The sequence below is a fragment of the Kitasatospora sp. NPDC097605 genome (assembly GCF_040302725.1).
Taxonomy (GTDB): Bacteria; Actinomycetota; Actinomycetes; order Streptomycetales; family Streptomycetaceae; genus Kitasatospora.
In genome coordinates this window covers 1-54,100 of sequence record NZ_JBEOSF010000048.1, presented here as the reverse complement: position 1 = coordinate 54,100, position 54,100 = coordinate 1, and the positions used below count along the sequence as shown (strand labels likewise).

The 54,100-nt window shown below is 75.1% G+C and carries 53 protein-coding genes and 4 pseudogenes (1 of these 57 cut by a window edge); 34 read left to right on the top strand and 23 right to left on the bottom strand.

Translation table 11 applies throughout. The features are described 5' to 3' along the window. Positions 1-1,815 carry the 5' portion of a glycoside hydrolase family 15 protein gene (locus ABTX81_RS35040; protein WP_350554106.1) on the bottom strand. Its footprint begins 18 nt before the window's first position, so 1,815 of the gene's 1,833 nt are visible here — the first part of the coding sequence; its start codon is at positions 1,813-1,815; its stop codon lies beyond the left edge, outside the window. A 216-nt stretch (positions 1,816-2,031) separates the two neighbouring features. Here ABTX81_RS35040 and ABTX81_RS35035 point away from each other — a divergent pair, with 216 nt between their 5' ends. Continuing rightward, a complete protein-coding gene (locus ABTX81_RS35035) occupies positions 2,032-2,232 on the top strand; it encodes a DUF8691 family protein (protein WP_350554104.1) in 201 nt (66 codons plus the stop codon). A gap of 36 nt (positions 2,233-2,268) precedes the next feature. Here ABTX81_RS35035 and ABTX81_RS35030 read toward each other — a convergent pair whose 3' ends face one another. Then, positions 2,269-4,965, bottom strand: coding sequence for a winged helix-turn-helix domain-containing protein (locus tag ABTX81_RS35030; RefSeq protein ID WP_350554102.1), 2,697 nt, complete (start codon positions 4,963-4,965; stop codon positions 2,269-2,271). A 301-nt stretch (positions 4,966-5,266) separates the two neighbouring features. On the opposite strand from ABTX81_RS35030, the gene ABTX81_RS35025 reads away from it, so the two are divergent. The 3 genes from ABTX81_RS35025 (at position 5,267) to ABTX81_RS35015 (ending at position 7,045) form a co-directional block, all read left to right on the top strand. Further along, positions 5,267-5,797, top strand: coding sequence for a hypothetical protein (locus ABTX81_RS35025; RefSeq protein ID WP_350554100.1), 531 nt, complete (start codon positions 5,267-5,269; stop codon positions 5,795-5,797). A gap of 137 nt (positions 5,798-5,934) precedes the next feature. Then, a complete protein-coding gene (locus ABTX81_RS35020) occupies positions 5,935-6,411 on the top strand; it encodes a DUF7144 family membrane protein (RefSeq protein ID WP_350554098.1) in 477 nt (158 codons plus the stop codon). A gap of 223 nt (positions 6,412-6,634) precedes the next feature. Next, positions 6,635-7,045: a hypothetical protein gene (locus tag ABTX81_RS35015; protein WP_350554096.1), complete on the top strand. Its 411-nt coding sequence runs from the start codon at positions 6,635-6,637 to the stop codon at positions 7,043-7,045. A gap of 4 nt (positions 7,046-7,049) precedes the next feature. On the opposite strand, the gene ABTX81_RS35010 is transcribed toward ABTX81_RS35015, so the two are convergent. Then, positions 7,050-7,595, bottom strand: a complete 546-nt coding sequence (locus tag ABTX81_RS35010; protein WP_350554094.1) for a GNAT family N-acetyltransferase — start codon at positions 7,593-7,595, stop codon at positions 7,050-7,052. Positions 7,596-7,682: 87 nt separating this feature from the next. Further along, entirely contained in the window at positions 7,683-7,847 is a 165-nt protein-coding gene (gene rpmG / locus ABTX81_RS35005) for a 50S ribosomal protein L33 (RefSeq protein WP_350554092.1), read from the bottom strand. A 141-nt stretch (positions 7,848-7,988) separates the two neighbouring features. Here rpmG and ABTX81_RS35000 point away from each other — a divergent pair, with 141 nt between their 5' ends. Further along, positions 7,989-8,987: a PHP domain-containing protein gene (locus tag ABTX81_RS35000; protein ID WP_350554090.1), complete on the top strand. Its 999-nt coding sequence runs from the start codon at positions 7,989-7,991 to the stop codon at positions 8,985-8,987. Positions 8,988-9,008: 21 nt separating this feature from the next. Here the strand turns inward: ABTX81_RS35000 and ABTX81_RS34995 are convergent, their stop codons facing one another. The 4 genes from ABTX81_RS34995 to ABTX81_RS34980 form a co-directional block, all read right to left on the bottom strand. Next, on the bottom strand, positions 9,009-9,887 hold the full coding sequence (locus ABTX81_RS34995) for an ATP-grasp domain-containing protein (RefSeq protein ID WP_350554088.1): 879 nt from the start codon (positions 9,885-9,887) through the stop codon (positions 9,009-9,011). A 46-nt stretch (positions 9,888-9,933) separates the two neighbouring features. Then, on the bottom strand, positions 9,934-10,515 hold the full coding sequence (locus ABTX81_RS34990; RefSeq protein ID WP_350554086.1) for a hypothetical protein: 582 nt from the start codon (positions 10,513-10,515) through the stop codon (positions 9,934-9,936). A 102-nt stretch (positions 10,516-10,617) separates the two neighbouring features. Further along, the gene (locus ABTX81_RS34985; protein WP_350554084.1) at positions 10,618-14,070 is read right to left on the bottom strand and encodes a LamG-like jellyroll fold domain-containing protein; all 3,453 of its coding nucleotides are present in this window, start codon (positions 14,068-14,070) and stop codon (positions 10,618-10,620) included. A gap of 99 nt (positions 14,071-14,169) precedes the next feature. Beyond that, positions 14,170-14,808 carry an HD domain-containing protein gene (locus ABTX81_RS34980; RefSeq protein WP_350554082.1) on the bottom strand — a complete coding sequence of 213 codons (639 nt, stop codon included), beginning with the start codon at positions 14,806-14,808 and terminating at the stop codon, positions 14,170-14,172. A gap of 117 nt (positions 14,809-14,925) precedes the next feature. On the opposite strand from ABTX81_RS34980, the gene ABTX81_RS34975 reads away from it, so the two are divergent. The 8 genes and pseudogenes from ABTX81_RS34975 (at position 14,926) to ABTX81_RS34940 (ending at position 24,420) form a co-directional block, all read left to right on the top strand. Next, complete coding sequence (locus ABTX81_RS34975) at positions 14,926-15,879, top strand: GlxA family transcriptional regulator (RefSeq protein ID WP_350554080.1); 954 nt, start codon at positions 14,926-14,928, stop codon at positions 15,877-15,879. 67 nt (positions 15,880-15,946) lie between these two features. After that, on the top strand, positions 15,947-16,423 hold the full coding sequence (locus tag ABTX81_RS34970; protein ID WP_350554078.1) for a hypothetical protein: 477 nt from the start codon (positions 15,947-15,949) through the stop codon (positions 16,421-16,423). A 631-nt stretch (positions 16,424-17,054) separates the two neighbouring features. Next, positions 17,055-19,625 carry a class III lanthionine synthetase LanKC gene (lanKC, locus tag ABTX81_RS34965; RefSeq protein ID WP_350554076.1) on the top strand — a complete coding sequence of 857 codons (2,571 nt, stop codon included), beginning with the start codon at positions 17,055-17,057 and terminating at the stop codon, positions 19,623-19,625. Positions 19,626-19,704: 79 nt separating this feature from the next. Next, complete coding sequence (locus ABTX81_RS34960; RefSeq protein WP_350554074.1) at positions 19,705-19,842, top strand: SapB/AmfS family lanthipeptide; 138 nt, start codon at positions 19,705-19,707, stop codon at positions 19,840-19,842. Between the two features lie 172 nt (positions 19,843-20,014). Beyond that, entirely contained in the window at positions 20,015-21,874 is a 1,860-nt protein-coding gene (locus ABTX81_RS34955; protein ID WP_350554072.1) for an ABC transporter ATP-binding protein, read from the top strand. Between the two features lie 108 nt (positions 21,875-21,982). Then, a pseudogene (locus ABTX81_RS34950) lies at positions 21,983-22,345 on the top strand (suppressor of fused domain protein); the annotation flags it as partial. A 177-nt stretch (positions 22,346-22,522) separates the two neighbouring features. Then, positions 22,523-23,911, top strand: coding sequence for a pyridoxal phosphate-dependent decarboxylase family protein (locus ABTX81_RS34945; RefSeq protein WP_350554132.1), 1,389 nt, complete (start codon positions 22,523-22,525; stop codon positions 23,909-23,911). Positions 23,912-24,015: 104 nt separating this feature from the next. Then, complete coding sequence (locus ABTX81_RS34940) at positions 24,016-24,420, top strand: SHOCT domain-containing protein (RefSeq protein WP_350554070.1); 405 nt, start codon at positions 24,016-24,018, stop codon at positions 24,418-24,420. Positions 24,421-24,433: 13 nt separating this feature from the next. Here the strand turns inward: ABTX81_RS34940 and ABTX81_RS34935 are convergent, their stop codons facing one another. After that, on the bottom strand, positions 24,434-25,837 hold the full coding sequence (locus ABTX81_RS34935) for a hypothetical protein (protein ID WP_350554068.1): 1,404 nt from the start codon (positions 25,835-25,837) through the stop codon (positions 24,434-24,436). A 274-nt stretch (positions 25,838-26,111) separates the two neighbouring features. Here ABTX81_RS34935 and ABTX81_RS34930 point away from each other — a divergent pair, with 274 nt between their 5' ends. Then, positions 26,112-26,582, top strand: coding sequence for a DUF6325 family protein (locus tag ABTX81_RS34930; protein WP_350554066.1), 471 nt, complete (start codon positions 26,112-26,114; stop codon positions 26,580-26,582). A gap of 41 nt (positions 26,583-26,623) precedes the next feature. Then, entirely contained in the window at positions 26,624-26,920 is a 297-nt protein-coding gene (locus tag ABTX81_RS34925) for an SHOCT domain-containing protein (RefSeq protein ID WP_350554064.1), read from the top strand. A gap of 36 nt (positions 26,921-26,956) precedes the next feature. Here ABTX81_RS34925 and ABTX81_RS34920 read toward each other — a convergent pair whose 3' ends face one another. Both ABTX81_RS34920 and ABTX81_RS34915 read right to left on the bottom strand, forming a co-directional pair. Further along, positions 26,957-28,180, bottom strand: a complete 1,224-nt coding sequence (locus tag ABTX81_RS34920) for a benzoate/H(+) symporter BenE family transporter (protein ID WP_350554062.1) — start codon at positions 28,178-28,180, stop codon at positions 26,957-26,959. A gap of 53 nt (positions 28,181-28,233) precedes the next feature. Further along, a complete protein-coding gene (locus ABTX81_RS34915) occupies positions 28,234-29,052 on the bottom strand; it encodes a methyltransferase domain-containing protein (protein WP_350554060.1) in 819 nt (272 codons plus the stop codon). Between the two features lie 177 nt (positions 29,053-29,229). Between ABTX81_RS34915 and ABTX81_RS34910 the strand changes: the two genes are divergently transcribed. Both ABTX81_RS34910 and ABTX81_RS34905 read left to right on the top strand, forming a co-directional pair. Next, entirely contained in the window at positions 29,230-30,225 is a 996-nt protein-coding gene (locus ABTX81_RS34910; protein ID WP_350554058.1) for a polysaccharide deacetylase family protein, read from the top strand. Between the two features lie 128 nt (positions 30,226-30,353). Beyond that, positions 30,354-30,770 carry a hypothetical protein gene (locus ABTX81_RS34905; RefSeq protein WP_350554056.1) on the top strand — a complete coding sequence of 139 codons (417 nt, stop codon included), beginning with the start codon at positions 30,354-30,356 and terminating at the stop codon, positions 30,768-30,770. A 19-nt stretch (positions 30,771-30,789) separates the two neighbouring features. Here ABTX81_RS34905 and ABTX81_RS34900 read toward each other — a convergent pair whose 3' ends face one another. Next, positions 30,790-31,587 carry a nucleotidyltransferase domain-containing protein gene (locus ABTX81_RS34900; protein ID WP_350554054.1) on the bottom strand — a complete coding sequence of 266 codons (798 nt, stop codon included), beginning with the start codon at positions 31,585-31,587 and terminating at the stop codon, positions 30,790-30,792. Between the two features lie 181 nt (positions 31,588-31,768). Here ABTX81_RS34900 and ABTX81_RS34895 point away from each other — a divergent pair, with 181 nt between their 5' ends. The 3 genes from ABTX81_RS34895 (at position 31,769) to ABTX81_RS34885 (ending at position 34,503) form a co-directional block, all read left to right on the top strand. Further along, the gene (locus ABTX81_RS34895; protein WP_350554052.1) at positions 31,769-32,389 is read left to right on the top strand and encodes a hypothetical protein; all 621 of its coding nucleotides are present in this window, start codon (positions 31,769-31,771) and stop codon (positions 32,387-32,389) included. A gap of 122 nt (positions 32,390-32,511) precedes the next feature. Further along, the gene (locus tag ABTX81_RS34890; RefSeq protein ID WP_350554050.1) at positions 32,512-33,852 is read left to right on the top strand and encodes an ALF repeat-containing protein; all 1,341 of its coding nucleotides are present in this window, start codon (positions 32,512-32,514) and stop codon (positions 33,850-33,852) included. Between the two features lie 210 nt (positions 33,853-34,062). After that, on the top strand, positions 34,063-34,503 hold the full coding sequence (locus ABTX81_RS34885) for a VOC family protein (protein ID WP_350554048.1): 441 nt from the start codon (positions 34,063-34,065) through the stop codon (positions 34,501-34,503). Positions 34,504-34,842: 339 nt separating this feature from the next. Here the strand turns inward: ABTX81_RS34885 and ABTX81_RS34880 are convergent, their stop codons facing one another. Next, positions 34,843-35,256: a MarR family winged helix-turn-helix transcriptional regulator gene (locus ABTX81_RS34880; RefSeq protein ID WP_350554046.1), complete on the bottom strand. Its 414-nt coding sequence runs from the start codon at positions 35,254-35,256 to the stop codon at positions 34,843-34,845. 53 nt (positions 35,257-35,309) lie between these two features. Between ABTX81_RS34880 and ABTX81_RS34875 the strand changes: the two genes are divergently transcribed. Continuing rightward, the gene (locus ABTX81_RS34875; RefSeq protein WP_350554044.1) at positions 35,310-36,155 is read left to right on the top strand and encodes an SAM-dependent methyltransferase; all 846 of its coding nucleotides are present in this window, start codon (positions 35,310-35,312) and stop codon (positions 36,153-36,155) included. 16 nt (positions 36,156-36,171) lie between these two features. Here ABTX81_RS34875 and ABTX81_RS34870 read toward each other — a convergent pair whose 3' ends face one another. Both ABTX81_RS34870 and ABTX81_RS34865 read right to left on the bottom strand, forming a co-directional pair. Beyond that, entirely contained in the window at positions 36,172-37,221 is a 1,050-nt protein-coding gene (locus ABTX81_RS34870; protein WP_350554042.1) for a methyltransferase, read from the bottom strand. Positions 37,222-37,646: 425 nt separating this feature from the next. Then, positions 37,647-37,928 carry a hypothetical protein gene (locus tag ABTX81_RS34865; RefSeq protein WP_350554040.1) on the bottom strand — a complete coding sequence of 94 codons (282 nt, stop codon included), beginning with the start codon at positions 37,926-37,928 and terminating at the stop codon, positions 37,647-37,649. Positions 37,929-38,135: 207 nt separating this feature from the next. On the opposite strand from ABTX81_RS34865, the gene ABTX81_RS34860 reads away from it, so the two are divergent. After that, positions 38,136-38,483, top strand: a complete 348-nt coding sequence (locus ABTX81_RS34860; protein WP_350554038.1) for a hypothetical protein — start codon at positions 38,136-38,138, stop codon at positions 38,481-38,483. 65 nt (positions 38,484-38,548) lie between these two features. On the opposite strand, the gene ABTX81_RS34855 is transcribed toward ABTX81_RS34860, so the two are convergent. Both ABTX81_RS34855 and ABTX81_RS34850 read right to left on the bottom strand, forming a co-directional pair. After that, complete coding sequence (locus tag ABTX81_RS34855; RefSeq protein ID WP_350554036.1) at positions 38,549-39,214, bottom strand: GOLPH3/VPS74 family protein; 666 nt, start codon at positions 39,212-39,214, stop codon at positions 38,549-38,551. Positions 39,215-39,245: 31 nt separating this feature from the next. After that, complete coding sequence (locus ABTX81_RS34850) at positions 39,246-39,449, bottom strand: hypothetical protein (protein ID WP_350554034.1); 204 nt, start codon at positions 39,447-39,449, stop codon at positions 39,246-39,248. A 244-nt stretch (positions 39,450-39,693) separates the two neighbouring features. Here ABTX81_RS34850 and ABTX81_RS34845 point away from each other — a divergent pair, with 244 nt between their 5' ends. Together ABTX81_RS34845 and ABTX81_RS34840 are read left to right on the top strand one after the other, a co-directional pair. Beyond that, positions 39,694-40,395 (top strand): 2-phosphosulfolactate phosphatase, encoded by a 702-nt coding sequence (locus tag ABTX81_RS34845; RefSeq protein WP_350554032.1) that lies wholly within the window; start codon positions 39,694-39,696, stop codon positions 40,393-40,395. Between the two features lie 221 nt (positions 40,396-40,616). Then, positions 40,617-41,366: a DUF4232 domain-containing protein gene (locus ABTX81_RS34840; RefSeq protein WP_350554030.1), complete on the top strand. Its 750-nt coding sequence runs from the start codon at positions 40,617-40,619 to the stop codon at positions 41,364-41,366. Between the two features lie 33 nt (positions 41,367-41,399). Here ABTX81_RS34840 and ABTX81_RS34835 read toward each other — a convergent pair whose 3' ends face one another. Further along, on the bottom strand, positions 41,400-41,774 hold the full coding sequence (locus tag ABTX81_RS34835) for a hypothetical protein (RefSeq protein ID WP_350554028.1): 375 nt from the start codon (positions 41,772-41,774) through the stop codon (positions 41,400-41,402). 211 nt (positions 41,775-41,985) lie between these two features. On the opposite strand from ABTX81_RS34835, the gene ABTX81_RS34830 reads away from it, so the two are divergent. From ABTX81_RS34830 to ABTX81_RS34820, 3 genes are all read left to right on the top strand, one after another. Beyond that, positions 41,986-43,008 carry an MFS transporter gene (locus tag ABTX81_RS34830; protein ID WP_350554026.1) on the top strand — a complete coding sequence of 341 codons (1,023 nt, stop codon included), beginning with the start codon at positions 41,986-41,988 and terminating at the stop codon, positions 43,006-43,008. Further along, positions 42,960-43,202 carry a hypothetical protein gene (locus ABTX81_RS34825; protein ID WP_350554024.1) on the top strand — a complete coding sequence of 81 codons (243 nt, stop codon included), beginning with the start codon at positions 42,960-42,962 and terminating at the stop codon, positions 43,200-43,202. The genes ABTX81_RS34830 and ABTX81_RS34825 overlap by 49 nt, the downstream gene beginning before the upstream one ends. 486 nt (positions 43,203-43,688) lie before the next feature. Beyond that, positions 43,689-44,336 carry a LuxR C-terminal-related transcriptional regulator gene (locus ABTX81_RS34820; protein ID WP_350554022.1) on the top strand — a complete coding sequence of 216 codons (648 nt, stop codon included), beginning with the start codon at positions 43,689-43,691 and terminating at the stop codon, positions 44,334-44,336. Between the two features lie 87 nt (positions 44,337-44,423). On the opposite strand, the gene ABTX81_RS34815 is transcribed toward ABTX81_RS34820, so the two are convergent. Beyond that, positions 44,424-45,050, bottom strand: coding sequence for a hypothetical protein (locus ABTX81_RS34815; protein WP_350554020.1), 627 nt, complete (start codon positions 45,048-45,050; stop codon positions 44,424-44,426). A gap of 412 nt (positions 45,051-45,462) precedes the next feature. Between ABTX81_RS34815 and ABTX81_RS34810 the strand changes: the two genes are divergently transcribed. The 6 genes from ABTX81_RS34810 to ABTX81_RS34785 all read left to right on the top strand — a co-directional run bounded on the left by ABTX81_RS34810 (position 45,463) and on the right by ABTX81_RS34785 (position 51,162). Further along, positions 45,463-45,588, top strand: a complete 126-nt coding sequence (locus tag ABTX81_RS34810; RefSeq protein WP_350554018.1) for a lasso RiPP family leader peptide-containing protein — start codon at positions 45,463-45,465, stop codon at positions 45,586-45,588. Between the two features lie 370 nt (positions 45,589-45,958). Continuing rightward, entirely contained in the window at positions 45,959-47,557 is a 1,599-nt protein-coding gene (locus ABTX81_RS34805) for an asparagine synthase-related protein (protein ID WP_350554016.1), read from the top strand. Continuing rightward, a complete protein-coding gene (locus ABTX81_RS34800; RefSeq protein WP_350554014.1) occupies positions 47,554-47,811 on the top strand; it encodes a lasso peptide biosynthesis PqqD family chaperone in 258 nt (85 codons plus the stop codon). The genes ABTX81_RS34805 and ABTX81_RS34800 overlap by 4 nt, the downstream gene beginning before the upstream one ends. Continuing rightward, positions 47,808-48,242, top strand: a complete 435-nt coding sequence (locus tag ABTX81_RS34795; protein WP_350554012.1) for a lasso peptide biosynthesis B2 protein — start codon at positions 47,808-47,810, stop codon at positions 48,240-48,242. The genes ABTX81_RS34800 and ABTX81_RS34795 overlap by 4 nt, the downstream gene beginning before the upstream one ends. 26 nt (positions 48,243-48,268) lie before the next feature. After that, positions 48,269-49,309 (top strand): LLM class flavin-dependent oxidoreductase, encoded by a 1,041-nt coding sequence (locus tag ABTX81_RS34790; RefSeq protein WP_350554010.1) that lies wholly within the window; start codon positions 48,269-48,271, stop codon positions 49,307-49,309. Between the two features lie 77 nt (positions 49,310-49,386). Beyond that, positions 49,387-51,162 (top strand): ABC transporter ATP-binding protein, encoded by a 1,776-nt coding sequence (locus ABTX81_RS34785; protein ID WP_350554008.1) that lies wholly within the window; start codon positions 49,387-49,389, stop codon positions 51,160-51,162. A gap of 146 nt (positions 51,163-51,308) precedes the next feature. Here the strand turns inward: ABTX81_RS34785 and ABTX81_RS34780 are convergent. Together ABTX81_RS34780 and ABTX81_RS34775 are read right to left on the bottom strand one after the other, a co-directional pair. Further along, positions 51,309-51,432 (bottom strand): annotated as a pseudogene (locus tag ABTX81_RS34780) (IS481 family transposase); the annotation flags it as partial. A 79-nt stretch (positions 51,433-51,511) separates the two neighbouring features. After that, positions 51,512-52,435: a LysR family transcriptional regulator gene (locus ABTX81_RS34775; protein WP_350554006.1), complete on the bottom strand. Its 924-nt coding sequence runs from the start codon at positions 52,433-52,435 to the stop codon at positions 51,512-51,514. A gap of 113 nt (positions 52,436-52,548) precedes the next feature. Here ABTX81_RS34775 and ABTX81_RS34770 point away from each other — a divergent pair, with 113 nt between their 5' ends. After that, positions 52,549-53,148 carry an RICIN domain-containing protein gene (locus tag ABTX81_RS34770; protein WP_350554004.1) on the top strand — a complete coding sequence of 200 codons (600 nt, stop codon included), beginning with the start codon at positions 52,549-52,551 and terminating at the stop codon, positions 53,146-53,148. Between the two features lie 94 nt (positions 53,149-53,242). Here the strand turns inward: ABTX81_RS34770 and ABTX81_RS34765 are convergent. Next, a pseudogene (locus ABTX81_RS34765) lies at positions 53,243-53,368 on the bottom strand (carbohydrate-binding protein); the annotation flags it as partial. Positions 53,369-53,380: 12 nt separating this feature from the next. Beyond that, positions 53,381-54,100: pseudogene (locus ABTX81_RS34760) on the bottom strand (M4 family metallopeptidase); the annotation flags it as partial.

Sequence of the window (54,100 nt, the reverse complement as noted above, 5' to 3'; positions counted from 1 at the left end):
GTCCAGCTCCTCGTCCAGCGCGAGCGCCGCGTCGATCAGCGCGAGATGGGTGAACGCCTGCGGGAAGTTGCCCAGTTGCTCGCCGGAGGGCCCGATCTCCTCGGCGAACAGGCCCACGTGGTTGGCGTAGGTGAGCATCTTGTCGAAGGCGTAGCGGGCCTGGTCGACCCGCCCGGCCCGGGCGAGGGCCTCGACGTAGAGGAAGGAGCAGAGGTTGAAGGTGCCCTCGGTGCCGCGCAGCCCGTCGGGGGAGGCGGCCGGGTCGTAGCGGTAGACCAGGCTGTCGCAGACCAGCTCCCGGTCCATCGCGTCCAGGGTGGTCAGCCAGTCCGGGTCGGTGGGGGAGAGGAAGCCGACCTTGGGCATCAGCAGCAGCGAGGCGTCCAGGACCTCGGTGTCGTAGTGCTGGACGAAGGCCTGCCGCTTCGGGCTCCACCCGCGCTGCACGACCTGGCGCAGCACGGCGTCGCGCGCCGAGCTCCAGCGGTCCAGGTCGGCGGGGCGGGCGTGGGCGCGGGCCATCCGCACGGCGCGGTCGAAGGCCACCCAGCACATCACCCGGCTGTAGGTGAAGTCCTGGCGCCCGCCGCGGGTCTCCCACACGCCCTCGTCGGCGCGGTCCCAGCGCTCGGTCAGCCAGTCCACGAGGCGGCGGAAGGCGTCCCACCCGCGCAGCGCGCCCATGTCGCCGTCCCCGGCGGCGAAGGCGTAGGCGGCCTCGCCGTAGATGTCCAGCTGGAGCTGGTCGGCGGCGGCGTTGCCGGCCCGCACCGGGAACGAGCCCAGATAGCCCTCCCAGTGGCCGAGCGTCTCCTCGCTCAGCCGCGGGTCGCCGTCGACCCGGTACATGATCTGCAGCCGCTCGCCGTCGGCGCCGGACGCGGCCTCGACCCGCTCGCGCACCCAGCGGCGGAACGCCTGCGCCTCCTCGCGGAAGCCGAGCCCGATCAGGGTGTGCACGGAGAGCGAGGCGTCGCGGATCCAGGTGTAGCGGTAGTCCCAGTTGCGCTCGCCGCCGACCTGCTCCGGCAGGCCCATCGTGGCGGCGGCGATCAGCGCGCCGGTCGGCCGGTAGCTGAGCAGCTTCAGCGTGATCGCCGAGCGGTCCACGATCTGCCGCCAACGCCCGTGGTAGTTCGACGACTTCAGCCAGCCGTACCAGAACGCCCGGCAGGCGTCGAAGGCCGCGCGGGCCTCCTCCTCGGACGGCGCGGGAGGCGGCTCGCCGCCCGGCGGCAGCGTGGTCAGCTCCACGCTCGCCAGCTCCCCGGCGGCCAGCGTGAACCGCGCGGTCACGTCCTCGCCGTCCGCGCGCAGCCCGACCGGGGCGGTGGTCCGCACGCACAGCTCCTGGCCGGGCGAGCGCAGCAGGGCGGTGTGCTCGTCGGGGAGGCTGAGCCGGTGGGCGGCGCGGCCGTAGTCGAAGCGGGGCCGGCACTCCAGGACGAACGGGACCCGGCCGCGCACCACCCGCGCGCCCCGGATGATCCGGTGCCGGCCGGAGGGGCTCGCCGAGGTGTCCGGGAGCATGAAGTCGATCACCTCCGCGACCCCCTGCGGGGCCAGGAAGCGGGTGACCACGATCGCGGTCCCGGCGAGGTAGAGCTGTTTCACCTGGGCGTCCGGCACGGCCTCCCGGTCGACGGCCAGCCGGCAGCGGCCGCCCTTGAGGTCGTCCAGCAGCGAGGCGAAGAGGCTGGGGGAGTCGAACCGGGGGGTGCACCACCAGTCGATGTCGCCGTCGGTGGAAACCAGGGCGGCGGTCTGCAGGTCGCCGATGATCCCGTGCTCGGCGATCGGGGGGTAGGGGCTCATGGGTGGGTGCTCCCTCGGCGGACGGCGGGAACTGCCTGCGCCGCCACCGTACGAGGGGCGGCCCGGGCGGTGGATCACCCCGGGCGGGTGAGCGCCCGCAGGGCGGCCGCCGGGGCGCGACACCCGGTCCGGCGGGTCACCTCGGGAGGGTGATGCGCCGCACCGCCCGCTCCGGCCAGGCTGGAGGCCACCGTCGAGGCGAAGGGAGCCGGCCCCATGCGCTACGAGATCCGGGTGTCCGGCGTGCTGCAGGAGACGACCCGTCGGGAGGGCTTTCCCGAACTGGAGAGCAGGGTCGTGCCCGATCACACCGTCCTGTACGGCGACATCGTCGACGAGGCCCACCTGTTCGGGCTGCTCAACCGCTGCCAGGCACTGGGGCTGCGGGTGACGGAGCTGCACCGGCTGCCGGAGTGAGCCGCCGCCGCCGGCGCACGGCCTGCCGGGCGGCTCTCACGGCCCGTCGAGCAGGTGCAGCCGGGCGGCGGTGCGCACCGCCTCGCGGCGGTTGGCCGTCAGCAGCTTGCGGTTGATGCTCTTGAGGTGCGTCTTCACCGTGTTCGGCGACAGGAACAGCTCGTCGGCGATCTCCTGGGTGGACAGCATCCGCGCCGCGTGCGCCAGGACGTCGCGCTCGCGCTCGGTCAGCGGCTCGGTCGGCGGCGGCGGGCCGTCCGTCGGCGGTACGACGCCGACACCGACGCCGACGCCGAGGCCGACGCCGAGACGGGGGCCGACGCCGGGACGGGGGCCGACGCCGGGACCGGGGGCAGGGGCGGACGGGCGCAGGTCGCCGGGCAGCCAGGGATGGGCGAGGGCCAGCTGGGGCGACCGGCGCAGCCGGCGCCGCACCCAGGGGGCGGACTCGCGGAACGGCCGGCGCAGCCGCTCGGGCTCGGCGGTGGCGAGGGCCTGCGCCAGCAGCCGCGCGCCCTCCGGCCCGTCCGGCTCGGGGCCGGCCTGGGCCAGCAGGAGCAGCGCGCGGGTTCGGGTCGCGCTGCCCACGGCGGGGTCGTCGCGCAGGGCGCGCAGCTGGTCGAGGGCGCCCGCCTCGTCCAGGCCGGCGGCGAGCCGGGCCCGGGCCGCCACCACGAGTGAGTCCGGCGCGCGGGTCGGCACGCCGTCGAGCACCGCCAGCGCGGCCCGCGGGCGGCCGGCCGCCAGGTGCGCGGCGCAGGCGGCGACGGCCAGCCGCTCGCTGCTCCAGTCGGACGCGCGGTCGGCGAGGTCGTGCTCCCGGGTCTCCGCGAGCAGCCGCAGCGCGGCGTCCGGCCGGCCCCGGGACAGCTCCAGCCCGGCCCCGATCACCGCGGTGCCGAGGGCGACCAGCGGATCGCGCTCGGGCACGGCGCGCTCCGCCGTCCGCTGCAGCGCCCGGCGGGCGTCGGCCGGTTCGTCGCGCTCCAGCGCCGTGGCGGCCAGCAGCAGGTCACGCACATCGGTGCGGCTGTCGGGCGGCAGGCTGGAGCGGTCGGCCTCCTCGTCGGCCTCGCGCACCCGCTGCTCGGCGCGCCCCGAGCGGCCGCGCAGGTGGTCGATGAGCGCCAGCCGGCAGAGCGAGTCGTGGCGCAGCCGGGCCGTGGTGGGTGAGGGAGGGGCCTCGGCCGCGCGCTCCAGCGCCGCCCGGGCCTCGTCGAGGCGGCCGTGCCACAGCAGGGCCGAGCCGAGGCCGGCGTCCACCAGGGCGAGCAGCTCGGGGTGCTCCGCCAGCCGCTCGGCCGGTGCCAGCGCCGCCAGCTCGTGGGCCCTCCGGGCGGCCTGCTCGGCGAGCGCGGCCGAGCCGAGCAGCCGGGCGGCCTCCGCGCGCACGAAGGCGGCCGCCAGCTGGAGCGTGGCCTGCTCCGGCGGCAGGGGTTCGACGCGCCGCACGATCCGCAGGGCGCCGTCCGCGTCGTCGCGGCCCAGCCGGAGGGCCGCGCGGACGAGTTCGGCGGCCGGGGTGTGCTCGGCCGGCGGCATCCGGGAGAACAGCGCGCACAGCCGGGTGGCGTCGCGCCCGGCGACCAGCTCGCCGAGGGCCAGCTCGTCGACCAGCAGCCGCGCGGCCAGCCCCCAGGCGCCGCCCTCGGCGGCGTGGTCCAGCGCGGCCCGGTACTGGCCGTGGTCGGCGAGCCACCGCGCGGCCCGCACCCGCAGCTCGTCGACCCGCTCCGGGGCGGCGGCACGCAGGTGCAGGCGCAGGATGCCGGCGAACATCGGGTGCAGCCGGTACCAGCCGTCGGACAGCGCCTCGGTGAAGGCGTTCTCCTGGTGCAGCCGGTCCAGGATCCGCCGGCCGTCGCGGCGGCCGGTGAGCGCGTCGGCGAGGTCGGGGTGGACCCGGCCCAGGATGCTGCAGCGCAGCAGCAGGTCCTGGGTCGGTGCGGGCTGGGTCCGCAGCACCTCGGCGAGCAGGAAGTCGGAGAGCGCGGCGTGCGCGGCGTCGATCCGTCCGAGGTACGCCCGCGGGTCCTCGGCGTCCTTGGCGGCGAGCGCGAGCAGCCGCAGCCCGGCCGCCCAGCCGGACACCGCCTGGTGCACCGCGTCGACGGTGGCCGCGTCCAGGCGCAGGCCGTGGCGCTCCAGCAGCGCGGCCGCCTCGTCGCGGCTGAGCGCGAGGTCGGCGGCGTGCAGCTCGCCGAGCTCGCCGGCGGCCCGGTAGCGGTGCAGCGGCAGCAGCGGCTCGCGCCGGCCGACCAGGACCAGGCGCAGCCGGCCGGCGGTGTGCCGGACCAGGTCGTGCAGCTGCCCGGTCAGCCGGGGGTTGTCGATGTGCTCGAACTCGTCCAGCACCAGCACCAGCGGCTGCGGCCGGTCGTTGATCCACGCGGCCAGCCGGACCAGCAGGGACGGCTCGACGTGCTCGGCCTCGGCCGGGGCGCCGACCTCGTCGGGCAGTCCGGGGACACCGCCCTGCAGGGCCTCGCGGACGTACGCCCAGAAGGTGCCGGGCTGGTTGTCGCTCTCCTCCAGGGTGAGCCATCCCGCCGGACCGGGGAGCCGGCCGCGCGCCAGCCAGTCGGCCACCAGCAGGGTCTTGCCCGCGCCCGCGGGCCCGTCGACCAGGGTCACCGGCCGGGCGGCGGCCGCGTCCAGCCGCCGCAGCAACCGCTCGCGCCGCAGGAAGGTGGCGGCGGGCGGGCCGGGCGGGCGGACCCGGGTGTCCAGCATCGGGTCCCCGTTGGGAAGCCTCGCGGGTGCTGTACGGGTGTGCGGCATGGTGCCACCGCCTGAAGGTTCCGCCGTGCGGGAGGGCACGGCCGGGTACGGCGCGGCGGGCCGCGGGCGCACCGCTGCGGGCCGCTCCGGGGAGTCGCCACCTCGACCGTAGTACGGCCGGACCGCCGCGTGCCATCCGAGCGGACGGGAGGCCGCCTCACCTGCCGGGGGTGAGGCCGGCGCCCGCCGGAACGGCGACGATCGTCGCGAGGACCGGCCCGCCGGACCGGCACCGACCCCGGAGGAGGCCGCCGTGACCGTCCCCGGACCGGCGTCCCGCAGGCGCGTCCCCGGCCCGTCCGGGCCGCTTCCGGCCCAGGCCGAGCGGACGGACTACGCGGGGGCCGTCTACGGCTCGATGCTGGCGGCCTCGGTGATCGCGGCCTCCAGCCTGAGCGGACCGCACCCGCGGCTCTCGCTGATCCTGCTGCTGGTGATCACCGGACTGGTGTTCTGGGCGGCGCACGTCTACGCGCACGTGGCCGGGCAGCGCGAGGCCGGCCGCCAGGTCACCTGGCACCAGGTGCGCGCGGTGGGGCGGCACGAGTGGCCGATCGTCGAGGCCGCGGTGCTGCCGGCCCTGGCGGTGCTGGTCAGCCCCTGGCTCGGGACGGGGGAGAACGCCTGGCTGGCGCTCGGCGTCGCGGTGGCCCAGCAGGTGGGCTGGGCGGGCCTGGGCGCCCGCCGGGCGGGGGCCGCGCCGCGCCAGGTCCTCGCCGAGGCCGCGGTCAACCTGCTGCTCGGCCTGGTCATCGTGGCGGCCAAGGTGGCCGTCGGGCACTGAAATCACCCGGACCGGGTGGTCCCCGGGGCCGGGCCGGCGTGGCGCAGTGGTACCCGGGGCCGTGTCCCGCACCCGGACCGCGGCCGGACCACCTGACCGCGGCCGGACCATCGCGGCCGGACCATCTGGAGGCAACCATGACCGCCGCCGTTCCCCACGGCGCCGCCCCGCCGGCCGGGGCGCCCGCGAAGACCGACCACGTCGGATCCGGGCTGCTGACCTTCGCCGGCGTGCTGCTGGTGCTGGTGGGCGCCCTGAACGCGCTGGACGGCATCTCCGCCATCGCCGGCTCGCACGTCTTCATCGGTGACGCCCACTTCGTCTTCGGCGACCTGCTGGCCTGGGGCTGGGTGATGCTGGCCCTGGCCGTCGCCCAACTCGGCGCCGCCTACGGCGTGCTGGCCCTGCGCGCGCAGTGGGCCCGGTGGGCCGGTGTCGTCGTGCTGGTGCTCAACGCCTTCGCGCAGATGTCCTTCGTCCCGTCCTACCCGGTGTGGTCGCTGACGATCATCGCGATCGACGTGGTCGCCATCTACGCGCTGACCGCCTACGCCACGCCGGACCGCTGGGCGCCGGCCCGCTCCGAGCAGCCCCCCGGCCCCGGCGGCGGCTGAGCGTCGGACTCGGCTGAGCGTCGAACTCCCCGACGGCCCCCACCGGTTGAGTCCGGCGGGGGCGGGCGGGCATGGACCGCGATCGGGTGGCATGGCGGGCGCAGGTGCGGGAAGACGGGCTCCCGGGCCGGTGCTGACGGTCCGCCGGGAATCCCCGGCGGGCCGTCGGCCGTCCACCCGGCCGCACCGTCGCCACCGTCGCCACCGCCGAGGAGGAACCCCGATGACCCGGCCCGTCCCCCCGAACCTGTCCGTCGCCCACCTGGCCGCCGAGGCCGCCGAACTGCTGCGCGCCGCCGGCACCGCCCCGCAGGGCGGCCGGCCCGGCCTGCTGCACACCGCCGAGGCGGCCGAGACCGTCGGCGCCCTGGCCGGGCTCACCGCGCGGCTGCCCGAACTGCTGGACCACGTCGAGGCGTTCCTCAGCAGCGAGCAGGCGGCCGGCCGGATCGCGTCCGGCGCCGGGGACGGCGCGTTCGTGGCCGTGCGGACCGCCCGGGACGCCCGGGAGCAGCTCTACGAGGCGAGCCGCACCGCCGCCCTGCTCGCCGAGTCCCTGGCGGCGGCCACCGCGATCCTGGCCCCGTTCGGCGCGAACCGGGCGAGCGGCGGTCCGACCGTCCCGCACGTCTGACCGCTCAGGCCGGCCGCTCCAGCCGCCAGACCACCTCGGTCCCGCTGCCGGCCGGGGGCACCGGCGGCGCGGCCGGCCCGCGCCGGACCTCCGTGAACCCCAGCCGGCGCGGGACGGCGGCGCTGGCGGTGTTGGCCAGGTCGTGCGCGATCTCCACGAACTCCACGCCCGGCAGCGTGAACATCTCGGCGGCCAGCGCCGACGCCGCCCGGGTCGCGATGCCCCGGCCGGTGGCGGCCGGGTGCAGCCAGTACCCCAGCCGCGGCCCCCGGGGATCGTGCCCGCGGTAGGCCTGGCACATCCCGAGCAGCCCGCCGTCCCGGGCGGCGAGGGCGTAGTTGAACACCTCGCCCGCCTCCCAGCGCGCGGTGGACCGTTCGAGGAAGCCCAGGGTCGCCTCCTCGTCGTGCCCGGAGATCCAGTGCTCCCAGGGCCGCAGGTGCTCCCGCGACTCCTCGATCAGCGCCGTGGCGGCCGTGAGGTCCTGCTGCCCGCGCCAGCGGCGCAGCGTGAAGTCCCCGCAGTCGATGATCTCCCTCGGTCGCGCCATGGAGGCCATCATGACCCGTGCCGCGCCGGTGCCGCCAGAGCCCCCGGGGCCGCACCGGGCTCGGTGGTGCGGCCCCGGGGGCTCGGGTCAGCGCTCCTCGCGGAAGTCGACGTGCCGGGCGACGACCGGGTCGTACTTGCGCAGCACCATCCGGTCCGCGTCGGTGCGGCGGTTCTTGCGGGTGACGTAGGTGTAGCCGGTGCCGGCCGTGGAGCGGAGCTTGATCACCGGGCGCAGTTCGCTGCGGGTCATGGGGGTCCTCCCGATCGGAGACGGAAATCGTTTTCATCCGCGTCCAACGCGAGCCCCCCGGCGCGCATTCCCGGCCGACCCGGTCGCCCCGGCCGGCGTCGTCCCGCGCGCCGGCCCCGGGACCGGGCGAACACTGGAGACATGGACCCGGTCGAAGCGCTCCGGCGGATCGCCTTCCTCCTGGAGTGGCACGACGCCTCGCCCTACCGGGTGCGGGCCTTCCACACGGCGGCCGACGCCGTCCACGCGCTGCCCGCCGGCCCGGTGGACGCGGCCCGCGCCCGGACGCTGCGCGGGGTCGGCCCGGTCACCGCCGAGGTGATCGCCCAGGCGTCGGCCGGCGCGGTGCCGGCCTACCTCGCCCGCCTGGAGGAGGAGACCGGCCCGGCCGCCCGGGCCGGCTGGGACCTGGTGTCGGCGAGCCGGGGCGACTGCCACCTGCACTCGGACTGGTCCGACGGCGGCAGTCCGATCGAGGTGATGGCCGAGGCGGCCGGCGCGCTCGGGCACCGCTGGGCGGTCCTCACCGACCACTCGCCGCGGCTCACCGTCGCCCACGGCCTCAGCCCCGACCGGCTGCGGCTGCAACTGGCCGCGGTGGCCGCCGTCAACGCCCGCCCCGGCTCCGGTCCGCGGCTGCTGACCGGCATCGAGTGCGACATCCTGGACGACGGCTCGCTCGACCAGGAGGAGGACCTGCTCGGCGGGCTCGACGTCGTGGTGGCCTCGGTGCACTCCAAGCTGCGCTCCGACCCCGGTCCGATGACCGCCCGGATGGTGGCCGCCGTGCGCGACCCGCACGTCGACGTGCTCGGCCACTGCACCGGCCGCATCATCACCGGCCGGGGCCGCCCGCAGTCCCGCTTCGACGCGCGGGAGGTCTTCGCGGCCTGCGCCGAGTCCGGCACGGCGGTGGAGATCAACTGCCGCCCCGAGCGGCGCGACCCGCCGGACGACCTGCTGGCGCTGGCGGTCGAGGCGGGTTGCCTGTTCGCCGTGGACACCGACGCCCACGCACCCGAGCAGCTGCGCTGGCAGTCCACCGGCTACGCGCGCGCCGCGAAGGCGGGCCTGGGCCCGGACCGGCTGGTGACGACCTGGCCGCTCGGACGGCTGCTGGGGTGGACGGACCGCCGCTGAGCGCCGGGTGCACGCCGGAGATCAGCGCCGCGCCAGTGCCGCCACCGCGTCGGCGAACCGGTCGGGGCCGCGCGGATCCATGTCGAGGAACAGGTTCGGCTCGACGAGTTCCAGCTCCAGCACCACCGGCTCGCCCCGGCCGTCCAGCACCAGGTCCACCCGGGCGAACAGCGGGGGCCCGGGGCGGGGCACCGCCGCCACGGCCGCCAGCGCGGTGCGCAGCTCCGCCTCCGTCGGCCGGTACGGGACGACGTCGGGGTGCGGGAAGCGGTCGTTGTCGACGATCCCCGGCTCGGTCAGCACGGGCCCTTTGCGGACGGCGTGGCTGAAGGCACCGCCGAACAGGATCAGCGCGCGTTCCCCCTCCGCGACCCGGGGCAGGTACGGCTGCACCATCACGCTGCGGCCCCGCTCCAGCAGCGCCCGGGCGTGCCGGGCGGCGTCCTCGCGTCGGCCGGCTGCGTAGCGGGCGGTGTCCAGCGCGGCCGCCGAGATCGCGGGCTTGACCACGACGCCGTCCGGGCCGTCCAGCTCCGCCGGGTCGACCGGGGAACCGGGTTCGAGGAACCGCGTCGGTGCGACGGCGACCCCGTGCCGGGCCAGCTCCCGGAGATAGTGCTTGTCGCTGTTCCAGCGGATCAGCGGCGCCGGGTTCCACAGCCGGGTGGCCCGCGCCGTGCGGTCGGCCCAGCCGAGGAAGGCGTCGAGCCGCTGCACGTAGTCCCAGGTCGAGCGGACGACCGCCAGGCCGAACCGCTCCCAGGCCGTCCGGTCCCCGCTCCACACCACCGGCTCCGCCGCCAGCCCGCGCTCGGCCAGCGCCGCCACCACGGGCGGCAGGTCCTCGTCGAGCCCGATCCCGGCCTCGCTGGTCACCAGGGCGATCCTGGTCGTGCTCATCGCACCCTCCTGCCCGTCCCCGGGATCCAGTCTGACCCCGGCCGCCTCAGGGGAGGAAGTGCGCCCCCAGCAGCCCGAGCCCGGCGTCCGCGGCGGCCCGCCACACCGGGGGCACGCCGTCGAGCAGCGCGTCGATGTCGGCCGGATCGCTCTCGTCGCGCAGGGCGGCGGCGAGCCGCAGCGCGGCCTCGTGGCGCTCGCGGGCCGTCCAGGTGAAGGCGCACCCGACCGCCGGCAGGGTGCGGCGGACCTCCTCGGGGGAGAGCACCAGGTCGCCGAACCACCCGGGCAGGGCGGCGAAGCGCTCCGGACCCAGGGCGTAGGCCAGGGCCGCCGCCGGATAACCCTTGCGCGCCGAGACGACCAGCCGGGGCAGCGCGTCGACCCGGCCGTGCTCCCAGGCCTCGTAGACGCGGTGGATCAGGGTGTCCAGCGCGGCCGGCGCGGCGGACCCGACCAGGTCGTCCCGGATCTCCTCGGTGCTCCCGGCCGCCCGCCACCGCCGGAGCAGGGCCGCGGACTCGGCGGAGGCCGCCTCCGCCTCGATGGCGGGGAGCAGCTCGGGGGCGTACCGCTCGACGGTGTCGGCGCGCACGGGCAGCAGACACCACAGGCCGTGGAAGCTCACCGTTTCTCCTCTCCTCGCCCGTGCGGGCCATGGTGCCAGCGGGGTCCGACAACGTGCCGGGGCCGGGTGTGCGGGCACACCCGGCCCCGGTCCGTCCCGGGCTCAGCTCTTGGCGAAGCCGTTCGGGCTGAGCGAGTCGAAGCCGAGCCGGACGGCGGTGACCGTGCCCAGGTCGGCGTTGGTGGTGTGCACCGAGACCAGTTCCTGGTCGGTCAGCGCCCGGCGGTGGATCCGGAACTCGTCCAGCGAGCCGGTGAAGCGGTTGGTGCCGTCGGGCTTGGCCCCGAGCTCGAAGCCGCTCACCGCGAAGGCGTCGGTGACCGTCACCGAGCCCGCCGGGACGGCCGCCGAGCCGGCCACCGCGCCGTCCACCAGCAGCTGGAGCGTGCCCGCCGAGCGGCGCAGCGCCACCTGGTGCCAGGCGCCGTCGCCGAACGCGGTGGCCGCCGAGGTGTCCACCGCGGTCACCGTGGTGGTCGCGGTGTCCGTCTCGAAGGCCGCGTAGAGCCGGTCCTGCGCGGGCTGCACCCGCAGCCAGATCTGCCGCTCGGCGCCACCGGTGCCGTACGCCCAGAGCAGCACCTGGTCCGGGCCGGCCGGCTGGGCCTGGTACCGCACCTCGGTGCTGATCGTGAAGTCGTCCGCGCCCAGCGCCACCGCCGAACGGTAGGGCAGCCGCACGTCGTCGTCGGTGCCGTCCAGGGTGAGCGCCGCGCCGAACGCGCCGGCCGCCGTCAGCCCGGCCCCGCCGTCCACCCGGGCGTTGACGCAGTGCGCCGAGCTGTCCGGGGTGGAGGGCCCGTCGTCCAGCCGCACCACGTCGTGCTGCTGGGTCCACTGGTTCTCGAAGCTCCACCAGAGCGCCGGCAGGTCGGCCGGGTAGTAGCCGCCGCTGCCGGACGGCGAGCCGGCCACCGTGGCGAGCTCGGCGGCGCTCAGCGCCCGGTGGTAGAGCCGGACCTCGTCCAGCGCGCCGGTCAGCACATCGGTGCCGGTGGGCTTCGCGCCCACCCGCAGGCCCTCGATGCCCTGCTCGGGGCCGGCCGTCAGCGAGCCGGTGAGGCCGTCGACGGAGGCGCCCGCGCCGCCGTCCACGCTGAGCCGCACCGTGCCGCCGGTGCGGGTGAGCGCCATCAGGTGCCAGGCGTCGTTGCCGAAGGCGGTGGCCGGGGAGGTGTCCGGCAGGGCCACCGAGACGGTGCCGGTGGTGGTCTGCACCCAGGCGTGGAGCCGGTCCTGGGAGGGCTGCGCCCGCACCCACAGCGAGCGCTTGCCGGAGGTGGAGCCGTACGCCCAGAGCAGGGCCTGGTCGCCGGTGCCGGCCTGGTACTTGAACCAGAGGGTGTAGCTGAAGTCACCCGAGCCGACGTCGAGGGCCGGCGTGTAGGGCACCTCGACGCCGGGGTGGGTGCCACCGACGGCGAGGCCGCTCGCGCCGACCCGGCCGGTCACCGGCGAGGGCTTGCCGCTGCCCAGCAGGGTGCCGTCGGCGCAGTGCCCGGAGACGTCCTCCTCGATCGCGATCGGGGTGCGGGTGGGTACGCTCGCCCCGTCCAGGACCTGGAAGGGCAGCCGCACCCCGAGCGCCGCGTCGGCGGCGGGCGCGAGCTCGCTCGCGTTGGCGTCCCGCAGCGCGGTGATCTGGGCGGGCGTCAGCGCGGTGCGGTACATCCGGAACTCGTCCAGGGTGCCGGTGAAGCGGTCGTCGGCGGCGGCGTTGGCCTTGGCGCCCAGCCGCAGCCCGGTGGAGCGGCCGGCCGGGCCCGGGGTGACGGCGCCGGTGACACCGGTGGCGGTGGCCGGGGTACCGCCGTCGACCGCCAGGCTGACGGTGCCGCCGGTGCGCGAGAGCGTCACCAGGTGCCAGGCGTTGTCCCCGAAGGCGGTCGCCGCCGACGGGTCGGGCAGGGCGACGGGGGTGCCGGCGTCGCTGCCCTGCACCCAGGCGTAGAGCCGGTCCTGGCCGGGCTGCGCGCGCAGCCACACCTGCGGGGCGGACGCGCCCACGCCGTAGCCCCAGAACAGGGCCTGCTGGGCGGTGGCGGCGGTGGCCTGGTACTTGAACCAGAGGGCGTAGGTGAAGTCGCCCGCGCCGGGGTCGATCGGCCGCGACCAGGGCAGGTCCGCGTACTGGGCGGCGGTCCCGGCGTTGTCCAGCACCAGGCCCTGGTAGAACCGGCCCGGGCCGAGCGCCGCGCCGCCGCGCGGGTAGGCGTCGCCGTGCTGCGAGCTCGCGTCCGGGGTGGTGACCGCCGCGGCGACCTGCTGCTGGTCGGAGCCGGTGCCGTGGAAGCCGCCGGGCACGCCGAGCGCGGCCGGGGCGAGGGTGCGGTAGTGGAGCTGGTCGGCGGAGAAGGTGGTGCCGGTCTCGTAGAGCAGCCCGAGCTCGCCGCCGACGGTCTCCACCAGGTCGGAGTAGCCCGAGGCGTCGCCGGTGATCAGGCCGTTGGCGGGGGTCTTCCAGGTGGTGCCGTTGTCGGTGGAGTACCGCACGGTCATGTTCTTGCGGCTGGTGGGATCGGCCGGGCCGGAGAACAGCAGGGTGTCGCCGGACGCGCTCTGCCAGGTCTGGCGCAGCGCCAGCACCGAGCCCTGGACGTCCGGGGTGACCAGCGAGGGGATCACGGTGGCGGCGGGCACCGTCGTCCCGCCGTCGGTGCTGACCGCGCGGGTGCGGTGGTTGGCGCTGCCGCCGATCTGGTTGCGCGCCATGGCGTAGACGCTGCCGCCGCGCAGCTCGGTGACGGACACCTCGCCGGGGTTGACCAGCGCCTGTCCGGGGTCGGCCGGGTCCGCCACGTAGGAGTTGGGGGTCGAGGAGGCCTGCCAGGTGGCGCCGTGGTCGTCGCTGTAGAGCACGCCCGCGTAGTCCGTGCCGGCGGAGGGGACCTGGTGCGCCCCGACCACCAGGCGCCCGGCGTGCGCGCCCTGGGTGAGCTGGACGCCGTGGCCGGGGCCGGTGGCGAACCAGCCGTTGGTGGCGCCGGAGAACGTCGAGGTCAGCTGCTCGGCGGCGGACCAGGTGCGGCCGTCGTCGTCGCTGTGCTGGATCCAGGGGAGCCGCTTGCCGGTCGGCGTCGCGGGGTTGGAGGTGGAGAGCAGGAAGATCCGGCCGGTGGTGGCGTCCACCACGGGCGCCGCATTGCCGCGGGTGTAGGGCTGGTCGGGGTCCTCGGGGCCGCCGGAGAGCACCACCTCGACCGGGCCCCAGCTGCGGCCGTCGTTGGTGGAGCGGCGCACCACGAGGTCGATGTCCTGGCGGTCGGCGCAGGTCGGCGACTTGCGGGCCTCGGCGAAGGCGAGCAGGGTGCCGGCGGCGGTGCGGGTCAGGGCCGGGATGCGGTAGCACCCGTAGCCGCCGGTGCCGCCGGCGAAGAGCACCTGGTCCGTGGTGCCGCTGACCCCGCTCGCGAGGGCCTGCCCGGCGGGCGGGCCGGCCAGGGCGAGGACGACCGTGGTGCAGAGCGCCGCCACCCAGGCCGGCCAGGCGAGCCGCGGGGCGCCGGTCCGGAGCCGCGTCCGGCGTCCGGCCCGGCGTGAACATGATCGATTCATGACGGCGGACTGTAGGCCGGTCGCGTGTACGGAGGATGTCCGGCGCGTGCGCACCCCGTGGCCCGCCCCGCCGCCGTGGCCGGGGCGGCTGACCGGTCGTCACTCGGCCCAGGCGGAGCCCTTGATGACCTCGACGAAGTCCCCGCGCTCGAATCCGGGCACGTAGTGGGCCAGGACGTCGGCCTTGACGTTGCCGAACGTGGTGGCGGGCCGGTCCTTGATGCCCTCGGTGAACGCGGCGAGGATGCGGTTCTTGAAGTCGGGCCGGGGGTGGGCGGCGGTGACGGCGGCGCGTTGCTCGTCGCTGACGGCGTGGTAGCCGATGCCGAGGACGTCCAGCTCCACGCCCCGGGTGACCAGCGCGATCTCCGGCGCCATGTGCAGCGGGATCTCCGGGGTGGTGTGCAGGGCGATCGCGGTCCACACCCGGTCGGCCGGCTCGCCCGTGATGCCGTGGGCGTGCAGGAAGCGGCGGGCCTCGTCGGCGCCGTCGATCTCGAAGCGCTGGTCGGTGCGGGCGAAGCGGCCGGTGAGTCCGAGGTCGTGGAACATCGCGCCGATGTAGAGCAGCTCGGGGTCGAAGTCCAGCCCCTGCTCGGCGCCGCGCAGGGACCCGAACAGGAAGACCCGCCGGGAGTGGTCGAACAGCAGCGGGGAGGCGACCTCGCGCACCAGTTCGGTGGCCTCCGCGGCCAGGGCGCTGTCCGGGATCCGCACACCGGCGATCGTCTCGGTCATCTCTTCTTCCTTCCTTCGGGGACCGCTCGGGCACCGTGCGGTCCGACTCCTCCAGACTCGCCCGGGCGCGTACGCTGGCGCCATGTCTGTTCAGCCGTTCGCCCCACGGATCCGGACATGACCCGGCGGGTCGGCTTCCTCGTGTTCGACGCCGTGACCCTGCTCGACGTCAGCGGCCCCCTGGAGGTCTTCCACCAGGCCGGGCGGCTCGGCCACCCGTACCGGACCGTGCTGGTCTCGCCGCGGGGCGGCACCGTCACCGCCTCCAACGGCGCGGCCCTGGCCGACACCGTCGCCCCGGGGGACGCCGGGCCGCTGGACACCCTGGTGATCGCTGGGGCCGACCACCTCGCCGCCGAGGGGCCCGACGACGGTCTGCTCGCCGCCGCGCGGGCCCTGGTGGGGGAGGAGCGCCGGGTGGCGTCGGTGTGCACCGGCGCCTTCGTGCTGGCCGCGCTGGGCCTGCTCGACGGCCGCCGCGCCACCACCCACTGGCGGCACGTCGCCACCCTCGCCCGCCGCCACCCCCGGGTGCGGGTGGAGCCCGACGCCCTGCACGTGCGGGACGGGCGCTTCCACACCGGTGCGGGCATCAGCGCGGGCATCGACCTCGCGCTCGCCCTGGTCGAGCACGACCACGGTGCCGACGTCGCCCGCGGGATCGCCCGCGAGCTCGTCGTCTTCGTCCAGCGCCCCGGCGGCCAGTCCCAGTTCTCCGCGGCCCTGGCCACCCCGCCGGTCCGCGGTGAGCTGCTGCGCACGCTCACCGAGGCCGTGCTCGCCGACCCGGCCGCCGACCACAGCCTGCCGGCGATGGCCGCCACCGCCGCCGTCAGCACCCGCCACCTGACCCGGCTGTTCCGCACCGAACTGGACACCACCCCCGCCCGCTGGGTGGAACTGGTGCGCCTGGACCGCGCCCGGCAGCTGCTCCTGGACGGCCACAGCGTCTCGGCCGCGGCCCGGCACAGCGGCCTGGGCAGCGACGAGACGATGCGCCGCGCCTTCGCCCGCCACCTGGGCACGACGCCCACCGACTACCGCCGGCGGTTCGGCAGCACGGGCTCCTGACGGTACGGCCCCGACGGCACCGCGCGCCGGCCCGCTCCGATCGGGCGGCCGGCTCGTTGAACGGGGTATGGCGGACGAAGCGGGTGACGGCGCGGCGGCGCCGATGGTCTGGGCCCTGGCGGTGCGTGCGACGGCGGCCGGGCCGCCGTTCGCGGAGCTGATCGTGGAGATCGGCCCGCGGCTGTACGGGGAGTTCGTGGAGAGCGCGGTGGACAGCGGCTTCGTGCTGGCGGCGGGGGAGCCGCCCGCCACCACCGCCGTGGTCGGGCTGCGCGGGGACGTGCTGAGCCGGCTGGTGCTGGTGGGCGGCCGGCAGCTCTGGGAGCCGGCCTCCGAGGTCCGCGCCTCGCCCGGCTGGGTGGCGGCCGCCGCGGGGCGGGCCCTGGTGGTGGTGCTCGTGGTGCCGCCGGGGACGTGGCCGCCCGATCTCATGGAACTCGACCCGGCGCAGGGCGCGGACGTGCTCGGCCGGAGCCTGGAGGCGGCCCGCACCTCCGGCGCGGTGCTGCACGGCACCGCCGCCTTCGCGCAGCTCGGTCCCTGACCCTGGTGGGGCGGAAGTGGCGTTCGGGGTCGGACCCGTGCGAACGAATCATTCCGATGAGGCTCCCGGTCGGTCAAGGGAAAACAAATTTCCCGGCCCCCTGAAATACTGCTGAAATAGAACGGCAATATCAAACAACGGGCAGCTGTTCGGTTTATCTGACAGAAGAGGGGGCGGCCCCCGGGCGGGTGGACCCGGGGGCGCGCCGGGCGTGCGCCGCCCCTGGGCTGCTCCGTCCGGTGTTCCGGCCGGTCCCGGGCCGGGGGCGGCGTGCGACCCGGCGCCCTGCTCGCGGAGTGGCGCCCTCGGCGTCCGGGGCGCGCGCGGCCGGCCGGAGCGGCGGAATGCGCGCCGTTGCGGAGTCATGACGGCGAACCCAATATTCGGATGGCCCGATCGCCATACCGGAACCTCACCTCCGGGCTCCGCCTCCCGCCGCAAGCCCCCCGCTCCGCCGTGCCCGGCGCCGTTTCCCGCCGTGCCGTGCCGCGCCGCCCGGCGCCGGCCGCTCCGCGCCGACCCGTTCCACGCTGTCCGGTTCCACGCTGTCCCGTTCCGCGCCGTCCAGCTCCACGCTGTCCGGTTCCACGCCGTCCCGCTCCGCGCCGACCCCGCCACGAGGAGGGTTCCGTTGGACAACCGGTACGAGGCCTACGCCTACGCCGACCCGCTCTTCTACGACTCGCCCCGCCGCTGGGGAGCGCAGGAGGAGTTCGCCGCCGTCACCCGCCCGCTGCCCGACGGCTGGGAGCACGGCGACCTGGAGATGTGGGCGGTGGTGCGTCCCGTCGACGTGCGGATCCCGGACCAGGGCTGGAAGATCCACGTCTCCTCGTGCGTCGAGACCGCGGAGGAGGTGCTGGAGACCGTCTTCGCCTACTGCCTGCGCGAACGGATCACCTTCAAGTTCCTGCGCGGCCTGCCGATCCTCCAGGTGCAGAACTCCAAGTACGCGCCGCGCGGCTCCAGCGGCAAGTTCTGCACCCTGTACCCGGTGGACGACGCCGAGTCGGAACGCTGCCTCGACGGCCTCGGCGCGCTGCTCGCCGGCCGGAAGGGCCCCTACATCCTCAGCGACCTGCGCTGGCAGGACGGCCCGCTGTACCTGCGCTACGGCGGCTTCGCCGAGCGCTACTGCCGCAACGAGGCCGGCGAGCGGGTGCTGGCCCTGGCCCGGCCCGACGGACGGCTCGTCCCGGACGTGCGCGGCGTCGCCTTCGCCGTCCCCTCCTGGGCACCGGTGCCGGAGTGCATCGCCCCGGCGGTCGCCGAGCGCGCCGTCCGGCGCGACACCGGGCTGCCGTACACCGTGGAGCGGGTCCTGCACTTCTCCAACGCCGGCGGCGTCTACCTGGCCCGCGACGGGCAGGACGGACCGCCGGTGGTGCTGAAGGAGGCCCGCCCGTTCGCCGGGCTGGACCAGCGCGGCGTGGACGCGGTGACCCGGCTGCGCAACGAGCACGCCGTGCTGGCCCGGCTCGCCGGAGTCCCCGGGGTCCCCGCCGAGCACGGACTGCTGACGGCCTGGGAGCACGAGTTCCTCGTCCAGGAGTACGTGACCGGCCAGTCCCTCAGCGAGTGGCTGACGGCCCGCTACCCGCTGATCCACCCCGACACCGACGAGGACGCCGTCGCCGAGTACACCCGGGACGCGCTGGCGATCGTCGAGCAGGTGGAACGGGCCCTGGAGCGGATCCACGCCCGGGGCGTCGTCTTCGGCGACCTCCACCCCCGGAACCTGATCATCAGGCCGGACGGCGACCTCTGCTTCATCGACTTCGAACTCGCCAGCACCGTCGAGGACTTCCTGCGCCCCGCGCTGGGAGCCGCCGGGTTCACCGCCCCGCTCGGGCGCACCGGCACGGACGTCGACCGGTACGGGCTGGCGGCGCTGCGGCTCTGGCTCTTCTACCCGCTGGTCCAGCTCACCGCGCTGGACCCGGAGAAGGCCGGCCGGCTCGCCGACGCCGTCGAGCGGCGCTTCCCGGTGCCGCCCGGCTACACCGCCGAGATCCGCCGCCACCTCGGCCGCTCGCCGCAGGACGGCCGCACGCCCCGCCCCGAACTGGAGGCCGGCCGCGCCGAGACCCGCGCGCTGCTGGAGGCGCCGGTCGCCGACTGGCCCGCGATCAGGGACTCGCTGGCCGCCGGCATTGCCGCGGCGGCCACCCCCGAGCGCGCCGACCGGCTCTTCCCGGGCGACGTCGCCCAGTTCACCCACGGCGGGCTCGGCCTGGCGCACGGCGCGGCCGGCGTGCTCTACGCCCTGCACGCGACCGGGGCCGCCGTCGATCCCGCGCACGTGCGGTGGCTGGCCCGCGCCGCCCGCGACCGCGCCCCGGTGCCCGGGCTGTACCACGGCGGCCACGGCGTCGCCTACGTCCTGGACCTGCTGGGCGAGCACGAGCAGGCCTCGGCCCTGCTGCGCCGCCTCGGCGCGGCCGCCGAGGGCGAACCGGCCTCCGAGCCCACGCTGGCCGGCGGCGGCCCGGGGATCGCGCTCACCCTGCTCCACTTCGCCCGCGCCACCGGGGACGAGCGGCTGCTCGACGAGGCACTGGGCACCGCCAGGAGCGCCGCCATCACCTGGGAGAAGACCGGGCGCGGCGACGCCGGACGGCGGGCCGGGCTGCTGGCCGGAGCCTCGGGCGCCGCGCTCGCCCTCGTCCGCCTCCACGAGCACACCGGGGACCACACCCTGCTCGACCAGGCCGAGGCCCTGCTGGAACTCGACCTCGACCGCTGCGTCCGGGTGGCCGACGGCACGCTCCAGGTGGTCGAGCGCCGCCGGGTGCTGCCCTACATCGAGACCGGCAGCGTGGGGATCGGCCTCGCCCTGGCCGCCCTCCTCGCCCACCGGCCCGACTGCGCGCTCGCCGAGCGGCAGCCGCTGATCCGCAAGGCGGCGGAGCCGGAGTTCGTGATCCAGCCGGGCCTGTTCAACGGACGGGCCGGACTCCTCGGCTACCTCGCCCTGACCGGCGACCGGACGGCGGCGGAGCCCCTGCTCACCCGGCACCGGGCCCTGCTGACGCTCCACCAGGTCCCCTACCACGGCCACCTCGCCTTCCCCGGCGACCAGTTGCTGCGCCTGTCGACGGACCTGGCGACCGGCTCGGCCGGGGTGCTGCTCGCCCTGGGCACGGCCCTGGCCGGCACCCCCTTCCTCCCGTTCACCGCGCCGGCGCCCGCGCCCCGGTGACCGCCCCGGGCGCGCACCGCGCCCCCACCGACTCCCGGCCGCCCGGCCGGGCGATCCAACCGCACCGAAGGAGAATCCCATGGCGATCCTCGACCTCCAGACCCTGGAGCTGCCCGAGACCGAGGCGGCCCCGATCGACGACACCCTCGACCAGACCAGCTCGCTGAGCGTCCTCAACTGCGGCACCAGCACCGTCAGCACCCTGCTCTGCCTCTGACCCGACCGGCCGCCCGCACGGGCGGTCCATGACGGTCGAGCCGGCCGGGGTGGTCCGCGCGACCACCCGGGCCGGCTCCCGGACAGACCCCCGGGCCGCAGCGGCCACCGCCGCTGCGGCCCCTTCCGTCGTCCCGGCTCCCCGGGAGCCCCGCCCAGGAGAGAGGTGTTCCGTGGCCGACCGGCCCGCGACCGCCACCACCGCGCCCGCGCCGCCCGCCGACGCCGCCCCCGTGCCCACGCCGGAGCCCGGCCCCGCGCCCGCCCCCGCGTCCGCGCCGCCGCGGGTCCGGCTGCGCCGCGAACTCGCCGCCCAGCCGGTCCGCCTGGCCACCGCCCTGGCCCTCGCCGTGCTGGCCACGGCGGCCGCCCTCGCCCTGCCGCTGCTGGTCCGCCGGATCGTCGGCGACTTCTCCGAGCACCGCTCGCTCGCCCCCGGACTGCTGATGATGGCCGCGGCCGCCCTCACCGGCGCCGCGGCCCAGGCCCTCTCCGGTTTCCAGCTGGCCCGGGTCGCGGAGGCCATGACCTACCGGCTGCGCACCGCCCTGATGGCCCACACGCTGCGGCTGCCGCTGCCCGTGGTCCGCGCCCGGGGCACCGGCGAACTCGCCGCCCGCGTCACCTCCGACGCCCAACTGCTGGGCCAGGTCGTGGAAGTGGCGATGCAGCTGCCGCTCGCCGGGCTCAGCGTGCTGGCCACCCTCGGGGTCATGGTGTGGATCGACTGGGTGCTCACCGCGGTCACCGTCGCCGCGCTCGCCCTGCTGACCGCCCTGGTCCTGGTGATCACCCGCCGGATGCGGGCCAACGTCACCGGGCAGCAGGACGCGGTCGGCCGGATCGCCCAGCGCTTCACCGCCGACCTGGAGGCCCTCACCACCATCAAGGCGTACCGGGCCGAACCGCTCGCCGACCGGGTCCTGGCCGAGGACGCCGACCACCTGCGCGCCGTCTCGCTGACCGGCGCCCGCCTCGGCGCCCTGGTACCGGCCGTGCTCACCCTCGGCAACCAGTTCGCGATGATCGCGGTCATCCTCACCGGCGGCGCCCGGCTGGCGGCCGGCCAGCTGAAGGTGGCGGCCTTCGCCGCCTTCCTGCTCTACCTGCTCCAGACCGTTCCGTCCGTGAACACGCTGGCCACCGGGTTCGGGCGCCTCCAGGCGGGGCTGGCCGCCCGCGACCGCTGCAACGAACTCCTCGCGCTGCCCCCCGAGGCCGACCCGGACGACGCCGCCCGCACCGCGCCCACCCCCGCGCCCGACGCCCCGGCCGTGGTCTTCCGCACCGTCTCCTACACCCACGCCGGGGCACGGCGGGCCGCGCTGCGCGCCGCCTCCTTCAGCGTCCCGCGCACCGGACTGACCGCCGTGGTCGGCCCGTCCGGCGCCGGCAAGAGCACCGCCCTCGCCCTGGTCGGCCGCTTCGCCCGGCCCGGCGCCGGCTCGGTCAGCGTCCTCGGCCACGACCTCCAGGCCTGGCCGCTCGGCGCGCTGCGCGCCCGGATGGCGTACGTGGACCAGGAGTTCACCCTCCTGGAGGCCAGCGCCCGGGACAACCTCCAGCTCGGCCGGGCCGGCACCGCCGACGAGCGGGAGCTGGCCCGGGCGCTGGCCACCGTGGGCCTGACCGAGGACGTCGAACGCCTGCCGCACGGCCTGGACACCGTCCTGGGGCGCGAGTTCGACCTCTCCGGCGGCCAGCGCCAGCGGATGGCCCTGGCCCGCGCGCTGCTCGCCGACGCCGACATCGTGCTGCTGGACGAGCCCACCAGCCAGCTGGACGGCCTGAACGAACTGCGTTTCCGCGAGATCGTGGACCGCCTCGCCCGCCGCAGCGCCGTCGTGGTCGTCGCCCACCGGCTCTCCACGGTCCAGCACGCCGACCACGTGATCATGATGGACGGCGGCACCGTCGTCGACGCCGCCGACCACCCCACCCTGCTCGCCCGCTGCGCCCCCTACCGCGAACTGGTGACCAGCCAGGCAGGCCCGCCCCTCCCCGCCGACAGCCGCACGCCCCCGCGACCGTGACCCCGCCGCCCTCCCAGGACGGATCGCGGCTCCACACTCCGGCCACGTCCGGGCCTTCTTCGAGGGGCATCCCGTGCGGCCGTCGACCACGACCCGCGCGTCCTGGTCGTGGGGCCCGGCCCGCGCGGCGGCGGCTGGGCGTATGTGACGGCGGGCTGCTGGGAGGCGACGGCCGAGGACGGCCACGGGCTGGAGTTCGTCCTGACCGCCGACGTCCGGGACCGGCGGTTCGTCGAGCTCCTGGTCATGATCGCCGACTACCGGCGCGGCGGGCACCGGCTCGGCGTGGCGCACAGCCTGCCCATCGGCGAGCCGTGGGTGCCGGGCTCGGCCTGCGACCACCTGCTGATCAGCCTGCCCCATCTGCACGGACCCGAGCTCGAACACTGTCCGCTGCCCGACGGGCACGCCCGCGTCCTGTGGGCGCTGCCGGTGACGGCGGCCGAGATCGGCTTCCGCCGGCGGCACGGCCACGAGGCGCTGGAGCGGCTCTTCCACGAGGCGGCCGTCGTCCCCACCGATCCGTTCCGGGCGTCGGTGGTCCGAGCGCGGGCCCGACCAGGCCACCGCGTGCGGATTGGACCGGGACAGCCGGTGGGGCGGCGGCTAGCCTCGACGACACACCCGACCGATTCGGAGAAACGCGCCATGCACCCCGAACTCGCCGCCGACCTGTCCCGGTTGCCCGCACTGCTGGAGGAGACCCGGCAGGTGGCGGCCGCCTTCCTGGCCTCCCTGGACGAGCGGGCGGTGGTCCCCGTCGCCGAGGCGCCCGCCCCCGCCCCGCTGCCCGGCCACGGCGGCGGGCTGCGGGCGGCGCTGGCCGAGTTCGGCGAGCGCTGGGAGCCCAGGCTCTCGGCCGGCGCGGGGCCGCGCTACTTCGGGTTCGTCACCGGTGGCGTCACCCCGGCGGCGCTGGCCGGCGACTGGCTGGCCGCCACCGCCGACCAGAACTCCAACTCCTCGCTGGACGGCGCCGGCCAGCAGCTGGAGCGGGAGACGGCCGGCTGGCTGCGCGAGCTGTTCGGGCTCTCCGCCGCGCACAGCGGCACCTTCGTCAGCGGCGCGACCATGTCCAACACGGTCGGCCTGGCGATCGCCCGGCAGTGGCTCGGCGAACGCCTCGGCGTGGACGTGGCCGAGGACGGCGCCGCCGCGCTCGGCCGGGTGCGGGTGCTGTCGGGCAGCGCCCACTCCAGCGTCGCCAAGGCCCTGTCGGTGCTGGGCCTCGGCCGCTCCGCGCTGGTGCGGGTGCCCGTGCTGCCCGGCCGGGAGGCGGTCGACGTGGCCGCGCTGGAGCGGGCACTGGCGGCGGGCGACGGGCCGTGCGTACTGGTCGCCAACGCCGGCACCGTCAACACGGTGGATTTCGACGACCTGCGGGCGCTGGCCGACCTGCGCGACCGGTACGGCTGCTGGCTGCACGTGGACGCCGCGTTCGGCGCCTTCGCCGCCCTGGCCCCCGGCCACGCCCACCTGGTGGCCGGCCTGGACCGGGCCGACTCGGTCTGCGTCGACCTCCACAAGTGGCTGAACGTGCCCTACGACAGCGCCGTGCAGTTCACCCGGCGCCCGGACCTCCAGGCCCAGGTCTTCCGCAACGCGGCCGCCTACCTCGGCCCGCTCGGCGAGGACCCCGACCTGGTGCACCTCACCCCGGAGAACTCCCGCCGGCTGCGCGCCCTCGCCGCCTGGTTCACCCTGCGCGCCTACGGCCGGGACGGCCACCGGGAGATCGTCGAGCGCTGCGTGGCGGGCGCCCGCGCCCTGGGGGAGGCCGTCGGCGCGACGCCGGGACTGCGGCTGCTGGCCCCGGTCCGGCTGAACGTCGTCTGCTTCACCCTGGCCGAGGACCCCACCCCCGAACGCCTCGCCGCCCTGGCCGCGGCCGTCTCCGACGAGGCCTTCCTGACCCCCACCCACTACGCCGGCGTCCCCGCCCTGCGCGCGGCGTTCAGCAACTGGCGCACCACCGAGGCGGACGTCCGCCGCACCGCCGCGGCCCTGGCCCGGGCGCTGCGCACCCCGGCCGGCTGACGGCCGGCCCGTCCCGGCCCTCACCCGTCCGGGGTGGTGCGCGGCCCGGCGGGGAGTGCCACGGTAGGCCGCGAGGGGGTTCGGCTTCTCCCCGGAGGCGGGCGATGGACGACTATCCGCTGTTGAACATCTTCCTCACGACCATGTGGTTCTTCCTCTGGATCCTCTGGTTCATGCTCCTGTTCCGGGTCTTCGGCGACCTGTTCCGGGACGACACGGTGAACGGCTGGGGCAAGGCGGGCTGGTGCGTGCTGCTGATCATCCTGCCGTTCCTGGGGGTGTTCATCTATCTGATCGCCCGCGGGAAGGGCATGGGGATGCGCGAGATGACCCGCGCGAAGGAGGCGGAGGCGGAGTTCCGCACCTATGTGCGGGACGCGGCCGGCGCGCAGGCGAAGCCGGCCAGTGCCGCCGAGGAACTGGCCCGGCTGGCGGAGCTGAAGCGCGACGGCTCCATCACGGAGGAGGAGTACCTGCGCGCCAAGGCGCTCGTCCTGGGCGGCGGCTGACGCCCCCGGGCGTTCAGTGCTCCGCGTCCCCCGCGCCCACCGGCGCGGGGGACGCGGACGCGGGGGTGACGGGGTGGGCGGGGGCGAGGAACTCGCGCAGGGCGAAGGCCGCCAGCACGACCACGGCGAACCAGAACACGACCATGCCCGTCGGGTGGTCCCACAGGACGAAGACCACCGCGGCGACGACCAGGACCGCCACGCCCAGCCACCGCTTCCAGCGGCGCACGAAGCGCTCCACCGGGCCGGCCCGGAAACCCGCCGAGTCGGCGGAGGCGCGCAGCGCCGCGACCCCGTGCCCGGTCACCGAGCGCACGGTCACGGCGGCCCGCGAGGGGCCGACGAAGAACGCCCCGAGCGCGACCACCACCGCCAGGAAGCCGATCATCCGCACCGCCGTGCGCAGGTAGTCGACGATGGCGTCGTAGACGGCTCCGGCGGCGGCCGGCGAGGCGTCGGGGGGCAGGTGGTCGAGGAAGTAGGAGCGGAAGACGGCCAGCGCGATGCCGAGCAGCAGCATCGCCGCCCCGATGCCGAGCGCGGCGCCGACCAGCGCGCGGCGGCGGTTGAAGGCGGTCAGCACGCCGATCGCGGCGATCAGCACCGTGATCACCGGCAGCCACCAGCCGAGGATCTGCAGCAGCCGGAACCAGCCCTTGATCTTGGCCAGGTCGGGGGAGGAGAACACCACGAACGAGGTGTGCACCTCCGGGATCTTGGCGGCCGGCGCGAAACCGGCGTTGACCAGCTCGGTCTTGACCCGTTCCACCATCGGCCCGATGTCGATCACGACCTCGTCGTTCTTCAGCTGCACCGCGCCGCCGCCCTGGCCGGTGAGGGCCTTGACCATGGTGGCGTGCCCGGCCCGCACGGCCTCCTCCCAGACGGTGGCGAAGGCCTCGCTGGTGACCACCCGTTGGGCGGCGCCGTGCACGAGATCGGTCAGCGCCCCCTCCAGCGGACTGGTCAGCCCGCCCAGGAGCTGGGCGAGCCGGGGCGGCACGCCCTGCTCGGCGGCGGCCTGGGAGAGGTCGTTGACGAAGGCCTTGACGTCGATCTGCTCGGTCGCGGCGTCGGTGATCCGGTTGGCGAGGGCGTTCTGCACATCGGGGTCGTGGGCCAGCGGTGCCATCGTCGCCACGAACCGGTCGGTGTCGGTGATCTCGTCGTGGGCCCAGACGGCGATGACCGCGAGCAGCGACAGCACCGAGGCCACGATCACCAGCACGGTCGCGCCGGTGGTGCGCAGCCGGTGGTGCTGCGGCCGGCGGCCGGCCTCGGCCTCCAGCTGGGCGACCCGGTGGTGGAGCGCCTCCAGCTCGTCGGCCTGCGCGCGCTCGGGCTTCGGGCGCCCGGGCTGCGGGCGGCCGTCTTCCGGGCGGCCGGGCTGCGGCGTGCTGGACTCGGCCGGTGGCATGCGGGCAGCTCCTCGTTCTGGGCGGAACGACGGCGCCGGGACGAGGGGCCACCGTCGACACCAGCCAAGGGCCCGGCGGCGCGGACGGCGAGCGGGGTTGCCCCACCGGGGTGAGCCGCGCCCTCCGGTGGGGCGCCCGGCCGGATCACCCCGAACAGGTGAGCCGCGGAGCGGGGCGGGCGGGTTAGCTTCGCGGAGGGTCGGCTCCACGCGTGCGTCCGGGGCCGGCTCCCGGCCGACGCCGTCGGCCGGCCCTCCTCCCCCAGGAGCCGACGTGAGCAGCGAACCCGACACGACCGGCGAACTCGACCAGCCGGGCCCCATCGACTACCTGGTCATCGCGTTCCCCGGAAGCCACCTCACCGGCGAGGGACTGCCCCTGCTCGTCGACCTGGTCGAACGCGACATCATCCGCGTCCTCGACCTGACCTTCGTCCGCAAGGCCGCCGACGGCACGGTGGTGGGCGCCGAACTGGCCGACGTGACCGGCGACGGGCGCCTCGACCTGACCGTCTTCGAGGGCGCCTCCTCGGGCCTCTTCGGCGAGTCCGACCTCGCCGAGGCGGGCGCGCTCCTGGAGCCGGGCGACTCCGCCGCCGTCCTCCTCTACGAGAACCGCTGGGCGGCGCCGCTGGCCAACGCCCTGCGCCGGGAGGACGCCCGCATCGTCGCCGGCGGCCGCGTCCAGCTCCAGGACCTCCTGGACGTCCTGGACTCGCTCGAAGGGCTCGACGCCGCGAGCTGACCCCCGCCCCTCATCCCCATCCGGACCCCCAGGAGGAAGCCATGCCCGGACTGCTCCGCGGTGTCGCCCGCACCGCCGTGGTCGCCGGAACGGCCACCGCCGTCTCCAACCGCGTCTCGCGCCGGCAGGCCGGCCGCTGGGCGCAGCAGGACGCCCAGCAGGCCGGCTACTACGCCGAGCCCGCCGCGCCCCCGCCACCGCCCGCACCCGCGCCGGCCGCCGCGCCGACCATGGAGGAGAAGCTGGACCAGCTCAAGGACCTGGCGACGCTCAAGGAGCAGGGCGTCCTGACCGAGGAGGAGTTCGCCGCCCAGAAGGCGAGGATCCTCGGCAGTTGACGGGCTCGGGCCCCGGTCCGGCGGCCCGGACGCGGCTCAGCCGCGGCGCGCGTCCAGCGCCAGATGGGTGCCGAGCCCGAACAGCAGGCCCCAGAAGGCCGAGCCGATCCCGAACAGGGTCATCCCCGACGCGCTCGCCAGGAAGGTCACCACCGCCGCGTCCCGCCCGCGCTCCGCCGCGACGGCCGCCGCCAGGCTGCCCTGCAGCGAGGCCAGCAGCGCCACCCCGGCGATCACCGCGACGAGTTCCTTCGGCAGGCCGGTGAACAGGCTCACCAGCACCCCGCCGAAGCTGCCCACCAGCACGTACAGCGCCCCCGAGGACATCCCGGCCACGTACCGGCGGCGCGGGTCCGGGTGGGCCTCCGGGCCCGAGCAGATCGCCGCCGTGATCGCCGCCAGGTTCACCCCGGGCGAGCCGAACGGCGCCAGCAGCACCGAGACCGCGCCGGTGGTGCCGATCAGCAGCCGGTCGTCCGCCGGGTAGCCGAAGGCCCGCAGCACCCCGAGTCCCGGCGCGTTCTGCGAGGCCAGCGTGACGATCGCGAGCGGCAGCGCCAGCCCCACCAGGGCCGACCAGGAGAACGCCGGCGCCGTCAGCACCGGCACGGTCGGCCCGCCGGTGCCGTGCCGCAGCGGCAGCCCGACGGAGAGCGCGGCGAGCACGCCGCCAACCAGCAGCGCCACCAGCACGGCGTACCGGGCCGCGAACCGCTTCGCCAGCAGGAAGGCCGCGAAGCTGCCCACCACCAGCAGCGGCGCGCTGTGCACGGCGCCGAAGATCCCGGCGCCGAAGGAGAACAGGATGCCCGCCAGCATCGCGTTGACGATGCCGGCCGGCACGGCGGCGATCAGCCGGCCGAACCAGCCGGTCACCCCGAACAGCGTCACCGCCACCGCGCTCACCAGGAACGCGCCGACCGCCTCCCGGTAGGGGTAGCCGCCGAGGCTGGTCACCAGCAGCGCGGCCCCCGGCGTCGACCAGGCGGTGATCACCGGCGTCCGCGTCCACCAGCTCAGCGCGAAGCCGCTGACCCCGCTGCCGATCGCCACCGCCCAGATCCAGGACGCCGTGTGCGCCGCGTCCAGCCGCCCGGCGGCGGCCGCCGCGAGCACCACCACCAGCGGCCCCGAGAACGAGACCGCGACGCACACCAGCCCCGCCAGCAGCGCCGGTGCCGACACATCGCGCCGCAGCGTCCGAGGTCCCTCGCCCCCGACCGGATCCGTCTCCGGTCCGACCGTCAGTTCATCTGTCATCCGGGCAGTATCCCGAAACCCGTCGGAGCCCCCACCGGGGCGGTCGGGCGCTGTCAGCGCGGCCGGTGGGCGGCGACGGCGAACATCGTCACCGACAGGTGGAAGGTGCCCCGCTCGGCGGCGGCCGCCAGCTCGTCGTAGAGCCGGTCGCGCTGTGCCTCGGTGATCAGCCCCCGCTCGACGGCGGCCGTCCCGAGCCCGTGCACCAGGGGCCAGGTGACGGAGCGTGGATCGTGCAGCAGGACGGCGGAGCCGAACTCGTCGACGGTCAGACCCGCGGCGGCCTCCCACTCGGCGAGGCGGCGCCCGGCGTCCGGCGCGGCGGCGGCGTCCTGGACGACGGTGGCCAGCGCGGTCCTGACCTCGGGGGAGGCGGGGTGGACGACGAAGGTGGACCATTCGGTGTCCAGCAGGGTGAGCCGGCCGCCCGGCCGCAGCACCCGGGCCATCTCGGCGACGGCCCGCGCCGGATCCGGCAGGTGCTGCAGGACACGCTCGCACCGGGCGGCGTCCACCTCCGCGTCGGGCAGTGGCAGCGCGAGGGCGTCGCCGTCCAGGAAACGGGCTCGGCTGCCGGCGTCGGCGGCGCGGCGCTCGGCGAGGGCGCGCAGTCCGGGATGGGGCTCGACACCGAGCGCGCTGCCGCCCGGCCCGACCGCCGCGGCGAGCACCTGCGTCTCCGAGCCGGTGCCGCTGCCGACGTCCAGCGCCCGCTCGCCGGCGGCCGGCGCCAGCCGGTCGTGCGCCCATGCACGCAGCTGCCGCACGCCGGGGTTGGCGGCCAGCGCGTCCAGCGCGGCGATCAGCCGTTCGGTGACCGCGGGATCGGTGTTGGAGGGGTGGAAGGCCGAGGTGGGGCGCGGGTCGGTCATGGCGCCCACTCTAGGGACACCGCACGCCCCCGACCGGCGGCGCCGCGACCTGGCGGGGGATCAATCCCCGTCGCTCGCGAAGATCTTGGCGTCCAGGCCATTCCGTTCGTTCCGATCATCCTGGAAGCTTCCAGCGGAGTCGTCCAGGAGAGGGGCAGCACGGTGCGGTTCGCGGGTGTGGGTGTGACACGTGAGGGCTACCGGATCGCCCTGCCGGGCGGTGCGGTCGAGGTGCTCGAACGCTGCGGCGTGGAACGGCCGGTGGCGCGGCTGGCCGACCTGGCGGCCCGGACGCCCGGCGGCCTGACCGCGGTCGTCGACAGCGCCAACGGCCTCCTGGACGCGCCCCTCGGGGCCGCCGGGATCCCGGTGCTCCGCGCGGACCCGCCGGTCCCGGTGGACGGCGGAGCCCCGGCGGAGGTGCTCGCCGAGCTCGGCCGCTCCCGTCCCGGGAGCCTGACCGCCCTGCCCCCGGCGGGGTGGACGATGAGCGGCCGCGAGGAGGAGATCGCGGCGGCGGACCGGGCCAGTGCTCCGGTGGAGCGCCGGCTCGCGCTCGGCGGCCGGCTGGTGACGGGCGGCACCGGCACCGCGCCGCTGGTGGCGCTGACCTTCGACGACGGTCCGGACCCGGAGTTCACCCCGCGGGTGCTGGAGGTGCTGCGCCGCCACGACGCCCCGGCGGCGTTCTTCTGCATCGGACTGCAGGCGCTGGCCCACCCCGACGTGGTGCGCCGGATCGCCGACGCGGGCCAGACCCTCGGCAACCACTCCTGGTCCCACGCCTACCTGCCGGACCTCGGGCCGGCCGGACTCGCCCGGCAGCTCGGTCACACCCGCGACGCCATCGCCGAGGCCTGCGGTGACGACCGCCCGGTCCGCTGGCTGCGTCCCCCGTACGGCGGCCGCAGCCCGGAACTCCTGCGCGCCGTCGACGAGTCGGGCCTCATCACGGTGCTCTGGGACGTCGACGCCAAGGACTGGTCGCGCCCCGGCCCGGAGGTCATCGCCGAGCGCGTCCTGGGCCAGGTCCGCCCCGGCTCGGTGATCCTCATGCACGACGGCGGCGACGACCGCTCCCAGACCGTCGCCGCGCTGCCCGCCGTCATCACCGGCCTGCGTGCCCGCGGCTACCGCCTGGTGAGCCTCGACGAGCTGCTCGCCGCCGGCTGACCGGCCCGCGGGCACGGGTTCTCCGAGCCTTCCCCATGGACACGTCATGGGGCGTTCATCCGCACCCGGGAGGATGTCGTGCCGAAACCCCCTGTTCGCCCCGTGCTCGTTCGAGGAGAGGAAGAGTCATGCGCAAGCCCCTGATGGCGATGGCCGCGGCCGCGTTCGCGGTCGTCGGATTCGCCGCACCGGCGCAGGCCACCGTGAACGACGTGAACATGTCCTTCGGCATGGCCTACGGCAACAGCACGACCTCGGGAACGATCCACTTCACCGACGGGTACACCGCCACCGTGTCCGGCGCCGTCCACGCGGCCAGCGGCGCCCGCCAGGTCTGCGTCCAGGGTGTCAACGGCGGCGCGCAGACCGGCGTCGTCTGCAGCGACTGGGCGTACGCCGGGGAGGCGAACCAGCCCCTCGGCGCGTCGCTGCGGATCGCGGTGGCGGGCGGCGTCCAGCGGGTCTACATCTGGATGAACGACGAGGCCGGCGCTTTGCTGGCCCAGGAGTTCTGTACCCGCAACGGCTGTACGCGCCAGCTCTGAGCGGTCGGCCGCCGCCGGGTCACCCTCCGGCGGCGGCCGCCTCCTCGACCCGCTCGCCCGCCCAGGCCAGGAACGCCCGCACCTCGGCCGCCGGCAGCGGCGCCGCCGCCGACCGCGGCCGCTCGAAACCGCGCACCGCGGCCTCCAGCAGCGGCCGGAACCCGGGCTCGGCGGCGGCGGTCTCCCGCGCGGCCGCCCGCTTGGCCACCCACCGGCCCGTGCGGCAGAAGACCACCGCCCGGCAGCCGTTGAGCACCCGGTTGTCCGCCAGATGACCGGGCCCGTCGGCGTGTTCGCGCACACCGGCGCGCAGCGCGGCGAACAGGTCGGCGGGCGCGGGCTCCGCGATCACCCGCCGCGCCGGCGCGCCCCACAGGGTGATCCCGGACCGGTGGGCGATCGAGCGGTCGACGACGAACCAGAACGCCGCCGTCCCGGCGGTGTCGAGGTCCGCCCGCTCGGTCAGCAGCGGCCCGGTGTTGAGGTTCAGCAGGTACCCCGCGGCGCCCGAGGGCCGCCCGGCGAAGTCCGCGCCGTACACCACCAGTTCCAGCCCGGCGGCCGGACACGGCAGCCGCCGGTGGGCGAGCTCCTCGGCCAGCCGCCGCAGCGCCGCCGCCGGCAGGCCCGGTTCGACGACCACCGTCACGTCCACGTCGCTGCGGCCGTGCCGGTAGTCCCCGAGCGCCACCGACCCGACCGCCACCACGCTCACCGTCCGCGCCCCGCAGACCGCCCGCACCCGGCGGACCACCTCCGCCAGGTACCCGCGCAGCTCGGCGGGCACCGGCGGCCGCTCCTCGTCACCTCGGCTCACGGCTCCAGTCTGCCCGCCGCACCGGGCGGGCGGGCCGCGACGGGCCCGGCGTAGGCGCCGACTGGACGAGCGGTGGACGGAGCACACCGGTCGGGCCGGAGGAGTCCCCGCGGCCCGCGGCGCGGCTGGTAGAAGAACCTCCGGGCGCCATGGTGCGCCGCCGACCCGGAGGAGTCACGCGATGACCGTTTCCCGCTTCACCGCCCGTGTCCGTTCCGCCCGCGCTGCCCGCGCCGCCCGCGCCGCCGCAGGTGCCGTGCTGGCGGCGGCCGCCGCCCTGGTGCCGGTGCTCGCCGGCGCCCCGCAGGCCTCCGCCTCCGTCACCGGCCTGGACAACACCTGGTCCTGTTCCGTGCCGGCCGGCTACGTCTACGACCAGATCACCGCCTCCTCGGCCTGCGGCACCACGCCCCGCTACCACCTGCGCACCCCGGTCGACGGTCTGGTCTCCTGCGTCCGGGCGTCCGGCTTCGTCTACGACGCCACCACGATGACCACCAACTGCAGCATGGCGCCGGGAAGTTCGTCGGACTCCTACCGGCTGCGGGTGCCGGGGGACCTGGTCACCTCGTGCGTCACGGCGAGCGGCTTCACCTACGACCGCGTCACCAACATCTCCCAGTGCAGCCTCGCCCCGGGCAGCACCAACCCCGCCTACCGGCTGCGCACCCCGGTCGTCGGCCTGTGGGCGTGCTCGGTGCCAAGGGGCTGGAGCTCCTCCAGCACCACCCAGAGCCACGACTGCAGCTACGGCACCAGCCCGAGCGACAAGGCCACGATGTACCTCCTCAAGGCCGCCTGACCCCGCGACAGCCCGCCTTCGGCGGACCTCGGGCCATTGAAAAATAGATGGTGTGCTGATCAGTCAGGACGCTCTATGCTTCGTGCGTTCACATACTCTCCGCACAGAGCAGGTCCTGCCGGATGAAGCTTCCCCGGGTGTCCGCCGTCGTCGCGGCCGCGGTCCTCGCCCCCGCCGTCCTCTTCCCGTCGTCGGCCGTGGCCGCCGACGCCCCGCAGCCCGTCGGAGTCTCCGGCCCCGACACCGGCTCCGAGGGCGGCACGACCCAGGAGGACCTCGACCGCGCCGAGATCCAGCGGATCCTGGCGGACAAGGAGAGCGGCGTCTCCGTGCGGGAGGCCGCCGAGCGGGCGCTCGCCGCCGGAACGGCCGCCGACCTGCGGCACTTCCTGGAGGTCGGTCTCCAGGACGCCCGGCGGACCGACGACCGCGTCAAGGCCGCCCAGATCCTGGCCGTCGGCGGTCCGGCCGTGAAGGCGGCCGCGCAGAAGGCGCTGCGCGGCTCCTACGCCGACCTCGTCGCCTTCCTCAAGGAGGGCCAGTACGCGGCCCGCGCCGAGGACGACCGCGCCGAGATCGAGCGCATCCTCGCCGACCCGCAGACCGGCCGGGGCGTGCGGGAGACCGGCCAGGCGGCCCTGGCCGTCGGCACCCCCGCCGCGCTGCGGCACTTCCTGGAGGTGGAGCTCCCCAAGCAGCAGGCCGACGACGACCGCGTCGCGGTCACCCGGATCCTCTCCCAGGGCGGCCCGGCCGTGAAGAGGGCCGCGTCCGCCGCGCTCTCCGGCACCTACGCGGACGTCGTGAAGTTCCTCAAGGAGGGCCAGTACGCGGCCCGCGCCGAGGACGACCGCGCCGAGATCGAGGTCATCGTCGCCGACCCGCAGACCGGCCCGCACACCCGCAGGGCCGCCCAGCAGGCGCTCGAGGGCGACGCGGCCGGGCTGCGCCGCTTCCTGGAGTCCGAGCTGGCGTCGGTGCGGATGAGCGACAAGCGGGTGAAGGTGTCGCAGATCGCCGAGAGCGGCGGACCGGCCGTCCGGAAGGCCGCGCTCGCCGCCCTGGAAGGCACCGACCAGGCCGTGCTGGCCTTCCTGGAGCACGGCTGGTCCGAGGCCCGCGCCGAGGACGAGGCCGCCGCGCAGCCCGCCACGCTGCCGACCACCCGGCCCACCGCCCGGCCGGCCGAGCAGCCGTCGGCCACCCCGGCGCCGCAGGCCGCCGCGACCACCCCGGCCGTCCCGGCCGCCCAGGCCCCGGTGGTCCAGGCCGCGGCCCGCACCACGACCGGCGGCGGCACCGGCACCACCCACACCGCCGCCGACACCGCGGCCCGTCCCGGCCAGCTCGCCGCCACGGGCTCCGAGGGCCTCGGCTGGGAGGCCGGCGGCGCCGCCGCGGCCGTCGCCGCCGGTGCCGCGCTCGTGGCGGTCTCCCGCCGCCGTCGCCCGACCGAGGACTGACCCACCGAGGACTGACCCACAGAGGGGCGACCCACCGAGGATCGACCCACCGAGGATCGACCCGCCCGCACACGCGTCACCCGGCCGCCGCCCACGGCAGCCGGGTGACGCGTGTGCGCGCACCACCCCGTGCGACGGCGCTCCCGGACGAAACGGCGGAGGATGTCGAGGGCCGGCCACCGCGGCCGACCACACCGAGGAGGCCCCGCCATGACGATCCGCCGGATGGACAACGTCCTCATCGTTGTCGAGGACCTGGACGCCGCCGTCGCCTTCTTCACCGAACTCGGCCTGGACCTGGAGGGCCGGTCACCGGTCGAAGGGCGCTGGGTGGAGCGCATCATCGGGCTGGAGGGCGTCCGGCAGGAGGTCGCCATGCTGCGCACCCCGGACGGCCACGGCCGGATCGAGCTGGCGATGTTCCACTCGCCGGAGCCGGTCAGGCCCGAGCCGAGGCCGGCGCCGCCCCACACGCTGGGCATCCGGCGCGTCATGTTCGCCGTCGACGACATCGACGACGTGGTCGTCCGCCTGCTCGCCCACGGCGCCGAACTCGTCGGCGAGATCGTGCGGTTCGAGGACGTCTACCGGCTCTGCTACGTCCGCGGCCCCGAGGGCATCATCGTCGGACTGGCGGAGGAGCTCGGCTGACGGCCCGTCCGGCGGGATGTCACACCCGAGGGCGCTGTCCGGTCGTCCGGTGAACGTCGGAGCGGATCGCCCCGGCCCGTGACCGCAGGAGGACCCGCGCACGCCCGTTTCACCAGGAGCCCGGCCGTGTTCGCGACCGCGGCGGCGGCGCATCAACGCGAGCGGCTCCCGGCCGTGCTTCCGGGAGCACAACGGCTTCCCGGGCCAGTACATCCGGCTGGACGCCGGGCAGCAGCTCGGAGACCTGGGGGTGAGCGGCTTCCACGACCGGACCTCCTCCTGGAAGGCCTGCTGACACCGGCTGTTCGGCCCGGCGCCCCGCGTCCACCGCGCGGGGCGTCAGGGCAGCAGGAGGCCGGCGAGTTCGTCGAGCAGCTCGGTGACGCGGCGGGCCCGCTCCGGGTCCGGCACCGCCTTCGCGATCAGTGGCTCGGCGGGCCGGGCGACGTGCTCGCGGATGGCGCGCCGGGCGACCTCGGAGACCGTCAGCAGGGTGCGCCGCCCGTCGCGCGGGTCGGCGGCGGCGTCCAGCAGACCGCGCTCGCGCAGCCGGGCGACGGACACCGAGACATGGCTCTGCGCGAACCCGGTCCGGACCTGGATGTCCCGGACCGAGGTCTGCGGATGGCGGTACACGTCGGCGACCACGGCGATCTCGCCGGGGGTGAGGTGCTCGGAGGCCGGGTCGATGATCATCTCGCGGCCGAGTTCGGTCAACCGCTTGCCCAGCCTGAGGAGTTGCACGCCGTCCATGGCGACAGAATACATCTTCACAGATGCATCGGCAGCGATGTAGATTGCCGGCCATGACGACCTCCGGCTCGACCTCCGACTCGCCGTCCGCCCCGACCTCCGAATCGTTGCGCCCGGTGTCCCGCACCGCCCTGTCCGTCGCCCTGGTCCGGGCCTACGAGAGCTCCCGCCCCGACCCGCTCTTCGACGACCCGTACGCCGCCGCGTTCGCCACCGCCGCCGAGCTGCCGCTGCCCGCCGCCGGTCCGCGCAGCGGCCTCGCCAAGGCGCTGGTCGCGCACGGCGTCCTGCGCACCCGCTTCTACGACGACCGCCTGCTCGCCGCCGGCGCCGACCAGGTGGTGCTGCTCGCGGCGGGCCTCGACACCCGCGCCCACCGGCTGGACTGGCCGGCCGGCACCCGGGTGTTCGAACTCGACCTGGGCCCGGTGCTCGCCTTCAAGGAGCAGGTGCTCGACGCCCTGGGCGCCGTGCCGAGGGCCCGGCGCACCGTGCTGCCCGCCGACCTGCTGGAGCCGCACTGGCCCGCCCGCCTGGTCGACGCCGGCTTCGACCCGGCGCGCCCCTCGGCCTGGCTGGCCGAGGGGCTGCTGGTCTACCTGGCGCCCGAGGAGGCGGCCGCCCTGCTGACGGCCGTCGCCGCCCTGGCCGCCCCCGGCAGCCGGCTGCTGCTGGAACAGGGCCGGGACGTCACCGCCACCCCGCACGACCCGTCGCTCGCCCATGTCACCGACCTGTGGCGCGGCGGCCTCGGCCCCGGCACCCGGGACTGGCTGGACGGCCACGGCTGGGCCACCGAACTCACCACCCTGGACCGGCTCGCGCGCCGCCACGCCCGCCCGCTGCCCGGCCCCTCCACGGCCGCCTTCATCGAAGCGGTCCGGCGGCCGGCGGACTGAGCGGAAAAGAGGGGGCCTACTCCGCGACCGCCTCGACCACCGAGAGGACGGTCGGCGTGGGGACCACCCGGGACAGCCGCAGACCGGCCCGGGCGAAGAGTTCGGCGAAGTCGGCCTCGGTGCGCTCGCGGCCGGTGAGGGAGCCCATCATCATCAGGTCCAGGGCCTTGGACTGGTGCGGCGTGTCACCCGGCGGGACCACGGCGTCCACGACCAGGACCCGGCCGCCCGGGTGCAGCGCGCGGCGGCAGTGGCCGAGCAGGGTCACGCAGTCCTCGTCGTCCCAGTCATGGGTGATCCGCTTGAGCAGGTGGATGTCGCCGGCCGGGACGGCGGCGAAGAAGTCGCCCTCCTGCGGCGTCCAGCGGCCCGTGATCCCGGGGTGCGCGGCCAGGCGGTTCCCGGCGAGGACGTGGGAGCGGTCGTAGAGCACGCCCCGCAGACCGGGGTTGCGCAGCAGCACCTCCAGCAGCAGGCCGCCGTGGCCGCCGCCGATGTCCACCACCGTGCCGTCCTCGGGGAAGTCGTAGGCGGCCGCGATCGGCGCGTTCTCCTGGTCGGACATCGCCGCCATGCCGACGTGGAAGACGGCGGCGGTCCGTTCGTCCTTGGCGAAGTGGTCGAAGAACGGCATGCCGAAGATGTTCTCGAACGCGGTGGTGCCCTCGGTCAGACAGTGCGTCAGCTCCCCGGCCGGCCGCCACATGGTGCGGTCGGTGAGCATCTGGACGGCGGTCCGCACGGAGAACGGGACGTCGCCGCGCAGTGCCTGTCCGGCCCCGGTCAGCGCGAACCGGCCCTGCTCGTCCTCCGTCACCACGCCCCGGGTGGCGAGCAGCCGCAGCACCCGGTGCAGGTTGCGGGCGTCGGTACCGGTCGCGGCGGCGAGGTCGGCGGGCGCGGCGGGGCCGTTCGCCAGGTGGTCGGCCACCCCGACGTCGGCGGCGGCCCGCAGCGCGGCGGGGAAGAGGAAGCCGAGGGCCTCGTCGATCAGGAAGGCGGCGGACCGCCGCAGACCGTCCTCCCCGCCGCCGGCCCCGGTCCCCACGCTGTCGTCCTGGCTCATCCCGTCCTCCTCCTCCTCGCGACCGTACGTCCGCCGGGGAGGCTGCCCAGCGGACAGCGCCCCGAAGCCCGGCGGGCCGTGATCCCGCCCCTTGGTGAGGCGCGGGCGGGGCGCGCGGGAGCGCGCTCAGCGCATGTGCGCGCCGCCGTTGATGTCGAAGGTGGCGCCGGTGACGTACCCGCCGTCCTCGCCCACCGGGTACGCCACCAGCGCGGCCACCTCCGCCGCCCGACCCGTCCGGCCCACGGGGACGGAGCGCGCGGCCGCGGCCACCGCCGCCGCCGCGCCGGCGTCACCTCCGGCCGCCAGGCCCCGGCGCGCTGGGCGCGGGCAGGACGCGGGTATCCGTCGCAGCGAGGCGAGGACGAGCGTCAGCGCCAGTTCGGCGGTGCTGCGGGCGTGTACGCCCCGGGCGTTGCACAGGGTTACCGGCCCCGGCAGCCGGCGCGGCCGCGCCCCCAGCCCGTCGGTTCCCGAGCTGAGCGCCTGGACGGCCCGCAGCCCGTCATCCGCTCCAGCGGCCGGCCGATGACGCCGACGTCCTGGACCAGCGGCGGGACGCAGAACTCCGCGACGCCCGGGTCCGAGGGGAACGGCGAGCGCCCGTCCCAGTGGGCGTAGCGCAGGGAGTCCGGCAGGCCGGCGAGGTGGGTGAACTCGGCGGGCAGCCAGACCTGCCGGCGGTCCGGGGGCGCGTCGCTGGGCACGGTGGTCGGCCTTTCGCCCGGGGTTCCGGTGGGCGCCGGTCATCCGGTACGACCGGACAGGCCGGTCGGGTGTGACGCCGCTTGCCGAGGAGCCGCCCGGATTCGAGGGTGCTCGAAGGGCTTTGCCGCGGCGGGTCGCGCGCGCCGATGCTGAATCCGCCGGTCGAACCCGGCCCCACGCTCGAAACCCGCGATCGAGGAGTTCCCATGACCCGTACGACCACGCTCCGCCTGCGCGTCGCCGCCGCGGCCCTCGCCGCTACGGCCGGCCTCCTCGGAGCCGCCACCTCCGCCCAGGCCGCCCCGGCCGGTGCCGGCGGCGTCGCCGGCGTCCGCTCGGGCGGGGGCGTCGAGGTGAAGGAGACGGCGCAGTTCACCGCCAGCAGCGCCGGCGGCTCGACGGAGACGGCCAGCACCGGCGCGGTCAACCTGGCCTACCTCTACGCGCAGGGGGCCGGCTGGCAGCGCAGCCAGTGCTACGTCCTCGCCGTCGACCTCAGGTCGACCGGCGGCGGCTGGTTCTCCGCGCGGGCGACCCTGTTCTGCCAGCGCTGACCCACCGGACGCTGCGGCCGGGGCGCACCCGTGCGCCCCGGCGGGAGCGCCCCCGGCGGACGCGCTCAGCCGCCGCCCATCCCGCCCTGGGCGGCGACCATGGTCAGGTTGAGCCCGGACACCGCCCGCACCAGGCCCGGGGCCTGGCCGGCCAGCCGTTCGGCGAGGTGGCCGGTGAGCGCGGTGATCCGCTCGGCCCGCGCCCGGCGGTCGTGCCGGGAGAGCACCAGCCGCAGATGCCCGTGGGCGGCCAGGACCGCGAGCACCACATCGGCGAACGGCGCCCCGGCGAGCGGGGCGTCGCCGCGCACCAGCTCCGCCACCCGCCGCTGCAGGTCCAGCGCCTCGCGCGGGTCGCGGACCGCCACCGCTCGTCGCGGCACCACCGCCCCGTAGGGATCGCGGTCCGGCATCGTCACCACGCCGAGTGCCGCCAGCCGTTCCTCGACGGCCTCCAGGGTGTCCTCGCGGCCGCGCCTGATCCACGCCTTCCAGGTGCGCGGCGCCCCGCCCACCTCGGCGAGCAGCGCGTCCAGCACCCCGTCCCCGGTGGTCTCCGGGTCGAGCACCCGCACCCGGCCCTGCCCGTCCTCGGCGAGCGCGTCCCGGTGGGCGAGCTCGGCCAGCGCGGCGGCGCGCACCAGGAACCCGGCCCGGGTGCGGTCCTGCAGGCACTGCGCCCGGGTGTCGAACGCCAGCAGGTAGACGGCCAGCTGCAGTCCTCGGCTCATGCCACCGACGATACGGCGCGCGGGGCGCCCGCTACGGCCCGGAGCCCTCGGCGGGCGTCGCGCGTTCGAGCAGGCCCAGGGCGTCCAGCAGCAGCCGGCAGTCCTCGGCGTCCCGCGCCCGCGCCGCCACCGCCCGCCGCGCCCGGGCCCGGACCTCGGGCGGCCCCGGGTCGCCCGGCGGTGCGAACAGGTCACCCATGGTCTGCAGTTCACGGTTGGGCCGAGTCGTCGTCACGTTCGCCTCCCGTCCGGAAATTCGCCGGTCGTCCAGCGTACTGCGCCGTCCGGGCGACCGGAAAAGCCCCCGACCGCCGAGCACCCGGCCCGCTGCCCCGGCCAGGTCCTCCAGGACCAGGCCCCCTCTTCCCCCGCGCCGCGTGGCTGATCGTCGCCGGTCGGTCCGGTGGGACTTGAACAGCCGGACGTGAGGCGTGTCACTGTCCGGCCGCCTCGGGCCGGGTGCGGGTGAACATGACCGGATGGACACTCGATTCCTCAGCATCGCCTCCTTGGCCGAAGTCCCCTCCGTGGCGGTCGTCGTCGATGTGATGCGGGCCTGCACGGTGGCCGCGTGGGCCTTCGCCCGGGGAGCGGAGAAGATCGTTCTCGCCGCATCGCTGGACGAGGCCCTGGCGCTCAAGGGCCGCCACCCGGACTGGGTGGCGCTCAAGGACGGTCCGCCCGCGCCCGGGTTCGACGCCGTCAACTCGCCGGGCCTGCTGCGGTCCGTCGACCTCGGAGGGCGGACCGTCGTCCAGAAGACCACGGCGGGGACGGTCGGCGCCCTCGCGGTGAAGGACGCGTCGCTGGTGCTCTGCGCGGGCTTCGTGGTGGCGGAGGCCACGGCCCGGCTCCTGCGGACGGGCGGCTGCGACAGCGTCACCTTCGTGGTCACCGGCGAGGACGGGCGCGCCGAGGAGGACCTGGCGTGCGCCCAGTACATCGCCCGGAGGGCCGGCGGGGCCGAGACGGACCCGGCCGATTTCCTCCGCCGCGCCCGCGAGTCCCGCGCCGCCGCCGAGCTGGCGGAGGGCGTGCGGCAGGGAGTCCATCCCGACGACGTCGCCCTCTGCCTGGAGCTCGACCGGTTCCCCTTCGCCATGGTCGCGGCCCCGGAGGACTCGCTCATGGTCCTCCGCCGCTACACCGCGCCTTCGCCGGCCGGTGCGGCCCCGGCCTGACCGCGACGACGTCCGACTCCTGCCCCGGAACGTTCCGCCCGGCCGTTCCAGGCGCTCACGAATCCGCAGGTCAGAGGGGGTGAAATCGTTCCAGCGTGCCGGATCGGCGGGAAGGGCTGGCGGGTGGGACGGGCGGCGGGCCAGAGTGCTGCTCGGCGGGGCGCCGGCTGCGGCGCCGACCGCCGGCCCCTCACGTCCTTTCGCTCCTCCAGGGATCCGCCATGTCCATTCGCCGTGCCCTCTTCGTCCCGGCCGTGCTCGCCGGTGCCGCCCTCGCCCTGACCGCCTGCGGGCCGGACGGGTTGTCCGACGGGCCGCAGCCGGCCAAGCAGACCTCGGCCTCCGACCCGAAGCCCGCCGCCCCCGACACCGGCGCCCCGGCCGCCCCAGCGGCACCGGCGGCACCGGCGGCTCCCCAGACCACCGCCCCGCCGGCCGCACCGGCCCCGGCCTCCGCCAAGCCGACCGCGGCGGGCACCTCGGGCGGAGCCGACGGCGACGCCTACGCCTACACCCACCCGTGCGAGAGCAAGGACCTGACGGTCCGGGTGACCGCCCGCCCCGAGGCGCCGAGCCAGCGGGTGATCGAGGTGCGCAACCAGGGCCCGCACGCCTGCGGCCTGAGCTACCACCCGCTGGTCGGCCTGGGCGACTCGCACTCCGCCGACCGCGCCAAGGACGTCAAGCCGCTGGTCCCCGGCGGGCTGGGCGGCGCTCCGGCCTACCCGCTCGGCGCCGGCAAGGCGGCCTACGCGGTGATCGACCTCAACCCGGGCGGCGCGAGCACCGGCACCGCGCCCGGCATCGACGAGCTCAACGTGCTGGCCGACGGCGACCACATGCCCGCCGCGGAGACCCGCAACTTCCCGCTCGGCGCCGGCGCGAAGGTCGTCAAGCCGAGGCTGGGCCTGTACCGGGCCACCGTCGCGGACGCGGCCGCCTCCGCGTCCACCGCGGACCAGCAGCCCTGAGCCCGGCCTGAGCCGGGGGCGGCGACGGCTCCGTCACAGCAGGGCGAGGACGTCCTGGTGCGCCTCGTCGAGGACGAAGCCGTTGTCCCAGCGGACCCGTACGGTCACCCGCCGGCCCCGCCCCCGGTGGGCGGCCCAGTGCGGCTCCAGCTCGGCGATCTCCGCCGCCAGCCGCTCGCGACTCGCCTCCGGCATGGTGTGCCCGTAGTCGTCGAGGAGCGCCTTGAGCCGCTGGTACTCGCGGACCTCCTGGCTGTCGGGGAGCTCGCCGTTCACCCGTTCGACGGTGCCCTCGATCCCGGCTCCCAGCGAGAGGAATCCGACGACCGCCCCGGGCTCCCCGGCGAGAGCCCCGCCGATCGCGAGGTCCTCGGCCAGCCTGACGCGACGGCCTTCCTCCAGGGTCATCCGCTCTCCGCCTCTCCGTCGATCACCCGCCGGGCACCTGACGATGCCGCACGTCACGGTACCCGGCGCCCGGCGGCGGGCGACACGCGACAGGCCCCGACGCGTGCCCGCGGCCCCGAGGCCTCCGCAGGATCGATCGATGAGCCGGGCTCATCGATCGATGAGGTGATCGATCTTGTTCGGCCCTTCCGCCGGCTGATGGGCTGACCGCATGACGAACCCGGAAACCCTCGCACCACCGCCCGCCCCGCCCGCCACCGCGCCGCGCTGGGCGCCGGTCCTCGCCGTCGCGCCCGCCACCTTCACCGTGGTGTCCTCCGAGATGATGCCGGTCGGGCTGCTCACCGAGATGTCGCACGGCCTCGGGGTCAGCGACGGGGTCACCGGACTCTCCCTCACCATCACCGGCCTGATCGCCGCCGCTCTCGCCCCCCTCACCCCGAGGCTCGTCGGCCGGCGTGACCGCCGGGCCGTCCTGGTGGCATTCATGGTGCTGCTCGCCCTGGCGAACGCCCTCTCCGCCCTGGCCCCGGACTTCACCGTGCTCGCCGTCGCCCGGATCCTGCTCGGCGCGGCGATGGGCGTGGTCTGGGGCCTGGTCACCGGCCTCGGCCCGCGCCTCGCCGACGGCCCGCGGATCGCCCTCGCCATGACGCTGGTCTTCTCCGGCGTCTCCATCGCCTCCGTGCTCGGCGTCCCGCTGGGGACGTACCTGGCCGCGCTGCTCGACTGGCGCTTCGCCTTCTGGACGCTCGCCGCCCTCGGCGCCGTCTGCGCCGCGGTCCTCGCCACCGTCCTGCCCGCGCTGCCCGCACCGCCGGCGCCCGCGGGCGACCGGCCGGGCGGGCCGGCCACCGCCCTGCGCCACCGCGGCGTGGCCGTGGGAATCGCCGTCACCGCCCTCGTCGTGCTCGGCCACTTCGCCGGCTTCACCTACGTCCGGCCCGTCCTCGAAGCCGACGCCGGCCTCAGCAGCGGCGTGATCGCCGGCTGCCTGCTGGTCTACGGGGGGCGGGGGTCGCCGGGAACTTCACCCTCGGCCCGCTCTCCGGGCGCCACCCGAAGGCCGCCGTCACCGCGGCCCTCGCCGGGGTCGCCCTGGCCGCCGTGCTGCTCCCGCACGCCACCGGCGGCGTGGTCACGGTGCTCCTGGTGCTGGCCGTCTGGGGCGTCTCGTACGGCGGGGTGTCGGTCGCCACCCAGGCCTGGGTACGCACGGCCGCCCTGGCCCTGACCGAGGCCTCGGCCGCCGTCTGGGCGGGCGTCTTCAACGCGGGCATCGCCCCCGGCTCCCTCGCCGGCGGCCTGGTGGTCGACCGGGCCGGCAACCACGCCGTCCTGCTCACCGCGGCGCTCCTGGCCGCCGCCGGCCTCCTGCTCACCCTGCTGTCCCCGCCGCCCGGCACGATCCACAGGACGCGGCCCTAGCCGAGTGGTTCCGAAGTGGGCTGGGCTTGCCGGTTCTGCTTCGGTATGCAGGAAGGGTGTCCGGCATCGGGTTGTGACGACCGAAGAGCTGGACACCCGAACTCGTCGGGCGCGCCGGCGGCAAGGCCTCCTCGCGGACCACCCTGCTGGCGGCCTGGAGAAGGCGGGCTCGAAGCGGACGAAAGCCGAAACGCTCGGCATCACCGTCCTCACCTCGGACCAGTTTGTCGACCGTCGCCCCATACCTGCCATAGCAGCCGGGGCACACAAACCACCGCGTGCCCCAACCACACCCCCCGCAAGCGTCGTCCTCTGTCCGAAAACAATGGCTCGACGCATGAAACAGTGACTTATCATCAGGTAATGAGCGGACCAACGGATCGTACATACGGCTGGCAGCTCTCGGGCACTCGCAGCTTACCGAGTGGCGGAATGCCACCGCGCACACGGATGCCACCTGCCGCCGAGCGCGCGTCGAGTATCGGGGTGTTTCTGGTGGATGAACACCCTTTGTTTCGGGCCGGGGTGCGGATCGGGCTGGAGGAAGCGCACGACATGGAGTTGGTCGGGGAGGCGGCGACGGGGGAGGAGGCGTTGCGTCAGATCCGGAGGGGAACCGGCCCGACTCCTGATGTGATCCTGGTGGACCTGTCGCCCTCGGAGATCTCGGAAACGGAATTCATCCAGGAGATCGACAAAGCTTCACCGTGCCGCCCCAGTCGCGTCCTTGTCGTCTCGGCGGAGGAGTCGGACGAGGCTGTGGTCCGTGCGATGAGTGCCGGCGCACACGGACTCATGGCGAAGACCGAGCCCTGGGAGGAATTGATGCCCGCTATCCGCCTTGTGGCGGGCGGGGGAGCAGCCTTCGGCCCTCCCCTTGCGGCACGCATGAGAACTCTATTCTCGACCGTTCACCACTGTCCCGGAGCTTCCGCCTTTCCTCAGCTGACCACTCGGGAGGCGGAAGTCCTCGACCTTCTCGCCAGAGGGCACGGAAACCGGGCGATCGCTCGGGCGCTCTACGTTGCCGAAAAAACCGTCCGCAACCATGTGACCCACATTCTCGCCAAGCTCCAGGTGCGTGACCGGGCGATGGCGGCCGACCGGGCGAGAAAAGCGGGAATGGGAGCCTGAGTCGAATCACGGCGTCGCCCGGACGTTCCGTCGTTCTCGTGCCCGCCCGCCGGGTCGGCCCGCCGGGAGGGGCACGGAGCAAGGCGATCAGGAGGAACGGCGCGCCGCGTGGTGGTACGCCAGCAGAGATGCGTCGACCTGACGTACCCCCAGGGGCAGCCAGGCCGTGGCCACCCGTCGGACCATGGTCGCCGGCTGCGGGGGATTCACCGTCCGGGTGTGGGGCTTCGCGATCGACTGCAGCGCCCAGGCGAAGCCGTTGACGGGAATCATCGCGGCCCAGAAGCGGCGGTCGATGCCCAACAGTACGCTCGCGTACTGGTAGGCGTGCCAGGTGTGATAGGCGAGGGGCGGGTCGCCGTCCATGGTGTGCACTTCCGATTGCACCGGAGCCCTGCGCGGGTCGAACAGCACGCCCTGGGCGAAGTAGGACATCGTTGCGAGGGTTCCCCCGGGGTCGCCGGCGTAGAACCGGTGGAACGCGTCCACCTGCGTTCGCGACACCACCTCCAGCGCTGCCCAGACCGGGCGCAGTGACGCCGCGAAGCTCTCCGGGTACCCGGACCCGGCAGCGGTCTCCACCCAGAGGTCGCGCACGCCGGTCAGCGGGTTCCCGCCCACGTGCTCGGCCAGTGCCGCGTACGCCTCCTTCAGTTGCGGGGTCTGCTGAAAGTACGTCGCCTCGTCGAACTCGTACCAGAACTCGTTGGCCACGCGATCTCCGAGCATCCCGGGGACCGGGGGGAGTCCCGGCTCGTCGGGGCCGGCGCTCGCGGCCCGGGCGTACCCGCTCCCGGCGTACACGCCGAGTCCGGCGGCACCGATGAGCCCGAGGCCACCGCGCAGCAGACGCCTCCTGCTGTACCGACCGTCGCAGCTGGACTGCACAGGGCATCAACCTTTCCCGCCTACGTCGTCGTGCACCGAAGCCACCTGTGGGAACCGTTCCTCATGCTGATGGCTTCCGCGCATGGCTGTCCATGTCCCAGGACGGGTGCGGGACTTGTCGGGATGGATCGCTCAGGCGCCCGGGACTCCGGGACATCTAGCGTGAACACGCCGTCCCCGGAAGTGCGGTGCACCGGGAGGCACCACTCGCAACCGACACGAGAGAAGGTGCAGGAACATGAACGACGAGCGGATCTACGAGCCGGCCGTGCTGGTGGAGGTCGGCGACTTCACGGAGCTCACGCTCAGCCGGGGAACCTGGGGCTGGGACGACCTCAACCAGTGCTGGTTCCTCAACTGCTGACACCCCGTGTGAAGCCTGCCGCCGGTCGCCGTCGGTGACCGCCGCGGGTGCCAGTGGTGCCGGGTGGTGGAACGACCACCCGGCACTTCCGTGACGTCCCCCACCAGTGCGCGGACGACCCAGTGGAGGCCCGGTGCGGTTCCTGGTACTTCCCGACCACCCGCTGAGTACTGCTCTCGCCGACCCGATCCTGCGAGGCGACCCCGGCCAGCGGGTCCTCGCCCATGCCTCGGGCCGCCCGTGGATCGTGGGCTCCTTTAAGGACGAGGAGATCCTGACGGTGTCCCACGGAGGCCGCCGTCTCGCCCTGCTCGGCTGTACGACGGCGGAGGCCGCGGACCTCGGCCGGCGCCTCGACCGCGTGCGGGACGTGGCAGACCTCGACCCGCTGCTCGGATCGGTACCGGGCAGCTACCACGCGGTCGCGTCCATCGCCGGTCTGGTCCGTGCGCAGGGCTCCCTCTCCGGCGTCCGCGAGGTGTTCTACGCCACGGTCGACGGCATCACCCTGGCGGCCGACCGGCCGGACACCTTGGCGGAACTGACCGGCAGGGAGATCGACGAGCGGTCCCTGTTGTGTCACCTCATGGTGCAGCCGCCCTGGCCGTTGAGCGAGCGCACGGTGTGGCGTGAGGTCGAGTGCCCTGGACCCGGGCAGTACATCCTGCTCCTGCCCGACGGCGGCCACCGCACTGTCCGGTGGTGGGTCCCGCCCGCACCCGGGACACCGATCTCCCAGGGCGCCCGTCGGGTACGGACCGCACTGCGGGACGCCGTGGCCGCCCGGGTCCGGACCAGCACAACGATCGCCTGTGACCTGTCGGGTGGGATCGACTCGACGAGCCTCGCCTTCCTGTCGGCCCATGAGGATCGGTGTCACCGGCTCGTGACGGTGCGGCGGGAGGCCGAGGACCCCGCGAACGACGACGCGGTGTGGGCACGGCGCGCAGCCAAGGCGCTGCCGATGGCCCACGAGGCCGTCGTCCTGCCCCGTTCCGAGGTGCCCTACTCGTTCGCCGACCAACTTGCCCTCGACGACGATCCCGAGGCACCCTACGCCTGGACCCGGGCGAAGGCCATGACTGCCCAGGTGTCCCGGCACCTTTCGGCACGGGGTGTACGGACCCACCTGACCGGTCACGGAGGGGACGAACTCTTCAACCCCGCGCCCTCCTTCTACCACTCCCTCGTGCGCACCAGCCCGCTTCATTCCCTGGAGCACGTTCTGGCAGCCCGCAGCATGTACCGCTGGCCCCTGGGCACGATGGTCCGCAACATGCTGCGCGCTCCCACCTACCACCGCTGGCTCTCCGAGGCCGCCGCCTCCCTGGCTCAGCCCGTTCAGGGCCCTCGCCAGCCCCTGAGCGGATGGGGCCACCACCCCAAACTCCCGGCCTGGGTGACCCCGGATGCGGCCGACTCGGCTCGGGCCCTGCTGTACGACGCCGTCGAGCGGGAAGCCGCGCCGCATTCCCCGTGCGCGGCGCAGCACGAGATCCTCCAAGCCGTCCGGCAGTGCGGTGTCGGTGTGCGTCTCACGGACCGGCTCACCTCGCGGGCCGGGGTGACCTACCACGCCCCGTACCTCGACGATCGGGTGGTGGAGGCGGCGCTCTCGGTACGTCTGCTGGACCGCTCCAGTCCCCGGCACACCAAACCGGTACTCGCCGCCGCCCTGCGCGGATCCGTCCCCGACCCGATCCTGGACCGCACGACCAAGGGCGAGTTCAGCGCCGAGGTGTACGCGGGGGTCCGGCGGCACCGGCGTGAACTCCTCGAACTGGCCGACGGCATGCGCCTGGCACGCCTGGGCCTCGTGGACGAGGCCGCCGTCCGAGCCGTGATTCTGGCGCCCCACCCGGCGTCCCGGACGTTCATCCCGATGGTCTTCACCCTTGCCTGCGAGTCATGGCTGCGCTCGCTCGAGTCGGCCCGCATGCTCCGGCAGGGCCCGGAAGGAACCCGATGACTTTCTCCCTCGCTCCCGATGTGTCCTCGACCGAGACCGACGACGGCATGGTCCTGCTGCAGGAGACCACCGGCCGGTACTGGATGCTCAACGGCACCGGTGCGGCCATCGTCCGACTGCTGCGGGAGGGAAAGGACATGGAGGGCGTCGTGGCCGAACTGACGACGTGCTTCCCACAGGACGCGGCACGGATAGCTGCGGACGTCCGTGCGCTCCTCGAACGACTCGCCCAGGCACGGTTGGTGATGACATGACCTTCTCCGTCGTGCCGGAGCGGCGGCAACGCATCCCCCTGCGCTCGGCGGTGGCCGCCAGGGCGGCCGTGACCGCGGCTTGGTTCCTGGCCAGGCTGTCCCCGGGACGGCTGCGCCGCTGGTTGCGCGCCCTGGCCCGTGGCGCACGTCCCGCCACCGAGGCGGAGGCGCTGCGAAGCCGCCAGGCCGTGGTGTCCGTCAGCCGGGCCTGCGCCGGCCAGGGGTGTCTGCAGCGTGCAGTTGCCACCGTCCTGCTGTGCCGGCTGACCGGGACCTGGCCGGACTGGTGCACCGGAGTGCGGACCGAACCCTTCCGCGCGCACGCATGGGTCGAGGTGAACCGCCGGCCGGTCGGTGAGGGCGAGGACATCCGACTGTTCCGGACGCTCATCCGCGTTCCGGCCCCCGAGAGCCGTCGGAGGGACACGTGATGGAACGGGCGCCCCTGAAGTTCGGCGTGCTGCTCACCACGGACCGGCACCCGGGCCAGACGGACTACGACGTCCTCACCCGCGCCGTCGACATCGCACAGCACGCGGAGTCCCTGGCACTGGACGACGTCTGGGTCACCGAGCACCACTTCCTCGACTCCGTGGTGAATCCCGCGCCGCTCACCATGGCGGCCTTCCTGCTGGGCAGGACCCGCACGATCCGGGTGGGCACGGCGGTGACGGTGCTTCCCCTGTACTCACCCGTGCATGTGGCCGAACAGACCGCTCTGCTGGACCAACTCTCCGCGGGCCGGTTCGTCCTCGGTGTAGGCCGCGGTGTGCCCGGAGCCGAGTACGAGGCGATGGGGGCCGATCCGCAGGCGTGGCGGGCGGGATTGGCCGAACCGGTGGATCGTCTGCTCGCCGCCCTCGCGGGCGAGGTGCCCACGGCACCGGGTCGAACCGGCCCGGGCCTTCGCCTCTCGCCCTCCGTGCGGACCCTTCCCGGGCCGCCCGTGTACGTGGCGGCCGGCTCCCCGGCGTCCATCGAGATGGCGGCGCGCCGAGGACTACCCCTCATGCTGTTCTTCGACAAGAGCGCCGAGGCCAAGGCGGAGATGGTCGACTGGTACGACCGCACGGCGAGGGAGGCCGGTCGGCAGGAGACCGGCCCCGGGCACGCCTTCGCCGTCTTCGCCCAGGTGAGCGGGTCGAAGGAGCGCACCAGGGCCCTGATGCGTGACAGAGCACGGTTCATCCTCGCCCTGAACAACCAGCCGGGACGGACGACCGACCCTGCTCGCCTTCTCCCTCCGCCGGTGACCGCCGGCACCATCGCGACACTGGCCGACAGGCTCCTCAGCACGCAGCCCGTAGGGTCCGTCGATCTCTGTGTGGAGCGGATGACACACCACGTCGTCGCCTCGGGCTGTACGCGGGTCATGTGCCAGGTCGAGGCGGCGCGTGACACGGACGACGCGATGCGCAATCTGGAGCGCCTCGCGCGGGAGGTCTTCCCTGCGGTTCGGCAGAGGGTCGGTGCGGCGCGGGCCGGGGCCCGCGTCTGAGAGGGTGGTGGGGTATGCGTGGGCCAGTGGCGGGGGTTGAGGAGGGCGGGGAGCGCATCGCGTCTCCGCCGCCTCCGATGTCACTCCGGCAGTCCGGTAGAGCGCTGGTCGAGCACGCCGGTCCGTACCGGTGGCAGATCGTGCTCGGCGGGCTCCTGGGTCTCGCGGGAGCCGGCGCGGCCCTCGGACAGCCGCTCGCGGCTAGGGCGCTGATCGAGGATCTGGGGCGGCGTGAGGCGATCGTCGGAGCGTTGGGCCTCCTGTCGGGGCTCGCCCTGCTCGGTGCGGCGCTGAAGGCGCTGAGCCAGTTCGTCCTCGCGCATGCCGCCGAGTCCGTGGTGTTGGACGCCCGCGTCGGACTGGCCACCCGGTTGCTCCGTCTCAAGGTGCGGGAGCTGGAACGCATGGAACTCGGGGACGTGCTGGCGCGGGTCACCTCGGACACCACGCTGCTGCGGCAGTTCACCACGCAGTCGGCCGTCACCGCGGTCACCGGTGCCCTCACCCTCGTCGGTGTCGTGGTCATGATGGCCACGCTCGACCCCGTGCTCCTGTGGACGACGCTGGCTGTCGTCGTGGTCGTCGGTGCGGTGATCAGCGGGGTCCTGCCCCGCATCTCCCACGCCACGGCCCGTGCCCAGGCAGCGGTGGGCGCCATGGGTGCCCACCTGGAACGCACCCTGGGGGCCATCCGCACCGTGAAGGCGTCCGGCGCCGAGGAACGTGAGACAGCCAGAGTCCGTCGAGCGGCCGAGGACGCCTGGCATCGGGGCGTCCAGGCCGCCAAATGGCAGGCCGTCATGGGGACATCGGCCGGACTGTCGGTCCAGTTGTCCTTCCTGTCCGTCCTCGGGGTCGGAGGTGCGCGCGTGGCTTCCGGGGCCATCGACGTCTCGACCCTCGTCGCCTTCCTCCTCTTCCTCTTCTCCCTGATGGAACCGGTCTCCCAGCTCATCCAGGCCGCCATGCAGTTCCACATCGGCGCCGCGGCCGTGGCGCGGTTGAAGGAGATCGAGCTGCTGGAGATCGACGACGCCCCGCCGTGCCCGGCGCGGACGGCGCGTCGTTCACCGGCCGGACGCCCGGCCACCGTCGTCTTCGAGAGGGTGGTCTTCCGTTACTGCCCGGAGCTTCCTGACGTCCACTGCGGCGTGGACTTCGAGGCCCTGGGCGGAATGACCGCGCTCGTCGGACCCTCAGGCACGGGCAAGTCGACGGTCTTCGCGCTGCTCGAACGATTCTACGAGCCGACATCCGGGCGAGTGCTCCTCGACGGTCGGGACATCCTCACCCTTCCCCTGGCCGAACTGCGGGCGTCCATCGGGTACATCGAACAGGACGCTCCCGCCCTGTCTGGCACCCTGCGGGAGAACCTCCTCCTCGCTGCGCCCGAGGCCACCGAGGAGGACCTGCGCGACGTGCTGGTCCGCACCCGCCTGGACGCGTTCGTGCAGGGACTGCCCGCAGGGCTCGACACGCGGGTGGGCCACCGGGGAACACGGCTGTCCGGAGGCGAGCGCCAGCGCGTGGCGATCGCCCGCGCCCTGCTGCGCAAGCCGCGGCTGCTGCTCCTCGACGAGGCCACCTCCCAACTCGATGCCACCAACGAACTCGCCCTGCGCGACGTGGTGGTCGAGATCGCCCACGAGACGACCGTGCTGGTCATCGCCCACCGATTGTCCACCGTCGCCATGGCCGACCGCATCGTGGTCATGGATTCCGGCCGGGTGCGCGCAACCGGCACCCACGAGGAACTTCTTGCCCAGGATGTCCTGTACCGGGAACTCGCGGCCACACAGCTGCTGGTCCCCCCGTCGGACGGGTTCACGAAGGCCGAGCCGTCCCGGGCATGAGCCCTCCGTATCCGAGTGCCACCACGACGGTGCGGCGGGGCGTAGTCTCGCCATCGACTGCCCGTGCACCCGGTCTACGACGTCACGCCACGGCCGGGACCGGTAGCAGGAGCCGTCCTTGCGGTCGTCGGGCTGGATCTCGCTGTAGGCCAGGCGCGCGATCCGGTAGCGGGCCAGGACGCGGTGAACGGTGGCGGGGTTGAGCCGCAGCAGGTACGCGATGCGGGCCGCTCCCCGACGGCGGAGCACGCGGACCTCGATGATCCGCTGTCGCAATCCACACCGAACCAGCGGGCCCTCACTCATTGCAAGATCACCGCGCCGTGAACCCCGTCACCAACCTCCGTGGTCAGTACACCTGGCCGACCCTCCCGGCCGCGAGCAGGGTGACGAACTCGGCCGTCAGCCGGTGCGGCCGCCCCTCGCGCTGGACCACCACCAGGTCGGTCGGCTCCAGCCCGGGTACCGGCAGGAAGCGGAGGTCCGGGCGCTGGACGTATGTCGTGCTGCGCTCGCACAGCAGCAGTCCCCGGCGGGTGCCAGCCACCATCGACAGGCCCTCCTGGAGGGTGAGCGCCCCCGCCGGGTAGGAGAGGGCGCGCCCGCTCGGGGTCCGCCGGGGCGCGTTCGCCTCCCGCCAGTACGCGGGAGCCGGGCCGCGCGGTTCGATCAGCGGCAGCGCGGCCAGTTCCTCGGCGCCCACCGCCTCCGCCTGGCCTGCGCCGGCCGGGCGCCGCGCGGCGGCGAGCGCCACGTACACCGGCTGCCGGGAGAAGGTCATCAGCACCTCCAGCCCCGGCTCCCGGCACGAGGCCAGCACGATGGCCAGGTCCACCTCACCCCGGGCGAGCCGCGAGAACGGGTCCGCCCAGGGCAGTTCGACCAGCCGCGTGGCGCCCTCCGGCAGGCCGGCGATCACCCGGGCGACCGGCTCGTACACCGCGCACTGGAAGCCCAGCCGCAGCGGCATGGCCGTCGCCGCCCGCGCCCGGGCGGCGTCGTAGCCCTCCCTGAGCCGCTCGAAGGCGGGCACCACCTGCTCGGCCAGATCGCGTCCGAGCTCGGTCAACTCGACGTGGCGGCTGGTCCGCCGGAACACCGGGGCGCCGACCCGGTTCTCCAGGCGCTTGATCAGCTGGGAGACCCGCCCCTGCGAGACGCCCAGGCGCTGCGCCGTCCGTCCGAAGTGCAACTGGTGGACGAGGACGGAGAAGCACTCCAGCTCCTGCGGCGGCAGCTCGGGAAGGAGCGGGGCGGGCGTCGGTGGTTCCATCACGACAGCCTACGCCCGGCCGTGATCGAAACGGCCGGTACTCGACTGTGCCGGGGTGCCGTCGCGGCCCTAGCGTCACTGGTCTGAACCAATGAGACGAAAGGGCAGCAAAGATGAACGGTTCCAGACGAGTTGCTCCGGTCCTCGCCGCCACGGCGGCGGCGCTGGCGCTGTGCGCGGGGCCCTCGGTCGCGGTCGGGCAGCCCGCGGCCGGACAGCCCGCGGCACCCGTGGCACAGGCCGGGGCGGCCGGGGTGGCCGCCGACTACCCGCCCCGGACCTACACGCTCACCAGCAACGCCCCCGAGGCGAGCGGCAGGTGTCTGGACGTCTGGGACTGGGGCAACGGGCCGTGGGTCCAGATGTGGGGCTGTCACGGCGGCGTCAACCAGTCCTGGAACATCTCGTTCAACGCCACCAGCGGCGGCTACCAGATCCAGAGCAACGCCAGCGGCAAGTGCGTCGACGGCTACCGGGGCCGCGGGCAGCAGGTCGTCCAGCTCCCGTGCGACAACAGCGCCTCGCAGGCCTGGACCGTGCCGGCGAGCGCCGGCCGCTGGCGCTTCGTCAACCGCGCCTTCCCCGGCGTCCCGCCCGGCTTCCCCGGCCCGTCCGGCCAGTGCCTGGACATCTACGACTGGGGCCGCGGAAACGTGGTCCAGCTGTGGGACTGCGGCTACGGCCAGGGTAACCAGGAGTGGTGGTACAACTGATCCGCCCAGGCCCCGAAAGAGCCGAGCCGCGCCGCGGTCCGTCCCCTCGACGGACCGCGGCGCGGCGGTTTCACCGGACGTCAGAGCCTTCCGGTCACACGGCCTGCCAGAGCGCCGGGACGTTCGGCGGCTCCCAGCCGACGTAGGCGGTGTGGCCCTGGATGCAGCGGTAGCTGACCCCGTTGTAGGTCACGACGTCGCCGGCCTTGTAGGTGGTGCCGGCCGCCCAGGTGCCGCCCGGGTTGGGCGTGCCGTCGCCGACCGTCAGGTTGAACTGGCCGGTGTGGACGGTGGCTCCGGCGGTACCGGTGATCGTGACCGGGTAGGTGCCGGCCGCGGCGGTCGAGGAGGCCGACAGGGTCAGCGTCGCGGAGCCGCCGGCCTGGACCGAGGACGGGCTGAACGACGCGGTGACGCCGGACGGGAGGCCCGAGGCGGTCAGGGCGACGGTCTGCGCGGTGCCGGAGACGACCGAGGTGTTGACGGTCGCCGTGGTCGAGTTGCCGGGCTTGACCGAGCCGGACGACGGGCTCAGCGACAGCGAGAAGTCGTCGCCGCCGTTGTTGGTGCAGGTCGGGTCGGCGGTCTGGGCGGGGACGCTGACGGCGTCCCAGGCGGCCTTGGTGCGGTTGAAGAGGTTGCAGCTGGGGTCGAGGTTCTTGGCGGCGGTGAGGGTGGTGGTGCGGTAGCGCTTGTAGGTCATGCCGCTGGTCTTGAGCAGCATGCCGCCGTAGAAGATCCGGCCGGCGTCCTTGATGCCGACGCCGGTTACGGAGGAGTTGTTGCAGGTGGGGCTGGTGGGCTTGCCGCCGCCGGGGTTGGAGCCCTCGGCGAGCAGGTAGAACCAGTGGTTGAGCGGGCCGGCGGCCGCGTGGACCTCGGTGCTCGGGATGGAGGCGGAGTAGCAGTTGGGGTTGTTGCCGACCTGTGAGGGGTTGTACATGTTGCGGAT

Excerpts from the sequence above, each read along its gene's own strand:
- ABTX81_RS35035 (WP_350554104.1), top strand. The coding sequence starts at position 2,032 with ATGCGCTACGAGATCCGGGTGTCCGGCGTGCTGCAGGAGACGACCCGT.
- ABTX81_RS35030 (WP_350554102.1), bottom strand. The coding sequence starts at position 4,965 with ATGCTGGACACCCGGGTCCGCCCGCCCGGCCCGCCCGCCGCCACCTTC.
- ABTX81_RS35020 (WP_350554098.1), top strand. The coding sequence starts at position 5,935 with ATGACCGCCGCCGTTCCCCACGGCGCCGCCCCGCCGGCCGGGGCGCCC.
- ABTX81_RS35015 (WP_350554096.1), top strand. The coding sequence starts at position 6,635 with ATGACCCGGCCCGTCCCCCCGAACCTGTCCGTCGCCCACCTGGCCGCC.
- ABTX81_RS35010 (WP_350554094.1), bottom strand. The coding sequence starts at position 7,595 with ATGGCGCGACCGAGGGAGATCATCGACTGCGGGGACTTCACGCTGCGC.
- rpmG (WP_350554092.1), bottom strand. The coding sequence starts at position 7,847 with ATGACCCGCAGCGAACTGCGCCCGGTGATCAAGCTCCGCTCCACGGCC.
- ABTX81_RS35000 (WP_350554090.1), top strand. The coding sequence starts at position 7,989 with ATGGACCCGGTCGAAGCGCTCCGGCGGATCGCCTTCCTCCTGGAGTGG.
- ABTX81_RS34995 (WP_350554088.1), bottom strand. The coding sequence starts at position 9,887 with ATGAGCACGACCAGGATCGCCCTGGTGACCAGCGAGGCCGGGATCGGG.
- ABTX81_RS34985 (WP_350554084.1), bottom strand. The coding sequence starts at position 14,070 with ATGAATCGATCATGTTCACGCCGGGCCGGACGCCGGACGCGGCTCCGG.
- ABTX81_RS34980 (WP_350554082.1), bottom strand. The coding sequence starts at position 14,808 with ATGACCGAGACGATCGCCGGTGTGCGGATCCCGGACAGCGCCCTGGCC.
- ABTX81_RS34975 (WP_350554080.1), top strand. The coding sequence starts at position 14,926 with ATGACCCGGCGGGTCGGCTTCCTCGTGTTCGACGCCGTGACCCTGCTC.
- ABTX81_RS34970 (WP_350554078.1), top strand. The coding sequence starts at position 15,947 with ATGGCGGACGAAGCGGGTGACGGCGCGGCGGCGCCGATGGTCTGGGCC.
- ABTX81_RS34960 (WP_350554074.1), top strand. The coding sequence starts at position 19,705 with ATGGCGATCCTCGACCTCCAGACCCTGGAGCTGCCCGAGACCGAGGCG.
- ABTX81_RS34945 (WP_350554132.1), top strand. The coding sequence starts at position 22,523 with ATGCACCCCGAACTCGCCGCCGACCTGTCCCGGTTGCCCGCACTGCTG.
- ABTX81_RS34940 (WP_350554070.1), top strand. The coding sequence starts at position 24,016 with ATGGACGACTATCCGCTGTTGAACATCTTCCTCACGACCATGTGGTTC.
- ABTX81_RS34935 (WP_350554068.1), bottom strand. The coding sequence starts at position 25,837 with ATGCCACCGGCCGAGTCCAGCACGCCGCAGCCCGGCCGCCCGGAAGAC.
- ABTX81_RS34925 (WP_350554064.1), top strand. The coding sequence starts at position 26,624 with ATGCCCGGACTGCTCCGCGGTGTCGCCCGCACCGCCGTGGTCGCCGGA.
- ABTX81_RS34920 (WP_350554062.1), bottom strand. The coding sequence starts at position 28,180 with ATGACAGATGAACTGACGGTCGGACCGGAGACGGATCCGGTCGGGGGC.
- ABTX81_RS34915 (WP_350554060.1), bottom strand. The coding sequence starts at position 29,052 with ATGACCGACCCGCGCCCCACCTCGGCCTTCCACCCCTCCAACACCGAT.
- ABTX81_RS34905 (WP_350554056.1), top strand. The coding sequence starts at position 30,354 with ATGCGCAAGCCCCTGATGGCGATGGCCGCGGCCGCGTTCGCGGTCGTC.
- ABTX81_RS34895 (WP_350554052.1), top strand. The coding sequence starts at position 31,769 with ATGACCGTTTCCCGCTTCACCGCCCGTGTCCGTTCCGCCCGCGCTGCC.
- ABTX81_RS34890 (WP_350554050.1), top strand. The coding sequence starts at position 32,512 with ATGAAGCTTCCCCGGGTGTCCGCCGTCGTCGCGGCCGCGGTCCTCGCC.
- ABTX81_RS34885 (WP_350554048.1), top strand. The coding sequence starts at position 34,063 with ATGACGATCCGCCGGATGGACAACGTCCTCATCGTTGTCGAGGACCTG.
- ABTX81_RS34880 (WP_350554046.1), bottom strand. The coding sequence starts at position 35,256 with ATGGACGGCGTGCAACTCCTCAGGCTGGGCAAGCGGTTGACCGAACTC.
- ABTX81_RS34875 (WP_350554044.1), top strand. The coding sequence starts at position 35,310 with ATGACGACCTCCGGCTCGACCTCCGACTCGCCGTCCGCCCCGACCTCC.
- ABTX81_RS34870 (WP_350554042.1), bottom strand. The coding sequence starts at position 37,221 with ATGAGCCAGGACGACAGCGTGGGGACCGGGGCCGGCGGCGGGGAGGAC.
- ABTX81_RS34860 (WP_350554038.1), top strand. The coding sequence starts at position 38,136 with ATGACCCGTACGACCACGCTCCGCCTGCGCGTCGCCGCCGCGGCCCTC.
- ABTX81_RS34855 (WP_350554036.1), bottom strand. The coding sequence starts at position 39,214 with ATGAGCCGAGGACTGCAGCTGGCCGTCTACCTGCTGGCGTTCGACACC.
- ABTX81_RS34845 (WP_350554032.1), top strand. The coding sequence starts at position 39,694 with ATGGACACTCGATTCCTCAGCATCGCCTCCTTGGCCGAAGTCCCCTCC.
- ABTX81_RS34840 (WP_350554030.1), top strand. The coding sequence starts at position 40,617 with ATGTCCATTCGCCGTGCCCTCTTCGTCCCGGCCGTGCTCGCCGGTGCC.
- ABTX81_RS34835 (WP_350554028.1), bottom strand. The coding sequence starts at position 41,774 with ATGACCCTGGAGGAAGGCCGTCGCGTCAGGCTGGCCGAGGACCTCGCG.
- ABTX81_RS34830 (WP_350554026.1), top strand. The coding sequence starts at position 41,986 with ATGACGAACCCGGAAACCCTCGCACCACCGCCCGCCCCGCCCGCCACC.
- ABTX81_RS34810 (WP_350554018.1), top strand. The coding sequence starts at position 45,463 with ATGAACGACGAGCGGATCTACGAGCCGGCCGTGCTGGTGGAGGTCGGC.
- ABTX81_RS34800 (WP_350554014.1), top strand. The coding sequence starts at position 47,554 with ATGACTTTCTCCCTCGCTCCCGATGTGTCCTCGACCGAGACCGACGAC.
- ABTX81_RS34795 (WP_350554012.1), top strand. The coding sequence starts at position 47,808 with ATGACCTTCTCCGTCGTGCCGGAGCGGCGGCAACGCATCCCCCTGCGC.
- ABTX81_RS34785 (WP_350554008.1), top strand. The coding sequence starts at position 49,387 with ATGTCACTCCGGCAGTCCGGTAGAGCGCTGGTCGAGCACGCCGGTCCG.
- ABTX81_RS34775 (WP_350554006.1), bottom strand. The coding sequence starts at position 52,435 with ATGGAACCACCGACGCCCGCCCCGCTCCTTCCCGAGCTGCCGCCGCAG.
- ABTX81_RS34770 (WP_350554004.1), top strand. The coding sequence starts at position 52,549 with ATGAACGGTTCCAGACGAGTTGCTCCGGTCCTCGCCGCCACGGCGGCG.